Annotated in this window: 36 protein-coding genes, 2 pseudogenes and 1 riboswitch; of the genes and pseudogenes, 26 read left to right on the top strand and 12 right to left on the bottom strand. The window is 70.9% G+C overall.

What is annotated here, in order from left to right; all coding sequences use genetic code 11:
- Positions 1-1,562: DUF6531 domain-containing protein (locus K336_RS0109060; protein ID WP_028706856.1), on the bottom strand; the 1,562-nt coding region annotated here is incomplete at its 3' end.
- A gap of 1,001 nt (positions 1,563-2,563) precedes the next feature.
- On the opposite strand from K336_RS0109060, the gene K336_RS0109050 reads away from it, so the two are divergent.
- The 9 genes from K336_RS0109050 to K336_RS17060 all read left to right on the top strand — a co-directional run bounded on the left by K336_RS0109050 (position 2,564) and on the right by K336_RS17060 (position 11,688).
- Positions 2,564-3,556: a phosphotriesterase family protein gene (locus tag K336_RS0109050; protein WP_028706854.1), complete on the top strand. Its 993-nt coding sequence runs from the start codon at positions 2,564-2,566 to the stop codon at positions 3,554-3,556.
- A 4-nt stretch (positions 3,557-3,560) separates the two neighbouring features.
- Entirely contained in the window at positions 3,561-4,217 is a 657-nt protein-coding gene (locus K336_RS0109045; protein ID WP_028706853.1) for a 3-dehydro-L-gulonate-6-phosphate decarboxylase, read from the top strand.
- Positions 4,214-5,086 carry an L-ribulose-5-phosphate 3-epimerase gene (locus K336_RS0109040; RefSeq protein WP_028706852.1) on the top strand — a complete coding sequence of 291 codons (873 nt, stop codon included), beginning with the start codon at positions 4,214-4,216 and terminating at the stop codon, positions 5,084-5,086. The genes K336_RS0109045 and K336_RS0109040 overlap by 4 nt, the downstream gene beginning before the upstream one ends.
- 135 nt (positions 5,087-5,221) lie before the next feature.
- The gene (locus K336_RS0109035) at positions 5,222-5,887 is read left to right on the top strand and encodes an L-ribulose-5-phosphate 4-epimerase (RefSeq protein ID WP_028706851.1); all 666 of its coding nucleotides are present in this window, start codon (positions 5,222-5,224) and stop codon (positions 5,885-5,887) included.
- A complete protein-coding gene (locus tag K336_RS0109030; RefSeq protein ID WP_028706850.1) occupies positions 5,887-6,840 on the top strand; it encodes a sugar kinase in 954 nt (317 codons plus the stop codon). The genes K336_RS0109035 and K336_RS0109030 overlap by 1 nt, the downstream gene beginning before the upstream one ends.
- A gap of 80 nt (positions 6,841-6,920) precedes the next feature.
- Positions 6,921-8,276: an MFS transporter gene (locus tag K336_RS0109025; protein ID WP_021796905.1), complete on the top strand. Its 1,356-nt coding sequence runs from the start codon at positions 6,921-6,923 to the stop codon at positions 8,274-8,276.
- Positions 8,277-8,397: 121 nt separating this feature from the next.
- Positions 8,398-8,940, top strand: a complete 543-nt coding sequence (locus tag K336_RS19945; protein WP_021796911.1) for an NfeD family protein — start codon at positions 8,398-8,400, stop codon at positions 8,938-8,940.
- 94 nt (positions 8,941-9,034) lie between these two features.
- A complete protein-coding gene (locus K336_RS0109015; protein ID WP_021796907.1) occupies positions 9,035-10,528 on the top strand; it encodes a flotillin family protein in 1,494 nt (497 codons plus the stop codon).
- Between the two features lie 203 nt (positions 10,529-10,731).
- The gene (locus tag K336_RS17060; RefSeq protein WP_021796906.1) at positions 10,732-11,688 is read left to right on the top strand and encodes a DUF3152 domain-containing protein; all 957 of its coding nucleotides are present in this window, start codon (positions 10,732-10,734) and stop codon (positions 11,686-11,688) included.
- Here the strand turns inward: K336_RS17060 and K336_RS15590 are convergent.
- The 4 genes from K336_RS15590 to K336_RS0108985 all read right to left on the bottom strand — a co-directional run bounded on the left by K336_RS15590 (position 11,679) and on the right by K336_RS0108985 (position 16,101).
- Entirely contained in the window at positions 11,679-12,302 is a 624-nt protein-coding gene (locus K336_RS15590; protein ID WP_021796910.1) for an isochorismatase family protein, read from the bottom strand. The two genes, K336_RS17060 and K336_RS15590, sit on opposite strands and share 10 nt — an antisense overlap.
- A 135-nt stretch (positions 12,303-12,437) precedes the next feature.
- On the bottom strand, positions 12,438-13,676 hold the full coding sequence (locus tag K336_RS15585; protein ID WP_051245574.1) for an AMP-binding protein: 1,239 nt from the start codon (positions 13,674-13,676) through the stop codon (positions 12,438-12,440).
- A gap of 13 nt (positions 13,677-13,689) precedes the next feature.
- Positions 13,690-14,697 (bottom strand): 1,4-dihydroxy-2-naphthoyl-CoA synthase, encoded by a 1,008-nt coding sequence (locus tag K336_RS0108990; protein WP_021798549.1) that lies wholly within the window; start codon positions 14,695-14,697, stop codon positions 13,690-13,692.
- Between the two features lie 48 nt (positions 14,698-14,745).
- Positions 14,746-16,101: a nicotinate phosphoribosyltransferase gene (locus tag K336_RS0108985; RefSeq protein WP_021798550.1), complete on the bottom strand. Its 1,356-nt coding sequence runs from the start codon at positions 16,099-16,101 to the stop codon at positions 14,746-14,748.
- 157 nt (positions 16,102-16,258) lie between these two features.
- Here K336_RS0108985 and clpS point away from each other — a divergent pair, with 157 nt between their 5' ends.
- The 14 genes and pseudogenes from clpS (at position 16,259) to K336_RS0108915 (ending at position 29,771) form a co-directional block, all read left to right on the top strand.
- Entirely contained in the window at positions 16,259-16,567 is a 309-nt protein-coding gene (gene clpS / locus K336_RS0108980) for an ATP-dependent Clp protease adapter ClpS (protein WP_028706849.1), read from the top strand.
- Positions 16,567-17,154, top strand: coding sequence for a DUF2017 domain-containing protein (locus tag K336_RS17055; RefSeq protein WP_021798548.1), 588 nt, complete (start codon positions 16,567-16,569; stop codon positions 17,152-17,154). Before clpS ends, K336_RS17055 begins: the two co-directional genes overlap by 1 nt.
- A gap of 260 nt (positions 17,155-17,414) precedes the next feature.
- Positions 17,415-18,248 carry a glutamate racemase gene (gene murI / locus K336_RS15575; RefSeq protein ID WP_043150683.1) on the top strand — a complete coding sequence of 278 codons (834 nt, stop codon included), beginning with the start codon at positions 17,415-17,417 and terminating at the stop codon, positions 18,246-18,248.
- A 90-nt stretch (positions 18,249-18,338) separates the two neighbouring features.
- The gene (rph, locus tag K336_RS0108965; protein ID WP_021797365.1) at positions 18,339-19,100 is read left to right on the top strand and encodes a ribonuclease PH; all 762 of its coding nucleotides are present in this window, start codon (positions 18,339-18,341) and stop codon (positions 19,098-19,100) included.
- A pseudogene (rdgB, locus tag K336_RS0108960) lies at positions 19,097-19,717 on the top strand (RdgB/HAM1 family non-canonical purine NTP pyrophosphatase); the annotation flags it as partial. The gene rph and the pseudogene rdgB, both read left to right, overlap by 4 nt.
- A gap of 333 nt (positions 19,718-20,050) precedes the next feature.
- Positions 20,051-20,863: a thymidylate synthase gene (locus K336_RS0108955; protein ID WP_028706847.1), complete on the top strand. Its 813-nt coding sequence runs from the start codon at positions 20,051-20,053 to the stop codon at positions 20,861-20,863.
- The gene (locus K336_RS15570) at positions 20,860-21,429 is read left to right on the top strand and encodes a dihydrofolate reductase (protein WP_051245573.1); all 570 of its coding nucleotides are present in this window, start codon (positions 20,860-20,862) and stop codon (positions 21,427-21,429) included. Before K336_RS0108955 ends, K336_RS15570 begins: the two co-directional genes overlap by 4 nt.
- A gap of 3 nt (positions 21,430-21,432) precedes the next feature.
- Positions 21,433-22,899 (top strand): DNA polymerase IV, encoded by a 1,467-nt coding sequence (locus K336_RS15565; protein WP_081660729.1) that lies wholly within the window; start codon positions 21,433-21,435, stop codon positions 22,897-22,899.
- Between the two features lie 121 nt (positions 22,900-23,020).
- Positions 23,021-23,150, top strand: a riboswitch (cobalamin riboswitch).
- Between the two features lie 29 nt (positions 23,151-23,179).
- Positions 23,180-23,977 carry a precorrin-2 C(20)-methyltransferase gene (gene cobI, locus K336_RS0108940; protein WP_377173231.1) on the top strand — a complete coding sequence of 266 codons (798 nt, stop codon included), beginning with the start codon at positions 23,180-23,182 and terminating at the stop codon, positions 23,975-23,977.
- Positions 23,974-24,981, top strand: a complete 1,008-nt coding sequence (gene cobM, locus K336_RS15560) for a precorrin-4 C(11)-methyltransferase (protein WP_051245572.1) — start codon at positions 23,974-23,976, stop codon at positions 24,979-24,981. Before cobI ends, cobM begins: the two co-directional genes overlap by 4 nt.
- A complete protein-coding gene (gene cobJ / locus K336_RS15555; RefSeq protein ID WP_051245571.1) occupies positions 24,978-27,554 on the top strand; it encodes a precorrin-3B C(17)-methyltransferase in 2,577 nt (858 codons plus the stop codon). Before cobM ends, cobJ begins: the two co-directional genes overlap by 4 nt.
- A gap of 2 nt (positions 27,555-27,556) precedes the next feature.
- On the top strand, positions 27,557-28,801 hold the full coding sequence (locus K336_RS0108925) for a CbiX/SirB N-terminal domain-containing protein (protein WP_021797324.1): 1,245 nt from the start codon (positions 27,557-27,559) through the stop codon (positions 28,799-28,801).
- 311 nt (positions 28,802-29,112) lie between these two features.
- A complete protein-coding gene (locus tag K336_RS20200) occupies positions 29,113-29,463 on the top strand; it encodes a type II toxin-antitoxin system RelE/ParE family toxin (protein ID WP_028706844.1) in 351 nt (116 codons plus the stop codon).
- A complete protein-coding gene (locus K336_RS0108915; protein ID WP_021797318.1) occupies positions 29,460-29,771 on the top strand; it encodes a helix-turn-helix domain-containing protein in 312 nt (103 codons plus the stop codon). Before K336_RS20200 ends, K336_RS0108915 begins: the two co-directional genes overlap by 4 nt.
- A 379-nt stretch (positions 29,772-30,150) precedes the next feature.
- Here the strand turns inward: K336_RS0108915 and K336_RS15550 are convergent, their stop codons facing one another.
- From K336_RS15550 to K336_RS18620, 6 genes are all read right to left on the bottom strand, one after another.
- Complete coding sequence (locus K336_RS15550) at positions 30,151-31,524, bottom strand: cobalt-precorrin-5B (C(1))-methyltransferase (RefSeq protein WP_081660728.1); 1,374 nt, start codon at positions 31,522-31,524, stop codon at positions 30,151-30,153.
- Entirely contained in the window at positions 31,524-32,174 is a 651-nt protein-coding gene (locus K336_RS0108905) for a precorrin-8X methylmutase (RefSeq protein WP_028706843.1), read from the bottom strand. Before K336_RS0108905 ends, K336_RS15550 begins: the two co-directional genes overlap by 1 nt.
- A 210-nt stretch (positions 32,175-32,384) precedes the next feature.
- Complete coding sequence (gene cbiT, locus K336_RS0108900) at positions 32,385-32,981, bottom strand: precorrin-6Y C5,15-methyltransferase (decarboxylating) subunit CbiT (RefSeq protein ID WP_028706842.1); 597 nt, start codon at positions 32,979-32,981, stop codon at positions 32,385-32,387.
- A gap of 57 nt (positions 32,982-33,038) precedes the next feature.
- Complete coding sequence (locus tag K336_RS0108895) at positions 33,039-33,794, bottom strand: cobalt-precorrin-6A reductase (RefSeq protein ID WP_028706841.1); 756 nt, start codon at positions 33,792-33,794, stop codon at positions 33,039-33,041.
- A 474-nt stretch (positions 33,795-34,268) separates the two neighbouring features.
- On the bottom strand, positions 34,269-34,358 hold the full coding sequence (locus K336_RS20195) for a ribbon-helix-helix protein, CopG family (RefSeq protein WP_081660727.1): 90 nt from the start codon (positions 34,356-34,358) through the stop codon (positions 34,269-34,271).
- A 293-nt stretch (positions 34,359-34,651) separates the two neighbouring features.
- On the bottom strand, positions 34,652-35,434 hold the full coding sequence (locus K336_RS18620) for a hypothetical protein (RefSeq protein WP_155945048.1): 783 nt from the start codon (positions 35,432-35,434) through the stop codon (positions 34,652-34,654).
- A gap of 366 nt (positions 35,435-35,800) precedes the next feature.
- Here K336_RS18620 and K336_RS0108885 point away from each other — a divergent pair, with 366 nt between their 5' ends.
- From K336_RS0108885 to K336_RS17775, 3 genes and pseudogenes are all read left to right on the top strand, one after another.
- Positions 35,801-38,776 carry a helicase-related protein gene (locus K336_RS0108885; RefSeq protein ID WP_043150665.1) on the top strand — a complete coding sequence of 992 codons (2,976 nt, stop codon included), beginning with the start codon at positions 35,801-35,803 and terminating at the stop codon, positions 38,774-38,776.
- A 178-nt stretch (positions 38,777-38,954) separates the two neighbouring features.
- Positions 38,955-43,591, top strand: a pseudogene (locus K336_RS17780) (Eco57I restriction-modification methylase domain-containing protein).
- A gap of 1 nt (position 43,592) precedes the next feature.
- Positions 43,593-44,957 carry an ATP-dependent nuclease gene (locus K336_RS17775; RefSeq protein WP_162142592.1) on the top strand — a complete coding sequence of 455 codons (1,365 nt, stop codon included), beginning with the start codon at positions 43,593-43,595 and terminating at the stop codon, positions 44,955-44,957.
- Positions 44,958-44,964: 7 nt separating this feature from the next.
- Here K336_RS17775 and K336_RS0108870 read toward each other — a convergent pair whose 3' ends face one another.
- A complete protein-coding gene (locus K336_RS0108870; RefSeq protein ID WP_051245695.1) occupies positions 44,965-45,219 on the bottom strand; it encodes a transposase family protein in 255 nt (84 codons plus the stop codon).
- Between the last annotated feature and the right edge of the window lie 29 nt (positions 45,220-45,248).

Genomic DNA, 45,248 nt, shown 5'->3' with positions numbered 1-45,248 from the left:
CCGTCGTTGGCGGTCAGGGCGGTGATCCGCGTGTGGTGGTCGTTCCATTCGATGGTGACGGCCCGGCCCCGCTCGTGCGCCAGGCCGACCAGCCGGTCCCCGTCCCACCGATAATCCACCCTGGTGCCTGGGCCCCGGCTGACCGAGACGGGCCTGCCGGCCCGATCAAAACACCACCGGCCACCGGCATTGTCCGACACCACGAACACCCCGGCACCACCAGCGGCTCCGGTGGTGGGGGCGTCGCCGGTGGAGGCATCGCCGGTGGCGCCAGGGGCGCCCGCGGCGGCATCGGCACCATCAACGGCAGTGGCGAGGGCAGCGTCGCCGGCGCTGGCGGCAGTGTTCCTACCGGTGGCGTCTGCGGCAGCAGCGGCATCAGCGGCGGCAGGGTCCGCGGCGCCACCAGCGTCGTCGGTGGTGGTGTGGTGGAGCCAGTAGGTGTCGTTGTGGGCCCGGTCCCAGCCGCCACCGAGTCTCGGGAACAGGATGTGGCGGCCGGAGGGTTGGATCCAGGTTGCGCCGTCGTCGTCGAGGAGTAGTCGTTGGTCGGCGGTGGAGGCCCAGCCGGGCCCGAACGCCCCGATGCCGGCCGACAGGGAGTTGTACATGCGGTCGAACCCGAGGGACGCGGCCCCGCCGTCGAAGGACAGGTCGGTCTCCGGCTCCACGAAGTTCCCGGTGGTGGTGTTGACCGGGTCGTCCGCGTAGCCCGAGGTCTGGGGGTCGCCCTGGATGGTGGGGGCGGTGACGTCGACCGGCTGGCGGGTCTGGGTCACGCCGGCGGCCTGGAGGGAGGCGTCGAGGGCCGCGTCGGAGACCGTGGAGATGGCGCCGGAGGCGCCGGCGGCCTCGAACGCGGCCGCGACCGTGTCGACCCAGCGGGTCTCGTTCGTGTTGTTCGCCCCGAATGTGGCCAGGGCGGTCGTGATGCCGGACGTGTCGATGCTGCACCAGGAGCACTTCGCCGTGAACTCGGTGATGGCCCCCTCCAGGGTGCCCTTCTGGGTGGTGACGGTGTCGTTGGCGCCGGTCACGTTCGACGAGTACGTCCGCAGGTCATCGGGCCGGGCCGAGCTCGTGGCCCCGGACCCGCCCGGGGCAGGTTCGGACCAGGGTGTGGTCGTGACCTCGTGGGGCTGTGGGAGTGGTACCTGGGCGGGTCCTGCGGGGGGCTTGTCGCCGTTGGACACCCAGTCCCAGCCCTTCTTGAAGATGTTCTCCTTGTCCTGCCGGTCGGCCCACTCCTTGGCCTGCTTCCTCCGCTCGCGTTCGGCCTGGGCGGCTTCTTTCAATGCCTGTACCTCGGTTGCGAGGTCGTCGAGGGCCGAGGCGATGTTCGTGCAGTCCGTCGAGGCTGTTTTCGCGTTCGTGTCGAACACGTCCGCGTAGTGGCCCTCGAAGTCGGTCGACGCGGTCGTCGCCCATGACGTTCTCGAGGCGGCCTGGCTCGTCAGGGTGGCCGACAGGGTCGTCGCCGCCGACTTCAGGGTGTCGGCCGTGGCGTCGTCGAACGCCACCGGCTCGTCATAGGCTCCCAGCCTGCCCGAGTACTCGGCCACGACATGATCCTTCCCACACAGGTACAGACAGGCCGGACCGGGGGCGGGCGGCCACACCCCACCGACGCTAAACCCGGACACCATCCGGACGCCACCGGCCGAACACCATCCGGACGCGCACCCGCACCATGATCAGGGAGAAGATCAGGGACAACCCCGAGACGAGGCCCGTGGGGTTCGATTCCTTCCGATGGGTCATGACGTTGCGAGTCGCCCCGGTGGCCCGCTCGCAGGTCCGGTGCGACGCCAACAAGGCCACGTCGACATGGTCGCCTCGGTGGTCCGCTCACGGACGGGTCCGGCGGTGTTCGCAGCGGTCCCGCTGAGGCCGGTTGTCTCGGCATGCTGGTCGGAAAGCGCATGGGGAAGAGCCGCGGCCGGTTGGCGCGTCTCACGGAAGCCGGTGGCTCGGCGCGCCGGCCGGAGGGCGCCCGACTCGGGGCGCGCCGCAGAGTGAGACATGGTCGGGGCGTCCGTGGAGAGTGCTCCGGCCGGGGACGACTCTCGCGGCCGGGCCCCTGCGGACACGTCCTGGTGCGTGTCGCCGAACGGGGCCGGTTCCCGGTCGGTGGGGCCGCCGCCCGTGATGGTCGGGGCGTGTGGCGCCGGAGGCGGGGCGGTTCCGGCCTGCCGTGAGGGACCGTGTTCGGCGTGCGCCGTTCTGGCCGTGCGTCGTCCACGCGTCGACCGCCACCTCGACGGCGGTGTACTCGGCGTGCGCCGTCCGAGAGGGGGCGCACCCTGGCGGGATGTCTCATCTGTGTTCACAGATGTGCAGCTTCATGGCTGTTGAGAGCGCCCAAACCGTTGAAATCTAGCATGATTCATCATCGTCTTGTGCGAGTCGTTCTCTGTCATGATTCACATATGTGATCAATCGGTGTTGCTCACGCGGTTCCTCCGGGGCGATAAAGAGGGTGCGGCCACGGCCCGTGGGCAGCCTCGCGGGGCGGCGGGCGGCCGCAGTCGTCATTCCACGAAGAAGAGGAAGGAACCCCGTCATGGCCATCGTCCGTACGATCACCGGCGACGTCGCGCCCGAGACCCTCGGCGTCGTGAACGCCCACGACCACCTCATCCGCGTCGGCGCGGGCGAGGTCTACATCGACCCCGATCACCTGCTCGACGACGTCGACAAGGCGGCCCAGGAGGCCCGCTACTTCGTCGAGGCCGCCAAGCGCTGGTCGCCCGATGCGACCGTCATCGACATGTGCCCGGCCTCCAGCGGCCGCGGCGTCCTCAAGACCCTCGAGGTCGTCGAGAAGGTCCCCGGCCTCCACGTCGTCCAGGCCACCGGCTTCCACCAGCAGAAGGTCTACCTCGAGTGGCGTCAGAGCTGGGTCAACCAGTACACCGTCAACCAGATCGCCGACCTGCTCATCGCCGACATCGTCGAGGGCATCGACCGCTTCGACTACATGGGCCCGATCGTCGAGCGCACTCCCGTTAGGGCGGGCGTCATCAAGTGGGCCACCGCCTACGGCAGGATCACCGAGTGGGAGCGCAAGTCGGGCAGGGCCGTCGCCATTGCCTCCAAGGAGACCGGCGCGCCGATCAACACCCACGTCACCGCCGGCACCTGCGGCCCCGAGCAGGCCCGCTTCCTGCTGGACGAGGGCGTCGACCCCGCCAAGATCGCCATTGGCCACATCCAGCGCAACTGGGACCCGTGGGTCCAGGAGCAGATCGTCAAGCTCGGCTGCTACGTGGAGCTCGACGGCACCAACCGCATCAAGTACGTGCCCGACAACGCCCGCGTCAACCTGCTCACAGTGCTCGGTGAGAAGGGCTACGGCAAGCAGATCCTGCTCGGCACCGACTCCGGCAAGGCCTCCTACCAGAAGGTCTACGGCTCGGTCTCGGGCATCGACTACGACCCGGCCGTCTTCTGCCCGCGTCTGCTCGACGACGAGGGCTTCGACCCGGCCTACGTCGAGGACCTGCTGATCAACAACGCGCGGGCCTTCTTCGCCTTCGATCCGGTGAGGGGCTGAGCGCATGACGACCCCGCGTCTTCAGATCGCCCTGGACACCCTCGACCTGCCGGCCGCCCTCGGCCCGCTGCAGAAGGCGGCCGGGCACGTCGACGTCATCGAGTGCGGCACCATCCTGGTGCTCTGCGAGGGCTATCACGCGGTACGGGCCATCCGCGCCCTGTTCCCCGACAAGCGGATCCTCGCCGATGTGCGCATTGCCGAGGCGGGCGCCAAGATCTCCCGGCTGGCCTTCGAGGCCGGCGCCGACCTGGTCTCCTGCGTGGCCGGCGCCTCGCTCACGACGATCCGGCAGGTGTGCCGGGTGGCCGCCGAGTTCGGGACCGAGGTGCAGGTCGAGCTGGCCGACGAGTGGTACGACGTCGAGCGCGCCAGGGCCTGGCGCGCCGCCGGCGTCCAGCACGTCATCGTCAAGCGCTCCCGCGACCGCGAGGCCGCCGGGGACCTGAGCTGGAAGCCCGACGACCTCGCCAGGATCGACGAGCTCGCCTCGCTCGGCTTCACCGTGACCATCACCGGCGGCATCTCGCCGAAGGACCTGCCGACCTTCGCCGGGCACCCGGTGGGCATCGTCATCGCCGGCCGCTCCATCGTCGAGGCCGACGACCCGGCCGCGGCGGCCCGTGAGCTCAAGGGCACCATCGAGCGGGTGTGGCCATGAGCGGGCTCGTCGACGGCATCACGCTGGGCATCTACGAGAAGGCGCTCGTCGAGAACCCGCTGGCCACAGGCGACGACTGGCGGCGATTCCTCGAGCAGGTGCCGGCCGCGGGCTTCGGCTACCTCGACCTCTCGGTCGACGAGAGCCCCGAGCGCGAGGCCAGGCTCGAGTGGGGGCGGGACACGCGGCTCATGGTCCGCCGCGCCGTCGAGACGGTGGGCACCATGATCGGCGGCATCTGCCTGTCGGTGCACCGGCGGATCGGTCCCGGCTCGGCCGACCCGGCGGTCCGCGAGAGGGCCCGGCAGGTCATGACCCAGGGCCTGCGGCTCTGTCACGACTTGGGCGTCGGGGTCCTCCAGGTGGCCGGCTACTACTGCTACTACGAGGACCCGAACCCCGACGCCGAACGCCACTACGGGCAGCTGCTGGCCGACGCGGTCCCGCTGGCCGCCAGGTTGGGCGTCATCATGGGCATCGAGAACGTCGACGGCACCGACGTGACCTCGGTGCGCAAGGCGATGCAGTTCGTCGAGGCGGTCGACTCCCCGTACTTGCAGGTCTACCCGGACCTCGGCAACATCGCCGAGCAGGGGCTGGACCCCGACGTGGAGCTGGCGGCCGGACGCGGCCACATGGTGGCCCTGCACGCCAAGGACGTGCGCCGGGGGGAGCCCCGACGCGTGGACATGGGCACCGGCATCGTCGACTGGGACCGCAGCTTCGAGCTGCTCAGGGCCCAGGGCTGGGCCGGCCGCATGATGATCGAGATGTGGAACGACGACGCCCCGGACTCGGTCGAGCGTTCCGGCAGGGCCCGCGAGTTCATCACCGAGCACCTCGTCAAGGCCGGCATCCCGGTCTGGTGAGGGCGCGCGCCGCGCGCCCCAGCCACATCCGCGCCGCCCCGGCGGCCGCATCCGTGAATCCGCGCCCGCCGTCGGCGGACGCCTCCGCAACCAACAGCCACAACACCGCACCGACGTTCGAGGAGGAACGTTCTCATGCTGGAAGCACTCAAGGAAGAGGTGTGCGAGGGCAACATGGCCCTGCCGCGCCACGGTCTGGTCGTCTGGACCGGCGGGAACCTGTCGGCCCGCGACCCGCAGACCGGACTCGTCGTCATCAAGCCCTCGGGCGTGCTGTACGACCACATGACCCCCGACGACATGGTCGTCGTCGACCTCGACGGGAAGGTCGTCGAGGGCGACCACGGCCCGTCCTCGGACACGGCCTCGCACCTGTACGTCTACCGGCACCGCGACGACGTGCGCTCGGTCATCCACACGCACTCGACCTTCGCCACCGCCTGGGCCGCCACCGGCCAGCCCATCCCCTGCTGCCTCACCGCCGTCGCCGACGAGTTCGGCGGCCCCGTCCCGTGCGGCGGCTACGCGAACATCGGCACCGAGGAGATCGGCGAGCAGATCATGGCCCACATCGGCGACTCGCCCGCCATCCTGCTCAAGCAGCACGGCGTCTTCACCATCGGGGCCACCATCGAGAAGGCCGTCAAGGCCGCCGTGATGGTCGAGGACGTGGCCCGTACCATCACCTACGCCAAGATCGTCGGCCGGATCGAGGACCTCCCCCCGGAGGCCATCGCCGCCAACCACGACCGCTACATGAACCGCTACGGCACCGCCGCCGCGTCGACGGGGGTGAGGTGATGAGCAAGTACGAGATCTCCACCATCGGTGAGGGCCAGATCCGTCTGACCTGCTTCAAGGGCGAGCGCCTCATGAGCGCCCACCAGCTGCGCATGACCGCGGCCTGCTCCGAGGCGAACGTCGCCGGCCTGCTCAGCCAGCTCGGCCGCCGGGCCGCATGGGCCTCCGTGATGCCCCGCGGCGAGCTCGCCGACCGCGTCATCAACGAGTTCCGCGGCGTGGGGGTCGACGTCTCCAACGTCGTCATCAAGCCCGACGGCCGTGTCGCGCTCTACTTCATGGAGCCCGGCGAGTACCCGATGCCGGCGAAGGTGGTCTACGACCGCGAGCACACGCCCTTCCGCTCGGTGACGAGCGCCGATCTGAACTGGGACGACATGCTCGACACCGAGCTGGTGTTCGTCACCGGCATCACCGCCGCCCTGACCCGCAACACCGCCGAGGTCGTCACCGAGTTCGTCGCCCGGGCCGCGGACCGGGGCGTGCGCATCGCCCTCGACGTGAACCACCGCTCGCTGCTGTGGGACACCGGCCGTGCGCGCGAGGTGCTCGAGCCGATCGCCCGCAGGTCGAGCATCGTGTTCTGCTCCCGCCGCGACGGCGAGGCCGTCTTCGGCGTGCGGGCCCGGGGCCAGGACGCCTGCTCCGCGCTGCGCGAGCTGTTCGGCGTGCCCACGGTCGTCTCCACCGACCAGGTCGACGGCGTCTACCTGTCCGACGAGACCCGGGGCGACCGGACCTTCGAGGTCACCCGGGTTCCGGTCCTCGACCGGCCCGGCGCCGGGGACTCGTTCGTCGCGGGCACCCTGCACGGATTCCTGGCAGGGGACGTCGCGCAGGGCATCCGCTACGGGCAGCGCACCAGCGCCTTCGCCCTGACCCACTACGGCGACCTGACGCGCCTGTCGCCGAGCGAGCTCGACATCCCGACCACCACCGACATCGTCCGCTGAGCCGGCGCCCGCGGCCGCTCCCGGGGCCGTGCCCCGGGGGCGGGACGTCATTCCCCGCCGAAGCACAGAAAGAATCGACCATGAGTGCTGAGAATGCGGAGCAGAGCGCTCTGCAGCAGATCGACTCCCGGCCGTTGACCGGCCATCAGAAAAGCCTCATCGGGCTCGCCATCGTCGGGAACATCTCCGAGTTCTTCGACATGTTCCTCATCGGATTCGTCGTCTCCCTGCTCACCAAGCCCTGGAAGCTGACCGGCACCGAGACGGGCGTCATCCTCGCCTGCTCGGGTCTGGGCACCGTCGTGGGCGCGATCATGTGGGGCCGCCTGGCCGACAAGATCGGTCGGCGGCGCACCTTCTTCCGGTGCGTCCTGCTGTTCGTCGTGTTCACCATCGTCTCGGCCTTCACCCCCGACCGGGGGTGGATCATGCTCGCCGTGCTGCGCGTCGGCGTCGGCATCGGCGTCGGAGGGCTGAACATCACCTCGATCCCGTACGTGCAGGAGTTCGTGCCGGCCAGGCAGCGCGGCCTGCTGTCCGGGCTGGCCTCGGTGTTCATCCCGTTCGGCCTGTTCCTCGGCTCCCTGGCCCAGAAGGCCTTCCACGAGAACTGGCGCCTGCTCATCGCCCTCGGCGCGCTGCCGGTGTTCCTGCTCATCTGGATCCGCGCGGTGCCCGAGTCCCCGCGCTTCCTCCAGACGAAGGGGCGCACGGAGGAGGCGCGCGCCTCGCTCGCCTGGGCGCTGGAGATCCCCGTCGAGCAGCTGGGCTCCCTGCCCGAGCTGGCCGAGAGGACCTCGGCCTCGTACCCGACGCTGTTCCGCAAGCACCTCAAGGCGCTCGTCATCGTGACGCTCGGCTCGTTCTGCTTCATCCTCGGCTCCTTCACCGTGCAGTCCTGGGGCCAGACACTGCTCCAGACCGGCTACGCCAAGAGCGCGAGCACGGTGGGCACGCTGTTCATGTTCGTCTCCCTCGTCGACCTGCTGGGCCGGCTCGGCTCGGCATGGCTCGCCGACCTCATCGGCCGTCGCCGGACGATGTTCCTCTACGGCCTGCTCGGCGCGGCCGGCTCGCTCGTCGTGGCCTTCTCGGCGCACCTGCAGGCGAGCTGGGTGATCTTCTTCATCGGGATCCTCATGACGATGGGCTTCGGCGACGGCGCCTTCGGCATCCTCAACGCCTTCGGCGGCGAGCAGTTCCCCAACGACGTGCGCTCCACCGGCCTCGGCCTGGGCTACGGCATCGGCTCGAGCGCCAAGATCTTCGGGCCCGCCCTCATGGGCGCGATGATCGGTGGCGACGCGGTGCAGCAGAACGTCACGCTCGACGCGGTGTTCCCGGCCTTCGTGCTGTTCGCCGTGCTGCTGCTGCTCGGCGGCATCATCTACCTGTTCGCCAAGGAGACGAAGGGGGTCGCCCTGGAGGAGATCTGAGCGAGCGCTCCCCGAACCGGGGCCGGGCCCGTCGTCTGTCCCTCCCGCGGCGTCCGGTTCCCGGGCGGACGCCGCTGCGGAGCGGGGGACCCCTAGGCTGTGGGCGGAAGGACGATCCCACATGACGACTTTTCTCATCATCGGTGCCGTGGGCGTGGCCCTGCTGCTCGCCGCGCTCGTCATCGGCGACGTGCTCGACGGCCTCCTCGGCTCGGCCGAGGGCGTCTTCGACTCCGACGTCTTCTCCACGGCGGGCCTGGCCGGCCTCGTGGGGGGCTTCGGCTTCGGCGGCGCCATCGGCCTGGGCACGAGCGGCCTCGTGCCGGTCGGCGTCCTGACGGGTCTCGTGCTCGGCGTCGCCCTGGCCTACGGCTCCACGCGGCTCACCCGGGTGCTGCGCCGCCAGGGCAGCTCCAACACGGTGCGCACCGACTCGCTCGTCGGCGCCGAGGCGAGCGTCATCACCGCGATCCCCGCCGACGGCTACGGCCGGATCCGGCTCTCCCACAACGGGCATCTGCTCACCGTCTCGGCCCGAGCGACGACGGACATCGCGGCGGGGGAGCGCGTGTGGATCAGCGAGGTCCTCACCCCGACCGCCGTCGGCGTGCGCCCGATCGACGCTCTGCCGGCCCCCGACGCGGGCGGCGGCGCGGACCGGTGACTGCTCCGGAGGACACCGGGCTCTGGACGCCTCTGGTGTGTCGCCGTCCCGTTCCGCTAGTGTGCTTCGGTTCGTCAACCCTCAAGGAGAACAGTTGAACAGCATCATTCTCGCGATCATCGGCGTGATCGTGCTCCTCATACTCATCGGTCTGCTCATCGCGAGCCGCTACCGCGTCGCCGGCCCCAACGAGGCCTTCATCGTCACGGGCCGTCGCGGCAAGGAGGTCATCAACCCCGAGACCGGCATCGTGTCCACAGACCTGTCCGGTCAGAAGGTCGTCATGGGCGGCGGGGTCTTCGTCATCCCCTTCGTCCAGCACCTGTACGTCATGGACCTGTCCAGCCGCCGCATCATGGTCCAGATCCGGGGCGCCGTCTCCGGCCAGGGCATCAAGCTCAACCTCGACGGCGTGGCCATCGTCAAGGTGGGCGGCAACGAGGACTCGATCCGGGCCGCCGCCCAGCGCTTCCTCGCCCAGCAGGACGAGATCGAGTCCTTCACCCAGGAGACCCTCGCCGGCTCGCTGCGCTCCATCGTCGGCGGCCTCACCGTCGAGCAGATCATCCGCGACCGCGCGGCCTTCGCCCAGCGCGTCGCCGACGAGTCCGAGGCCTCCCTCACCGGCCAGGGCCTGGTGCTGGACACCTTCCAGATCCAGGACATCACCGACGACGGTACCTACCTCACCGATCTCGGCCGTCCCGAGGCCGCCAAGGTGCAGCAGCTCGCCGCCGTCGCCGAGGCCTCCTCCCGGCAGGAGGCCGAGCAGGCCCGCATCGCCGCTCAGCAGGAGATCGCCGTCTCCGAGCGCGCGCTCATGCTGAAGCAGGCCGAGATCAAGGCCGAGACCGATGCGGCCGCCGCCCAGGCGGCGGCCGCCGGGCCGCTCGCGCAGGCCGACCGCGACCAGGCCATCCTGACCGAGCAGGAGAAGGTGGCCGTGCGCCAGGCGGCCCTCAAGGACCGCCAGCTCGACACCGAGGTCCGCAAGCCTGCCGACGCCGAGCGCTACCGCATGGAGACCGAGGCCGAGGGCCGCAAGAACGCCGAGATCTTCGAGGCCGAGGCCGCCAAGGCCGCCGCCATCGCCGCCGCCGAGGCCGACGCCGAGAAGGCGCGCCTCGTCGGCGTCGGCGACAAGTCCCGCCGCACTGCCCTCGCCGAGGCGGCCGCCATCGAGGGCGCCAGGCAGGGCGAGGCCGAGAAGGCCCTCCGCCTCGCCGCCGCCGAGGCCGTCCGCGCCGAGGGCGAGGCCCAGGCCGCGTCCATCCTCGCCACCGGCCAGGCGGAGGCCGAGGCCATGAACAAGAAGGCCGACGCCTACGCCCGCTACAACGACGCCGCCGTCGTCGAGATGCTCGTCAACGCGCTGCCGCAGGTGGCCGAGAAGATCGCCGCCCCCATGAGCGGCATCGACAAGTACACGGTCATCAGCGCCGATGGCGCCGGGTCCGGCCCCAAGCAGGTCACCGGCACCGTCGTCGAGACTCTCGAGATGGTCAAGAACGCCACCGGCATCGACCTCCAGGAGCTCGTCGCGCGCTACGTCGACAGGCGCGGCGGGGACGACCAGCAGGCCCAGTGACAACGGCGCCCCGGCCGCCCGACGGGAGCGGCCGGGGCGGCGCCGCCGTCGGTGGAGGGGCCCGCCGGGCCCCTCCACGGGTCCGTGACGGCCCGGCGATGGACCGTCCCCGCTCCCCGTCATCCGTCCCATCATCCGTCGTCGCGGGCCCGAGCCGCCCCTCGCGGGGGCCGGCGGGCCCGTCGGGTTCGTAAGATGGTTCCGTGACTTCCCCGCACGAGCCCCGACGCCGCGCCGCGCAGCGGCCCCGGAGGGCCCTCGACCGGAGCGCGGCTCCGGCCGAATCGCTGCGCGCCCAGTGGTCGCGGCGGCCGTGGTACCGCGCCGTGGTCGCAGCGGCAGTGCTCGTCCTCGTCATCGTTCTCGTCGTCGTCCGCTGCACCGGCCCTCACGGCGGCCCGGAGCCGCCGGCCGCGGGCCCCACCGGCACGGGTACGACCAGTGGTACGGACGTCGCCAGTTTGAGCGCGGGTACCGCGGTGAGCATCGGCGGTTCGGCGGGAGCCGGTGACGCCCCGCTGCCGACCGCCGTGACCGGCGATCCGACGACCGCGACGGTCATCGTCGACGGCGTGACCCTCAAGGCCTCCCGCGACGACCTGGGGTACTGGCACTCGAACATCACCTCGACCGGGCAGTGGCAGGTGGCCGACCTGGACGTCGCCCCCTCCCAACGGACCGCCACCGTGCACAGCTACTCGGTGAAGGTCGAGCAGGGCCTGCCCCTGGACGTCGAGGCCACCGCCACCCAGATCTCCTCGATCCTCAACGACGAGCGGGGCTGGACAGGCTACCAGGACAACAGCTTCCAACTCGTCTCGGACCCCGACCAGGCGGACTTCACGATCTACGTCGGCAGCGCCGGCACCGTCGACGAGCTGTGCCAGCCCGACGACACGCGGGGCCTGGTGGACTGCCGCAACGGCAACAGGGTGGCGCTCAACGTCGACCGCTGGCTGTTCGCCGCGCCGCCCTACGCCGGCCAGACCGTCGACGCCTACCGCACCTACCTGGTCAACCACGAGGTCGGCCACTACATCGGCTTCGGGCACGTGCCCTGCCCCGGGGCGGGGCAGCCGGCCCCGATCATGCTGCAGCAGACCATCGACCTGCAGGGCTGCGTGCCGGCCTGGTGGCCGGCCGAGGTGGGCTACGACTGATCGTCCGGTCGGGCGTCGGCGGCGGGCCGAGCGCCCGACCCGGTGAGTTCGATCCCGGCCGCCGCCATGGCGTCCCGGGCGGCCCGCCCCTGTTCGGGGGTGACCGGCTCGGTGAGGTCGGTCAGCACGCGCACCCGGTAGCCGCGCGCCGCCGCGTCGAGGGCGGTGTCCTTGACGCAGTGCGACTCGGCGAGGCCGACGACGTCGACGTCGGTGATCCGGCGGGAGCGGAGCACCTCGTCCAGACCGGTACCGTCATCGGTGACGCCCTCGAAGCCGGAGTAGGCAGCGGCGTACTGGCCCTTGCGCACCCGGGCGTCCGGGCGGAGCCCCGCCAGGGCCGGGTGGAGCTCGGCCTCCTCGCTCCCTGCGATGCCGTGGGGAGGCCAGCTGTCGACGAAGTCGGGGGTCGGGGAGAAGTGCGCCCCCGGATCGACGTGCCAGTCCTGGGTGGTGACCACCAGGGCGTAGTCGCCGCGGCGGGAGAGGGCGTACTCGGCGATGCGCCCCGCGACGGCGTCGCCCCCGGGAACGGCCAGGGCGCCGCCCTCGCAGAAGGTCGGCTGGACGTCGACGACGAGAAGGGCGCGGGGATTCTGCTGCGTGACGCTCATGAGGGGAGTCTATCCGTCTGACGCGCAGACGGTCGGGGCTGTGGGGCGCCACCGGGCTCGTCGGGGGATCATCCGCGCAGGCGGCCCCGATCGGAAGATGCCCCGACTGGCCCGAGCCCTGCGGACGGGCCCGTCTCAGCCGCGCTCCCAGGCTGTGCCGTCCACGCGGGCCCCCGACAGGAGGGCCCTGATCGCCGCCCGGTCGGGTTTGCCCGAGGCGAGCATCGGCAGCTCGTCGAACCGTCCGATGACCCGCGGCGCGCGCTCGCGCCCGATCGCCCGGCCGACCGCGTCGCGCAGCCCGGCGGCGTCGAGGCCCCCGGGTGCGACGACGGCGGCGGCGACGAGACGACCCCAGCGCTCGTCGTCGAGTCCGACGACGACGCAGCGGCTCACGAGCCCGGTGCCCAGGACCGCCTCCGCCACGGCGGGAGCGCTGATCTTGAGACCTCCGCTCACGATGACGTCGTCGACGCGCCCGTCGACCGCGAGCCTCCCTCCGGACATCGAACCGAGATCGCTCGTGGCCAGCCACCGCCCCCCGCCCAGGACGCGCACGCCGGTCTCCCCGTCGAGGTAGTCGCTCATCACCATCGGCCCGCTGAGCCAGACCCGGCCCCCGGGGCGCCCGTCCGGCCCGTCCCCGCCGTCGGGCGGGCCGAACGCCACCCGCACCCCGGGCAGCGGGAGCCCGTCGTGGACGCAGCCGCCGCAGGTCTCGCTCATGCCGTAGCTCAGGCGCAGCGTCAGCCCGGCGTCCCGGGACGCCGCGACGAGCGGGGCCGGCGTCGTCGCCCCGCCGACGAGCACGGACGCCGCCCCGGTCAGGGCCCCGACCGCCGCGTCGTCGGCGAGCGCATCGGCGAGCTGGGTGGGTACGAGCGAGACGTGGACGCGCCCGTGCGGGTCGCGCCGGGCCGCCTCCCCGACGGCCCGGGCGATGCGCTCCGGCGTGGCCCGATTCTCGACGACGACCGGCTCGCGGCCCGCCAGTACCGACCGTACGATCACCTGGAGCCCGGCGATGTGGTGCGGCGGCAGCGCCAGCACCCAGGTGCCGGGCCCGCCCAGGGACTCGTCGGTGGCGGCGGCCGAGGCGCGCAGCTGCGCGCCCGACAGACCGACGAGCCGGCCGCTGCCGCTCGTCGAGCCGGAGGTGCGCATCACCAGGCGCGCCCCGTCCGGCCGGCGGACGGTCCGCGCGGCGGCGTCGACGGCCAGCGCGGCGGCGTCCTCGTCGGGGCCGGCGGGCAGCAGGAGCGGGCCGTCCTCGCCGGCCAGGAGCGGTTCCAGCGCCCGCGCGAGCGCCCGCGCCGAGGCTCCGGTGCGCGCCGCGACGAGGACGCGGGGCGATGCTGCGGGGGAGCCGGGCATCAGGGGAGGGGCATCAGAAGTAGTACGGGTACGGCGACCAGTCCGGCGCGCGGTGCTGGAGGAAGGCGTCGCGGCCCTCCTGGGCCTCGGCGGTCATGTAGGCGAGCCGGGTCGCCTCGCCGGCGAAGGCCTGCTGGCCGGCGATGCCGTCGTCGATCATGTTGAACGCGTACTTGAGCATGCGGATCGACTGCGGCGACTTGGTGGCGACCGTCAGGCCCCATCCGATCGCGGTCTCCTCGAGCTCGGCGTGCGGCACCACCGCGTTGACGACGCCCCAGGCCTCGGCCTCGGTCGGGGTGTAGGGCTCGGCGAGGTAGAAGATCCGCCGGGCGCGCTTGTCCCCGATCTGTCGGGCCAGCAGGCCGGCGCCGTAGCCGGCGTCGAAGGAGCCGACGTCGGCGTCCACCTGCTTGAAGATCGCGTGCTCGGCGCTGGCGACGGCCAGGTCGCAGACGACCATGAGCGAGTGCCCGCCGCCGGTCGTCCAGCCGCCGACCGCCGCGATGATGGGTTTCGGGGTGGACCGCATGAGGCGCTGCACCTCGAGGATGTGCATGCGGGCGCGCCGGCCCCGGTCGATGCGCGCGGCCCGCTGGGGCGTCATGCCCTGCTCGAGCCCCTCGTGGCCGGCGCCGTGCGGGGTCTCGTCGGGCTGGTACTGGTAGCCGTCGGCGCCGCGCTGCAACTGGTTCCCGCCCGAGGAGAAGGCGTGCCCGCCGTCCCTGGAGGAGGGGCCGTTGCCGGTGAGGATGATGGCCGCGACGTCGGGCGTGGAGCGGGCGTCGTCGATGCACCGGTACAGCTCGTCGACGGTCTGCGGGCCGAAGGCGTTGCGCAGCTCCGGGCGGTCGAAGGCGATGCGCACCACCGGAAGGTCGTGGCCGGCCGGGGCGCCGTCGACCTCGCCGCGCGAGACGAGGCGGTGGTAGGTGGTCTCGCGCAGCGGGACATCATCGGGCCGGGCCTCGCGCCAGCGCGCTGCGTCGAAGGTGTCGGAAACGCCGGGAAGACTGCTCATGGGCCGAAGCTATCACCCGCCCCGCCGGAGGCCGGGCCCGATGGGCCGTCAGACGTTCTCCGCCGGCCGGCCCGCGGCGTAGACGTTGTCGAGCTCGCGGCCCTGCTCGTCGAGAATGATCGTCGGGACGGCCGGCTCGGCGTTCGAGATGCGCTGGGCGTCGATCGGCAGCTCGGCGCGGGCGGCCTCGTGCCGGTCGCGGGCGTCCTGCAGGGGCTCGGCGCCGACGGCCTCGCCGTTGCGCACGAGGTCGACGAGCAGCGTGCGGTCGCCCGAGTCGGCGCGTGGGGCGGCGTTGACGCCGATCACCTCGGCCTGGGCCTTCCCCCGCTCGTCGATGGAGCGCAGCGCGAACTTGCGGCCGCCGATCGTCCTCTTGTTCGCCGACTTCTTCGCCACGTCGATGAGCGGCGCGTCGGGGGAGTCGGCGGTGGCGCGGGCGACGAGCTTGTAGACGAAGCCGCACGTGGGATGCCCCGAGCCGGTGACCAGGGAGGTGCCGACGCCGAAGCCGTCGACGGGGGCGCCGCGCAGGGCGGCGATCTGGTACTCGTCGAGGTCGTTCGTCACGATGATCCGCGTGCTCGTCGCGCCGAGCCGGTCGAGCAGCTCGCGCACGTGGGTGACCTCGGTGAACAGATCGCCCGAGTCGATGCGCACGCCGCCGAGGGCGCCGCCGGTCAGCTCGACGGCCTTCTCGATCGCGGCGTCGATGTCGTAGGTGTCGACGAGCAGCGTCGTGTCCTCGCCGAGCCACTCGAGCTGGGCGCCGAAGGCCTCGGCCTCGGAGTCGAAGAGCATCGTGAACGCGTGGGCCGCGGTGCCCGACACGGGGATGCCCCAGGTGCGGCCCGCCTCGAGGTCGGAGGTGGAGCTGAAGCCGGCGATCCAGGCGGCGCGGGCGGCCGCGACGGCTGAGGCCTCGTGAGTGCGCCGGGCGCCGAACTCGGCGATCGGGCGGCCCTGGGCGGCCATCGTCATGCGGGAGGCGGCCGCGGCGATCGCGCAGTCGTGGTTGTAGATCGACAGCAGCAGCGTCTCGAGGAGCACGACCTCGGCGAACGAGCCCTCGACCTGCAGCAGGGGGGAGCCGCCGAAGTAGAGCTCGCCCTCGGGGTAGCCGACGATGTCGCCGTGGAAGCGGTAGCCGGCCAGGTACTCGGCGAGGGCGTCGTCGGCGACGCCCTCGCGCAGCAGGTAGTCGATCTCCTCGTCGCCGAAGCGGAAGTCGGCGAGGGCCGCGAGGGCGCGCCCGACCCCGGCCACGACGCCGTACGAGCGGCCCTGGGGCAGGCGGCGGGGGAACAGCTCGAAGAGCACGTGGCGGTTGGCCCGGCTCGCGTGGAGGGCGGCCTTGACCATCGTGAGCTCGTACATGTCGGTGAGCAGTGACGTTGTGGGCATGGGGCCACCCTACGGCGCGGCGCCCGGCGTCCGACGCCGATGTCGATCCATGGTCGGAAAGCAGTGCCGGGCCGGCCCGTTCCCCGTGGCCACGGGGCCGGACCGTGCCCCCGGCCGGGGCGCCGGCCCCGGTTGACTCGTGAGACAGAATGGAACCATGATGGAAGCTCCCCCTCAGGCGCCCAGCGGCGGTACCGCCCTCGTCGAGCGTCCTGCCGAGGAGGCCGTGGGCAATCGCAGCTGGGTGACGATCGTCTGGGACGACCCCGTGAACCTCATGAGCTACGTCACCCATGTCTTCTGCACCTACTTCCACTACTCGCGCGACCGCGCCGAGCGCCTCATGATGCAGGTGCACATGGAGGGCAGGGCGGTCGTCAGCTCCGGGAGCCGCGAGCGGATGGAGCGCGACGTCAACGCCATGCACGGCTTCGGCCTGTGGGCCACCGTCGGCAGGGGCGAGTAGTGCACTCCTTCCGCCGCCGCCGCGGGCAGCTCACCTGCACCTTCGAGGCCGCCGAGCTCAGCGTCATGACGAGCCTCGTCGACCAGTTCATGGAACTGCTCACCGGCGACGACATGCCCCCCAGGACGACGAACGGGTTGGGGGAGCAGGACCTCTTCGCCGAGCTCGAGCGCGAGCTCAACGACCCGCCGACCGACGACTTCCGCCGCAACCCCGACGTCGACCCGGCCCTGCGGCGGCTCTTCCCCGACGCCTACCAGAACGATCCGCAGGCCTCGTCCGAGTTCCGCCGCTTCAGTCTCGCCGAGCAGCGCGACGCCAAGCTCGACGCCGCCGTGGCGATGCTCTCCGATCTCAACCAGGTGGGCGGCGACATGCGCTGCGCCGTGCCGGACGAGCACATCGACGCCTGGCTCAAGACCCTCACCGCCGTGCGCCTGGCCCTGTCGGTGCGTCTGGGCATCCTCACCGCCGACGACGCCGACCGGCTCGCCGAGCTGCCCGAGGACGACCCGATGGCCGCCGTCTTCTCGGTCTACGAATGGCTCGGCTGGGTGCAGGAGTCCCTCCTCGACTGCCTCCACTGACCCCCCACCGGGCAGGGGGCCGGGCCCGTGCCATGGACCGTCGGCGGCGGGGACCCGACTCCCGGGCCGGTCGGGGACCGGCCCGCCGCCATGGCCGACGATGCGGGCCCGCCGGTACGGGACGCGGATCCGGGGTGCGATGCGCGCGGCCCGCCGTCGCCGGCCCGGGGCCCGCACGGGCTCCGCGGCGCGGGGCGGCCGGGGCGGAGACTAGGATCGGAGGCGTGCTCAACCCGGAACTCGACACGACGGACTCACCGGTGACCGACGACGCGCCCGCCGCGGCGGGCGACGCGAACGCGCCGATCGGCGTCTTCGACTCCGGCTTCGGTGGCCTGACGGTGGCCCGCTCGGTCGTCGACCTGCTGCCGCACGAGGACATCCTCTACCTGGGCGACACGGCCCGCGCCCCCTACGGCCCGCGCCCGATCGCCCAGGTGCGCGGCTTCGTCCTGGAGGCCCTCGACGATCTCGTCCATCGGGGCGTGAAGGCCCTCGTCATCGCCTGCAACACGGGCTCGGCGGCAGCCCTGCGCGACGCCCGCGAGCGCTACGACGTGCCGGTCGTCGAGGTGGTCGTGCCGGCCGCCCGCAAGGCCGCCGCGATCACCCGCAACGGCCGCATCGGCGTCATCAGCACGCAGGCCACCGCGAGCTCGCTCGCCTACGACGACGCCCTCGGCGCCTCGCCCGTCCAGCTGTTCACGCAGGTGTGCCCGAAGTTCGTCGAGTACGTCGAGGCGGGCGTCACGACCGGCCCCCGTATCCTCGCGACCGCCCGCGAGTACCTCGCCCCGCTCCAGGAGGCCGACGTCGACACGCTCATCCTCGGCTGCACGCACTACCCGCTCCTGTCGGGCGTCATCAGCTACGTCATGGGCGAACGCGTCACTCTCGTCTCCAGCTCCGACGAGTGCGCCCGCACCGTCTTCGCCGAGCTGACCCGCCTGGACCTGCTGCGCGACGATCTCGACCACGAGCCGACCCGCCGCTTCCTCACCACCGGCGACGCCGAGCGCTTCCAGGGCCTGGGTCGGCGCCTCATGGGGGGCTTCGTGAGCCAGGTGGAGTCGGCCAGCATCGACGGGCGTTGAGCCCGCCCTCCGGGGTCGTCTGGGCTCTGCCCGACCCTCCCGGGGTCGACACGGTGCGGTGCGCCGCCCGGCGCGGGTATCTTGGCACTCGTGTCCGACTCCGTGAAGACGACGGTGCGCGCCGACGGCCGCGCGCTCGATGAACTGCGTCCCGTGACCATCACCCGTGGCTGGCTCGACCATGCCGAGGGCTCCTGCCTCATCGAGTGCGGCAGGACCCGCGTGCTCGTCGCCGCGTCGGTCACCGAAGGCGTCCCGCGCTGGCGCCGGGGCTCCGGGCTCGGCTGGGTGACCAGCGAGTACGAGATGCTCCCGCGCTCCACGAGCACCCGTTCCGACCGCGAGTCGCGGCGGGGCCGGGTCGGCGGGCGCACCCACGAGATCAGCCGCCTCATCGGCCGCAGCCTGCGCGGCGTCCTCGACGACCGGGCCCTCGGCGAGAACACGATCGTCATCGACTGCGACGTCCTCCAGGCCGACGGCGGCACTCGCACCGCCTCCATCACCGGTGCCTACGTCGCCCTGCACGACGCCGTCGAGTGGCTGCGCGCCCGTGGCGCGCTGGCCGGCGAGCCGCTGACCGGCTCGGTCGCGGCGATCAGCGTCGGCGTCGTCGACGGCGTCCCGATGACCGACCTCGCCTACGCCGAGGACTCCCGCGCCGACGTCGACATGAACATCGTGTGCACCGGCGACGGGGACTTCGTCGAGGTGCAGGGCACCGGCGAGGGCGCCGCCTTCGGCCGGGAGACGCTCGGCGCGCTGCTCGACCTCGGACAGGCCGGCTGCGCCCGGCTCAGCGGGCTCCAGTCCAGGGCGCTCGCCGACCCCGAGGGGAGGGCTGCCCTGTGACCCGGCGCGTGCTCCTGGCCACCGGCAATGCGAAGAAGCTCACCGAGCTGCGCCGCATCATCGCCGACTGCGGCATGGACCTGGAGGTCGTGAGCCTCAAGGACATCGACCCCTACCCCGACCCCGAGGAGTCCGAGTGGACCTTCGAGGGCAACGCCCTCATCAAGGCGCGCGAGGGTATGGTCCACTCGGGGCTGCCGGCGCTCGCCGACGACTCCGGCATCTGCGTCGACGCGCTGGGCGGCATGCCCGGCGTGCGCAGCTCCCGCTGGAACGGCCCCGAGCAGGAGGACATCGCCAACCTCGAGCTCGTCCTGCGCCAGATCGAAGACGTCCCGCGGGGGCGCCGGCAGGCCCAGTTCGTCGCGGTCATGGCGCTCGTCATGCCCGACGGCCGCGAGTTCACGACCCGTGGCGAGATGGCCGGCCACCTCACGAACCGTCCCAAGGGCTCGCGCGGTTTCGGCTACGACCCGATCTTCGTGCCCGACGAGCAACTGCCCGACGCCGAGGGGCGGCTGCGCACCGCCGCCGAGATGACCGCCGGCGAGAAGGACGCGATCAGCCACCGCGGCCGCGCCGTGCGGGCGATGCTGCCGATTGTCGCCCGCGAGCTCGGCCTGCCGGTCCCCGAGGGCCTGCACGTCGAGCCGGACACGGTGCCGGGCGCCGACCGGGAGGGCCCGGCCCCGACGCTGCCCGCCAGCGAGTGGACCGCCCAGATCCCCGCCGTGCAGCGCCCGGAGTCCCAGCCCGCGGCCCGGCCCACCCGCGCCGCCGGGCCGACGAGCGGCGTGACCCCGCTGGAGCCCTGAGCCGAACGGATCGGACGGGGAACCGTCCGCTCCGGGGTGTGGTCGGCGGTCCTGTCGGCGCCGGAGCATAGCCTGGTTCCCGTCCACCGAATCCGACGCGCCGGTCCTGGTCGGCGCACGAGACCGAGGAGGCCCATGCAGCAGTACCTCGACCTGCTCGAGCGCGTCATGACCATCGGCGTCGACCGCTCCGACCGCACCGGCACGGGCACGCGCAGCATCTTCGGTCACCAGATGCGCTTCCACCTCGACGACGGCTTCCCGCTCGTCACGACGAAGAAGGTGTACACGCGCGGCGTCTTCGGCGAGCTGCTGTGGTTCCTGCGCGGCGACACGAACATCGCGTGGCTGCACGGGAACGACATCCACATCTGGGACGAGTGGGCCGACGAGAACGGCGACCTCGGCCCCATCTACGGCCACCAGTGGCGCAGCTGGCCCGACTACGACGGCGGCGCCATCGACCAGCTGGCGCAGGTGATCGACCTGATCCGGATGAATCCCGACTCGCGGCGCCTCGTCGTCTCGGCCTGGAACGTCGCCGAGGTGCCGGGCATGGCGTTGCCGCCGTGCCATCTGCTCTTCCAGTTCTACGTGGCCCCCGCCTCCGACGACGGTCCCGCCCGGTTGAGCTGCGGCCTCTACCAGCGCTCGTGCGACCTGTTCCTCGGGGTGCCCTTCAACATCGCCTCGTACGCCCTGCTCACCCACATGGTGGCGCAGGTCTGCGGGCTGCGCGTCGGCGACTTCGTCCACACCCTGGGCGATGCGCACGTCTACAGCAATCATGTCGAGCAGGTGCGCGAGCAACTGTCGCGCACCCCGCGCCCCCTGCCGAGGCTGCGGCTCAATCCCGAGGTGACGAGCATCGACGGTTTCGAGCTGGGCGACATCGAGCTCATCGGCTACGACCCGTACCCGTCGATCAAGGCTCCGGTGGCGGTGTGAGCGGGCCCTCGGACGGCGCCGGGCCCGGTCCCCGGGTCATTGCCATCGCCCTCGTCGCCGCGAACGGCGTCATCGGCGACGGCGTCGACCAGCCCTTCAGGTTCCGCGAGGACTGGCGCCGCTTCAAGGCGACGACGTTCGGCCACCCCCTCATCCTCGGACACGCCACGCACCGCACCATGGGCCTGCTCGCCGGGCGCACGAGCATCGTCATCAGCCGAGACCCGGCGTCGGTGCGCTTCCCGGAGGACCCGCCGGCCGGGGCGCGCGGCATCGCCGTGGCGAGCCTCGACGAGGCCCTGGACGTCGCCGCCGGCCTCGACCGCGAGAAGGTCTTCATCTGCGGCGGCGGCGAGGTCTACCGGGCCGCCATGGGGCGGGTCGACGAGCTCGACATCACCGCCGTGCACGCCGACGCCGCCGGCGCGGTCACCTTCCCGCCGATCGACCCGGCCCGCTGGCGCGAGACCGAGCGCATCGTCGGCGAGCGGTTCGACGTCGTCCGCTACGAGCGCATCCGCCCCCAGGCCGGAGGCGGCGACGGGCTGGACGGCGCGAAGGGCTGAGTCATGCGCGCGTCCGCCTCCGTGCTGCACCTCGACCTCGACGCCTTCTTCGCGTCCGTCGAGCAGCGCGACAAGCCCTCGCTGGCCGGAAGGCCGGTCGTCGTCGGGGGCGTCGGAGGGCGCGGGGTCGTCGCGACCGCCAGCTACGAGGCCCGCGCGCTGGGCGTCCACTCGGCCATGGGCACCGGCCAGGCCCGGCACCTGGCCCCGCACGCCGCCTACCTGGCCACCCGCTTCGAGGCCTACCGCGAGTCCAGCCGCATCGTCATGGCTCTGCTCGGCGAGCTCAGCCCCCTCGTCGAGCCCCTCAGCATCGACGAGGCCTTCGTCGACCTGGCCGCCGGCGGGCGCGACACCTCGCCGGAGGCGCTCGCCGCGCTCGTCGAGGGCCTGCGCCGCGAGATCACGGAGCGCACAGAGGGCCTCCACGCCTCGGTCGGCGTCGGCTCCAGCAAGTTCATCGCCAAGCTCGCCTCCGAGTCCGCCAAGCCCGACGGGAGCCGCATCATCGCCCCCGGCCGGGAGCCCGACTTCATCGCGCCGATGAGCGTGCGGGCCATCCCCGGCATCGGCCCGGCCACCACTGAGAAGCTCAGCCGACTCGGGATCCGCACGGTCGCCGAGCTGCGCGAGGCGAGCCCCCGCGAGCTCGTCCGCGAACTCGGCCGGGCCGTGGGGGAGTACGTCCACGGCATCGCCTTCGCGCAGGACGACCGGCCGGTGGCGCCGCGAGGGGAGGCCAAGTCGATCTCGGTCGAGGACACCTTCGAGCAGGACATCACCGAGTCGGCCGCGGTCGCCGAGGTCATCGCCGCCGACGCCAGGCTCGTCGCCGTCCGGCTCGCCAGGGCGGGCCTGTTCGCCCGCACCGTCACCGTCAAGGCCCGCATGGCCGACTTCAGCACGGTGAGCCGCTCACGCACCCTGCTCGGCGCCACCGACCATCCCGAGCGCATCGCCGCCGTCGCCCAGGGCCTGGCCGGGGCGATCGACCCCCGCGGCGGCGTACGGCTCCTCGGCGTGGGCGTCTCGAACTTCACGCAGGCCGCCCAGGAGGAGCTCTTCGAGGTCGACGACGCGGAGCCGGCCGCCGGCCGGCTCGTGCGCCACGACGAGGCGGCCCCGTCGGTCACGGTGCGCCATCCGGAAGCCGGCTTCCCGCCCGGCATGGACGTCGAGCACGACGAATGGGGCCGCGGCTGGGTGTGGGGCTCGGGGCACGGCATCGTGACGGTGCGCTTCGAGCACCGCGGCGGGCCCGTCGGCCCGGTCCGCTCCCTGCGCGCCGACGACCCCCTGCTGCACCGCGCCGGGCTCCTCCCGCTGGCGGCCGCTGTGCCCGAGGACGACGAGGACGACGGGCACGGGCCGGGCTGGGCGCGCCGGATGCGCGACCTGGGCGCCGCGCGGGTGCCGTCCGAGGACGCCCGGCCGTCGCCCGGGGAGAGCGCCCGCACGGTTCACAACTGACCTGCCGTCCGAGGGCGCCCGGCCGTCGCGGGCCCGGGCCGCGGGGCCGTGCCGGCCCGCCGCCGGTCCGCCGCGCGGGGCCCTGCGGCGCCCGAGGCTGGGGGCGGGGGCTTCGGGCGTGTGACACACTGTGCAGTGCAGTTCCGACGAGGAATCCGGTGCCCGGCCGAGCCGGTGGTCCGGAGCGGTCCCGCCACTGTGATCCGGCTCCGGCCGGTCAGCCAGACACTCGCGGCGCTGCACGGCGAGAACCATTGGGCGAGGCACCTGAGGAGGCCATGTGAGCGAGAGCGCGCGCCCCGACATCGGATCCGGCGGCCCCGGTCGCGGCGGCGGCCGGCGGCGCTTCATCGGGGTCGGGGTGGGCCCCGGCGATCCCGAACTGGTCACCTTCAAGGCGGCGAGGGTGCTGCGGACGGCCGGCGTCATCCTCGTCCCCGCCACCGAGGCCTCCGCCGACGGCCCCGGGCGCGCCGAGCGGATCATCGCCGACGTCGTCCCCGACGGCGCGGCCCGCATCAGGCGCATCCCCTTCTCGATGGCCCAGCGCCGCGGCGTCGGCGCCCGCCGCGCCGACAGCTGGCGGGCCAGCGCCGACGCCGCCGTCGAGGCCTTCGGGTCCGGCTGCCGCACCGTCGCCTTCGCCACCGTCGGCGACCCGGCCGTCTTCTCCACCTTCAGCTATCTGCGCGCCACGCTCGCCCGGCGCATGCCCGACGTCGACTACGAGCTCGTGCCCGGCATCACCGCCATGCAGGCCCTGGCCGCCGCGAGCACCACCCCGCTGGCCGAGGGCCGCGAGATCCTCGCCCTCGTGCCGGCCACCGTCGGGCCCGACAGGCTCGGGCGGCTGCTCGACGTCGCCGATTCGGCCGCCATCTACAAGGGAGGACGCACGCTGCCCGAGGTGCTGCGGGCCCTGCGCGAGCGCGGCCGCCGGGCGGTCATCGGCACCGACGTCTCCCTGCCCGACCAGCGGCTCGTCGACCTCGACGAGATCGACGCCGACGAGACGCTGCCCTACTTCTCGGCCGTCCTCACGACGCCCGAGCGCACCATCACAGGAGGCCGGATATGAGCGAGCGGCCCGCAGGAGCCGAGCCCGCGGACGACGAGCCCGACGTCGACGCGATCGACCATGCGCGGATCGGCGCGCCGCCGGTCCCCGCCCCCGGGCACGACCGCCCGCGCGGCCTCGTCGTCTTCGTCGGGGCGGGCCCCGGCGCCCCCGACCTGGTGAGCGTGCGCGGCGCCCGCGTCATCGCCGAGGCCGACATCGTCATCTGGGCGTCCAGCCTCGTCCACCCCGACATGGTGGCGAACCGCCGGCCGGACGCCGAGCTCGTCGACTCCGCGTCGATCCCCTTGGAGGACCTCGTCCCGCTGTACACCCGCGCCCGCGACGAGCACCTCCTCGTGGCCCGCGTGCACACCGGCGACCCGTCCCTCTACGGGGCCACCGCCGAGCAGCGCGACCTGTGTCGGCGCCTCGGCGTCGACGTCGAGACCGTGCCGGGCATCTCGGCCTTCAGCGCCACCGCCGCCCGCATGGACGTCGAGATCACCGTGCCCGAGGTCAGCCAGTCGCTCGTCATCACCCGCCTGGAGGGGGGCCGCACCCCGATGCCGGACGGGGAGACCATCGCCTCGTTCGCCGCGCACGGCGCCACCATGGCCGTCTACCTGTCGGCGGCCCGCCACCGCGCCCTCCAGGACGCCCTCCTCGCCGGCGGCTACCCGCCCGGCACCCCGTGCATCATCGGCTACTCGGTGACCTGGCCGCAGGAGATGATGTTCCGCTGCGAGCTGTCCCGGCTGTCCGAGACGATGCGGGCCCACCGGCTGTGGAAGCACACCATCGTGCTCGTCGGCCCCGCCCTCGCCGAGGGGCCCATCACCGCGCGCAGCCACCTGTACCACCCCGGCTTCCGCCACGGGTACCGCGCCGCCGACGCGCGGGCCCGGCAGGAGCTGCGCGCCCACGGCGCCCGCGCCCTCGACGACGCCGTTCCCGGTGACGCCGGGTCCGGAGACGACGCCCCCGACGGGACCCGGGGCGGGATGACGGAGGAGAAGGCATGATCCGCGTCCACGGATACCTCGGCCGCATCGACGAGCGGCTGCGCCGCGAGGCCGCCGCCGCCGACCTGGTCGTCGGCGGGCGCCGCCACCTCGACGCCTTGGCGGTGCCCGAGGACAGGCGCCTGGTGCTGGGCCCCATCGGGCCGGCCGTCGAGGCCATGAGGGCCCTGCCCGGCGACGCCCGGGTCGTCGTCGTGGCCTCGGGCGACCCGCTGTTCTTCGGCGTCGTGCGCCGCCTGCGCGCGGCGGGGCTGGCCGTCGAGGTCGTCCCCGAGATCACGAGCGTGCAGGCCGCCTTCGCCGCCGTCGCCGTGCCCTGGGACGACGCCCAGATCGTCAACGCCCACTCCCGCGGCATCGACGCCGCCGTGCGCGTGGCCCGGAACCATCCGAAGGTCGCCGTCCTCACCGCCCCCGGCCGCGGCGTGCGCGAGCTCGCCGAGGCCCTGCGCGGGGCCGGCAAGACCTACGTCGTGGCCGCCCGCATGGGCGAGCCCGACGAGCGGGTCGACGTCCTCAGCGAGGACCGGGCCCTCGCCCTCGGCGCCGGCGAGGTGCCCGGCCTGCACGTCGCGCTCGTGCTCGACCACCGCCCCGACGAGGCGGCCGTGCTCGGCGTGACCCCGGAGATCGCCGGCGACGCCGCCGAGCCCGCCGACGACGAGCAGCGCCCCGGTCGGAACCGGGCCGCCGACGGCTCGGACCGCGAGCCGATCATCGGCCAGGTCTGCACGACCGGACGCGCCCGCGCGAACGCCGACCGCATCGACGAGGCCCTGTCCGTCGTGTCGAAGCGCTACGTCGGCGGCGCGGCGGCCGGGCTGGCCGCCGCGTGGGGCGAGTGCGATCTCATCGTCTCGCACCTGGCCCTCGGCGCCACGGCCCGCATGATCGCCCCGTTCCTGGCCGACAAGCGGACCGACCCGGGCGTCGTCGTCGTGGACGAGGCGGGCCGGTTCGCGATCCCGCTGGTCGGCGGGCACATCGGCGGGGCCAACGAGCTGGCCCGCCGGATCGCCGACGGGATCGGCGCCACTGCCGTCGTCTCCACCGCCACCGACTCGCTCGGCCTGCCGGCCCTCGACCAGCTCGGCTGGGCCGTCAGCGGCGACGTGGCGGCCGTCACCGGCGCCCTCCTCGAGGGCAGGCCGGTCGACTGGGTGCGCGAGCGCCTGTGGCGGGTGCCGCCGCTGCCCGACACCGTGCGCGTCACCGGCCCCCGCGAGGCGCCCGCCGCCGCTGACGGCCTCGACGCCTCCGACGGTCCGGAGGGGGCCGACGGCAGGCCGCCGGCCGTGGCCCGCGTCGTCGTGACCGACGGGCTCGAGGTGCCCGCCTCCGGGCTGCCCACCGTCGTCCTGCGGCCCGACAGCCTCGTCGTGGGCATGGGCTGCAACAGGGGCACCGACGTCGAGGAGCTGCGCGGCCTGCTCGAGGAGATCCTTGCCGACGCCGGCCTGGCCGTCGAGTCGGTCGCCGCCCTGTGCAGCGCCGACGTCAAGGTGGGCGAGAGGGGCCTCATCCGGCTGGCCGCCGAGCTCGGCGTCCCCTACCGGGTCTTCGACGCCGCGACCCTCGACGCCCAGGACGCCCCGACCGTCTCCGAGGTCGTGCGGGCCGAGGTCGGCACCGGCTCGGTGTCCGAGGCCTCTGTGCTGGCCGCCGGGGCGCGGCTCGTCGTGCCCAAGCGCAAGAGCCGCAACGCGACCTGCGCCCTCGGACGCATCCCGGCCCGCGGCGTGCTGCACGTCGTCGGCCTGGGCCCGGGCTCCCGCGATCTGCTCACCCCGAGGGCGCGCGACGCGGTGCGGAACGCGAACCTGGTGGTCGGCTACGGCCCGTACGTGCGCCAGATCCGCGACCTGGTGAGCCCGAACGCCGACGTCCTGGCCACGAGGATGGGCACCGAGGAGCAGCGCACCGCTGCGGCCATCGACGCCGCCCGCCGCGGCCTCGACGTCGCCTTCGTCTGCGGCGGCGACCCGGCGATCTACGCCATGGCCAGCCCGACCCTCGAGATGGGCACCGACGGCATCGACGTCGACATCGTCCCGGGCGTCACCGCCGAGCTGGCCGTCTCGGGCATCCTGGGCGCCCCGCTGGGCCACGACCACGCGACGATCAGCCTGTCGGACCTGCACACCGACTGGGAGCTCATCTGCAAGCGGGTGCGCGCCGCCGCCGAGGGCGACTTCGTCATCACCTTCTACAACCCGCGCTCGCGCACGCGCACCCACCACCTGCCCGACGCGCTGGCGATCATCGCGCAGCACCGCGGGCCGGACACCCCGGTCGCCTGCGTCGCGCAGGCCGAGCGGCCCCAACAGAAGGTGACGATGTCGACGCTGGCCGAGTTCAGGCCGGAGTGGGTGGACATGAACACGATGGTGATCGTCGGCTCCGACACCACCAGGTTCGTCACCAGCGGTGACGGTCGACGGATGATCGTCACCCCGCGCGACTACCACTGGATGGAGGGGCGGGTGAGCGGCGAGAACCGCCTCAACTACCGCCACCAGGACCGTCCGAGGATGTCGCGCGCCGAATACCGGGGCCGGACCGAGGAGAAGTGACAATGACCCGTCAACCCCCGCTCGTCGTCGCCGCCCACGGCACCCGCCAGGCCGAGGGCCTGGCCAGCTGCCGGGCGCTCGTCGACCGCGTCGCCGGCCGGCTGCCCGACGTGCACGTCGGCATCGGCTTCGTCGAGCTCGCCGAGCCCGACATCGCCGCCGCCGTCGGCGACGCCCTCGAGGCGGTGCCGCCCCAGGCCGGCGGCGAGGACCCGGACGCCGTCGTCGTGCCGCTGCTGCTGCACACCGGCGGCCACGTCCGCGCCGACATCCCCGACGCCATCGAGGCCGGCCGCGGCGACGCCCGCGTGGCCTACGCCGGCCCGCTCATGCCCGACCCGCGCGTCCGCTTCGCCCTGCAGCGCCGCATCGACGAGGCCCTGACCCCCGCCGGCGGCGAGGCCTGGCGACCCGGCGACACGGCCGTCGTGCTCGTGGGCCGCGGCGCCCTCGTGCCCGACGCCAACGCCGAGCACTACCGCATCGCGCGTCTGGTGTGGGACGAGATGGGCCTGCGGCAGGTGCTGCCCGCCTTCATCCAGGTGAACCGACCGAGCGTGCCCGACGCCCTGTCGGCGGCGGCCGCGTCCGGACTCACCCGCATCGTCGTGGCGCCCGTCTTCCTGTTCACCGGCAAGCTGTCGGAATGGCTGGCCGAGCAGGTGGGCGCCTGGGTCGAGTCCCACCCCGGAGTCGAGGTGCGCATCGCGCACGTCATCGACGACTGCGACGAGATCGCCGATGTCGTGATCGACCGCTACCGCCGCCGGCTCGGCTCCGAGGGGGCCGGTCAGGGGGCCCCGGTGTACCTGTCCGGCCTGCGGCTGCAGGGCCGTCGGGTGCTCGTGGTGGGCGCCGGTCATGTGGCCGAGCGCCGCATCCCGCAGCTGCTGGAGGCCGGCGCCAGGGTGCGCGTCGTCGCACCGAGCGCCGGCATCAAGGTCTCGGGCTTGGCGGCCCGTGGTCAGGTCGAGCTCGTCGGGCGCGGCTTCCGGCCGTCCGACGTGGACGACGCCTGGTACGTCGTGGCGGCGGCCAATGACGCCGCGGTGAACCGGCAGGTCGCCGAGGCGGCCGAGGCGCGGCACATCTTCTGCGTCCGCTCCGACCGCGCCACCGGGGGCAGCGCCTACACCCCCGCGACCGAGCAGGCGGGCGGCATCTCCGTCGCCGTCGTCGGCGACCGCAACCCGCGCCGCAGCGTGAAGGTGCGCGAGGAGCTGCTGCGCGCCCTGCAGGGCGTCTGAGCGGGGCCCGGGCGGGCCCCGTCCCGCGGCTCGGCCGTGTTCTGCGGTCGTCTGGGCGGCTGACCGCACGCCGAACAGCACGGGGCGGGCCCGGGCCAGGGCCCGCCCCTTTTTTGGCGGTTTCAGCTGTTGCCTCCAGAAGATCCACCACGCGTAGCGGTGCACGACGATGAAGTTTGTTCACAGCACGCAGGAGGAAAACCTGACAAGGGAGAACGCTCCTGTGGACGACTCCTGTGAATAAGCCTCGATGACCAGAGCATCGGATATCCTATTGACATGATATCTTCTCAAGGGTATATTTGCTCTGCATGAGGTGGACCGTTGAGTTCTCCGACGAGGTGCGCTCTTGGTACCTGGGTCTGAGCCCAGCGGGGAGGGCAACGGCAGACCGGATTCTTGAGCGGTTGGCCTCTCAGGGAAACATGCTGCGCATGCCGCATTCCCGCTCATTGGGCGGTGGGTTGTACGAGCTGCGGTTCGCATGCGAAAACATCAGTCAGCGCATCACGTACGTCTTCGAGCTGGATCGTAGGGCGGTGACCTTGACAGCGTTCCGAAAGCAGCGTCAGAACGAGCGTGGTGAGATCCTGCGGGCCAGGCGGGCGCAGGCAGCGCGCCAAGCGGCGGATGCCACCAGGAAGAGGGGAGGGGGACGATGAGCACCAGCGCTGCGACGACCTCGTGGGAGCAGGTCCGGGAGGAATCTCTGGCCGCCATGACCGAGGCGGAGCGAGCCGAGTACGACGCCGCGTCGATCGAAGCCGAGGCGCGGCTGCAACTCGCTGAATTGGTCTACAACGCGCGCACAGCAGCCGGGCTGTCTCAGACTGAGCTCGCTCGAAGGGCTCATACTCGTCAGGCGGTCATCTCCGCCATTGAGAGCGGTGCTCAGGCTCCTGGTGGCATCATGCTCGCACGCATCGCTCACGCTCTGGGCGGGACTCTCAGCATCCACGTCGCAGCGTGAAGGTGCGCGAGGAGCTGCTGCGCGCCCTGCAGGGCGTCTGAGCGGAGCCCGGGGGCCCGGGCTCGGGCCCGCCCCGCGGCTGTGGCCTTCGCCGATCGGCTCTCCCGGTCGGTTCTGCGTCTCTTTCTGCGGCTGTGGTGCCTCTGGCGTGCGTCATCCGCGGGTGGTTCCTGTGGGTTGCGTTCGGGGACGGCCGTGGCGCGCCGGGCCGTGCTGGTGTTCGGTTGGTCTGTCGGGTTGGGTGGCTGATCGGCGTCCCTTTCTGCGGCTTGTGGTGCCTCTGGCGTGCGTCATCCGCGGGTGGTTCCTGTGGGTTGCGTTCGGGGACGGCTGTGGCGCGGTGGGCCGTTGCCGGAGGTGGTTCTGCCTGCTTCTCGCCTCAGTCGGTTCCGGTGAAGCCGGCACGTCCGACGACGGCGCCCCCGCGGTCGGTGCAGATGACCTGCACGTCGACCCGGGGGTTGTCGATGACGGCCTGCGCCTCGGCCTTGGCGGCGGCGGCGACTGCGTCGCCGAGGGGCACACCGGCTTCCGCGCAGAGGGCCTGCGCCCCGGCGGCGGTGGGGGACTGGCGCACCCGGTCGACGAGCTCCGGTCCGGCTCCGGCGCGGGCGGCGAGCTCGGCGAGGTGCTCGTGGTCGACCTGGGTGCGGTGCGAGTGCAGGTCGAGGTAGCCGTTGGCGAGCTTCGACATCTTCGCGAAGCCTCCGCACAGGGTGATCCGCGCGATGGGGTGGTCGTGCAAGTACTTGAGGACGGCCCCGGCGAAGTCGCCCATGTCGAGCAGTTCGATGCCGGGGTAGAGCCTCTCGACCGTCGCCGTGGACGACGACCCGGTGGTGCCCGCGGCGTGCTGCACCCCGGTCGCCCGGGCCACGTCGATGCCCTCGTGGATGCTGGCGATCCAAGCGGCGCACGAGTAGGGCACGACGACGCCGGTGGTGCCGAGCACCGACAGCCCGCCGAGGATGCCGATGCGCGGGTTCCAGGTGCGCCGGGCGATCGTCTCTCCGTCGTCGATCGACACGGTGACGAGTACGTCGGGTTCGCCGCTGCCGCCTGCCTCGCGGTCGGCGGCGGCGATGTTCGCGGCGATGTAGCGCCGCGGCACCGGGTTGATGGCCGGCTCCCCGATCGCCAGTGGAAGGCCCGCCCGGGTGACGGCGCCGACGCCCTCGCCGGCGCGGAAGACGATGCCGCTGCCCGGTTCGCCGCGGCGCAGCGTGGCGCGGACGACGGCGCCCTGGGTGACGTCGGGGTCGTCACCGGCGTCCTTGGTGACGGCGGCCATCGTCCAGCCCTCGCCCAGCTGCTCCTGGGTGAGGGCGAAGGCCGGTCGGCGCCCGTGCGGCAGGTCGATCTCGACGGGGTCGGGGAAGACGCCGGTGAGCAGCGCCGTCCAGGCGGCCCGGCCGGCGGCGGCCGCGCAGGCCCCGGTCGTCCAGCCGGGACGCAGCCCCGAGCGGTCGAGCTGGGCCTCGCGTCCCGTGCCGCGACTGGTCTGCCCGCGGCCGGTCGACCCGCGGCCGTTCGGCGTCGTCCCGTCCCCGGCTTCGCGGTCCGACGGCGTCGGCCCGCTGCCGCTCGTCCCGCGCCTCGCCCGGCCGGAGTCGGGCCCGCGGCCGGTCAGGTCGTGCCGGCCCTGCTCGGCGAGGGCCGGGTCGTTGCCCGGGCCGGCGGGGGAGTCGGCGGCGGTGACGTCCCTCGGCGGTTCGCCGGGGCCGGTGCGCACGGGCTCTGCGGGATCGGTCATCAGGCGTGCTCGTTGGTGAGTTCGGCCCGGGAGGCGAGGGCGTTCACCGCGGCGACGGCGATGGCGGAGCCGCCGCGGCGGCCCAGCAGGGTGATGTACTCCAGGCCGAGGTCGTCGTCCACGAGGGCCTGCTTCGACTCGGGGGCACCGACGAAGCCCACCGGGATGCCGATGATGCCGGCGGGGCGGGCGCCGGTGGCGTGGCACAGTTCGAGCACCCGGTACAGGGCGGTGGGGGCGTTGCCGATGGCGACGACGGCGCCGTCCAGCAGGTCCTGCTCGGCCCAGCGGTCGACGGCGGCATGGGTCTTCGTGACGCCCTTGGCGCGCGCCTCGTCGGCGAGCGAGGGGTCCTTGATGTGGCAGACGACCTCGTTGTCGCGCGGCAGGCGCGAGCGGATGACGCCCGAGGCGGTCATCGACGAGTCGCACAGGATCGGTGCGCCGTCCGCGAGGGCCGTCTTGCAGCCGGCCGAGATGCCGGGCGTGAAGGCGATGTCGGCTGCGATGGCCGGGTCCGCGGCCGCATGGATCATGCGCACGACGACCGGCTCGACGTCGGCGGGGAAGCGGCTCAGGTCGGCCTCGGCGCGGATGATGCGGAAGGACTCCTCGTAGATGTCCGAGCCGTTGTTGAGGTAGTCGTTCATCGCTCTCCTGACCCGGTGGTGCAGTGCGGCGCCCAGCATAGCCACAGGCATACCGCCCCCGGCCGGCCGCAATGCCCTGATCGCGGTGAATCAGCTTCTCAGGGGCCTGTCCGGTTCGGCATGAGGGGGTTTTCGCCCTGGGTGATCAGGTGCAGTGGCACGGCCAGGTTCCGGTGCGGCCGGATTCACCAGGGCTGTTGTGCCGGACGGTCAGGTCTGTGGCCTGGTCCAGTTCCAGCAGGTGATGGTGCGGGCGGGCCGCCAGCCACGCAGGCGGCCGATGCGGTCGGCGGTCTCGATGCCCAGGCGGAACAGCTCGCCGCCGTGGGCGCCGTGCAGGTCGGCGATGACGACCTCGGCCTCCATCGTCACGGCGTGGACGACGAGGCGTCCGCCCGGCGGCAGCACCTCCATGCACCGCTCGGCGAGCCGAGCGGTGAGGCCGCCGCCGATGAAGACGGCGTCGGGGGCGGGCAGGGCGTCGATGAGCTCGTCGATCGGGCCCTCGCACACCTCGAACTGGCCGGGGAGGGTGAGATTGTCGGCGTTGGCGCGGGCGTTGGCTGCGCGTTCGGGTCGGCGCTCGACGCCGACGGCCCGGCAGGCCGGGTCGGTGCGGCACCAGTCGACGGCGATCGAGCCGGCGCCGGTGCCGAGATCCCACAGCAGCTCGCCGGGGGCGGGCCGCAGCGCCGCGAGCGCGACGGCGCGCACGGGGTGCTTGGTGATGAGCCCGTCGTGGACGAAGTGCTCCTCGGGCAGGCCCGGGGTGCGGCCGAGCCCGGTGGCGTCGCGGTCGGTGGTCACGCCCGCCAGACTATCCCGGCCGAGGCGTCCTGACCGGTCGGGAAGCGGCGGGGCCTCTCAGCTGTCGGCATGCAGGCGGGCGGCGACCCATTCGGCGGCCTGCTGCGGGGTGCTCACACGATCCCCGTAGTCGGGGGCCGGTGGCCGCGAGACCATGACGACGGCGGCGCCGATCTCGGCCGCCACGAGGAGCTTCGGGTCGAGGCGGACGCCGCCGGAGTCCTTCGTGACGAGCGTGGCGACCGTGTGGGCCGGGTCGGCCATGAGCGCGCGCTCGCCGTCGCGGCTGAAGGGGCCGCGCCGGGTCAGGAGGGTCCAGCCGGCGGGGAGCGTCTCGTCGGGGGCGTCGATGACGCGGTGGGTGATGTCGCGGGCGCCGAGCATCAAGTAGTGGGCGGTCTCCTGGCGGCCGATGGTGAGCAGCACCGGGTCGGGCAGGCGTCGGACGGCCCGGACGGCCTCATCGTGGTCGGCGACCCAGGTCCAGTCGGCGGAGGCGGGCAGGGCGCGCCAGCTGGGCGCCTCGAGGCGGGCGAGGGCGGTGCCGGCGCGCCGGCAGGCGGTTGCGGCGCTGCCGCTCATGGCGGCGGCGAAGGGGTGGACGGCGTTGACGACGCAGCCCGGCCGGTTCTCGACCAGCCAGGCGGCCAGCCCGTCGGGGCCGCCGAAGCCGCCGATGCGCACCGCGCCGGGGACGGCGCGCGGCGCCCTCGTGCGTCCGGCCAGCGAGGTGGTGACGTCGAGGCCCTGCTCGACGAGCAGCCCGGCGAGGGTGCGGGCGAGGGCCGTGCCCCCGAGGATCAGCACGTCCATGCGGCAAGTCAAGCGCGGGCGGGGGAGCGGGGCAAGCGACTCGTGTTCGCCCGGGGCGGCGGAGGGGCCGCCGCCCCTTCCTGTGCACGGCATGCGGTCCGTGCGCGTCGGCTGGTGATGAAACGTGTCAAATAGGAGGTTATCCATAGGGCCGATGCGTCAGATGTCGCTGAGGTCGTGTACGGGGCGGCGACGGATGATACGCACCACTGGCGATACCCGGTCGCATGCCAGGACCTCATCGACTGGCGTGGCAGCATGACGGACGACGAGTGGTACGAGACACAGGTGAGGAACTACATGGGCGAGAAATGGGCTGCACGGACGGCGGCTTGCGGCCCATCCGCGGCGGCCGCGTGAGCGCTTCGGTTGAGAGTGACTCCTCTTGGCCGAAGTTCTGCGAACGAGCCTTCGGCCCCTCAAGGGCTTGAAGGGCCTGCTCTCACGGTGATCGCTAATCGCTGGCGGGATCCGTCAGCCGGCGAGTTCACGGTCTATGGCTCTGCGGATGATCGCCGACCGTGTGGTGTGTGCTTGGGCTGCCTTGCGGTCGAGTGCCTCCATCTGGCTACGGTTTGGTGAAACCTCACCACGGCTCCTGCCTCCTCACTTGGCTCCTGTGGCCTGTCAAATCTGGGAAGTGAGCGGAGGAAGTCCACGCTGTAGCCAGCCTCGGCCTCAATGGCGCCTTCCTCGAAGCGTTCGCGGTCCTTGTCGCTGAATTCCTCAGTCATTGTTCCCCCCTTGCATGATATCGAAGTAGGCGGGGGTCATAGTGTCCGCGTGGATCACGACAGCACGGGGCGCATTGGTGCTGGGGATAAGCTTTTCTGTGTCGTGATGGGCTAGCGAAGATGTTATGTAGGGTCCTTTTCGTTGGGCTCTCCCCATGGTGTCAAATAATCTTTCATGTGGTGGATCATATGCCATGACTCGACAACCTTATCTCTGAGTCGTGAAGAGCTGAGATCGTTGTAGCCAAATTCTTTTGCTATCGTAGCTACGGCATTACCAATTTCAATGTCGGATGGACACTTATCGAACCTGCCCAGCGCCGTTTCAAGGATTAAATTTAAGTGACAACGTGAGACGTCTATGGAATCCTCAGGTAGCCGTAGAGATTCAGGCAGTCCTCCATAGATCAGACGCCAGAGGGCTGCCAAGTGGGTGTACTTCTCGTCTCCTTTCAGGCTTGAGTAATCTCCTCTGTGTAACACCCACTTTTTTCGGTGAGATGATCTGTACAGCTTTTTGGGGTGTCCTGCGACCCTTACGCAACCCCGAATTGAAATACTGTTGCCTTTAGCCTCTTTGATCAGTTTTAGGATCTGATTCCAGTAGTCGAAAAGAAGTGTTGTGCGCTCGTAGGGCTCAAGACGCAGCGTGAGGTCAAGGGCGAAGCAAGGGGTGTTTCGACCATTATTTTCTTGGATTGTGCGAGGAGTCATCTGATAATTTTTTGACCTCACTCCTTTCACGCTTAATCCAGGGGAATATATTGTTACGGGGGTTCTCCCTGGGTTTTCTATGACTAATTGGGCGACTTCTAGTGCAGTGCCTTTCAATACTTTTTTGGGTAGTCCATGGGCCACTTCACTGTCCATGTCAAAACCGAAACTCCCTGATTCATTGACCGCCATGGCGCCATACTGATCTATGATGGCGGAGTTCAGGGATACGTGAACCTTGCCGCGGTCGAGGTGGAATTGCCATGTGAGTGCCACTATTGCCACGACTAAAGACACTAAGGATAGAATCGCTGAGATATATTGCATCATTCTTGTCTTCGATGTTTGTCGAGTGGGGTGTTGATGACTGTTTTGTGCGCCTGGGTGCGAAAAGAACTATTTTTCTGGGGTCGTAATAATGGGCATGGTGCGCTGTCAGTAGAAGCCACCTTCTTCTCATTGGCCGACCAACGCCTCGCTCAAGCTCCGACCCCATTAGACTCTACCCCTAGGGGGCGCGGTCGTGCTCTCACAAGGGGAGTGAGGGGTGTCCCGCGCATGTCTCAGGGTCAGCTGCAACCCGGGTCACGGCTCAACGTCGCGCCGGGGTCAACCGTCGTGGTCCGCGACGAGGAGTGGCTCGTCACGGCGGTCGAGCAGGCCGACGACGGCGACCAGCTCCTCACCGTCCAGGGCCTCACGCCGCTCGTGCGCGGCACCACCGCCACCTTCTACGAGTCCCTCGAGTTCGACCCGTCCCGACCCGCCGGCCCGGGCAACGGCATCCGCTCCCTCGACCCGCGCGACGCGGTGCCGGTCGCCGACGACTCCCCGCACTACCGCCGCTCCCGGCTGTGGCTCGAGGCCACCCTGCGCAAGACGCCCGTCCCCATCGGCGAGCCGGCCCTGGCCGTCTCGCACCGCGGGCTGGCCGACGCCCTCGACTACCAGTTCCGCGCCGTCGCCAGGGCCCTCGACCCCGCCAACCTCCAGCCGCGCATCCTGCTCGCCGACGCCGTCGGCCTGGGCAAGACCATCGAGATCGGCATGATCCTGTCCGAGCTCATCCGCCGCGGCCGCGGCGAGCGCATCCTCATCGTCTGCCCGCGCCACGTGCTGGAGCAGACCCAGAACGAGATGTGGTCGCGCTTCGACATCCCCTTCGTCCGGCTCGACTCGGTGGGCGTCCAGCGGGTCAGGCAGAAGCTGCCGGCCAACCGCAACCCGTTCACCTTCTTCCGGCGGGTCATCATCTCGATGGACACCCTCAAGCAGGACCGATTCGTCCACGACCTGCGCCGGCACCACTGGAACGCCGTCGTCATCGACGAGTCGCACAACGTCACCAATGCGAGCACCCAGAACAACGCGCTGGCCCGCAATCTGGCCGCCACCACCGACGCCCTCATCCTCGCCTCGGCCACCCCGCACAACGGCCGCCGGGAGTCCTTCGCCGAGCTCGTCCGCCTGCTCGAGCCCACCGCCGTCGGCCCCGACGGCGGGATCGACGAGCGCGCCCTGCGGCGCCTCGTGATCCGCCGCCACCGCAACAGCCCCGAGGTGGCCGGCGTCGTCGGCTCCGACTGGGCCGAGCGTCTGCCGCCGCGCAACGAGCTCGTGCCGGCCTCGCCCGCCGAGGACGCCGTCGCCGACGAGCTCGACGGCGTCTGGCTGCACCCGGCCGGCGGCTCCTCGCCGTACTCGGGCAGCACCCGGCTGTTCCCGTGGACGCTCGCCAAGGCCTTCCTGTCGTCCCCGGCGGCCCTCGACGCCTCCATCACCGAGCGCCGCAGGCGCCTCGACGCCGCCGCCCGGGCGGGCGCGACGGGCACGATGAGCCCGGCCCAGCGCGCCGAGGCCGACGCCCTCGACCGCCTCGCCGGGCTCAACGAGGCGGCGAAGGACTCCTCGGCCAAGTACGACCGGCTCGTCGACTACCTGCGCCGCATCGGCGTGGGCCGCAGAAGCGAGATGCGCGCCGTCGTCTTCGCCGAGCGGGTCGCCACCCTCACCTGGCTCCAGCGGAAACTGACGGCGGACTTCGGCTTCAAACCCGGGCAGGTCGCGCTGCTGCACGGCGGCCTGCCCGACGTCGATCAGCAGGAGATCGTCGAGAGCTTCAAGCAGACGAACTCGCCGATCCGCGTGCTCGTCACCGGCGACGTCGCCTCCGAGGGCGTCAACCTGCACCAGCAGTGCCACGAGCTCATCCACTTCGACATCCCGTGGTCGCTCATCCGCATCGAGCAGCGCAACGGCCGCATCGACCGCTACGGCCAGCGCGCCCGCCCGCAGATCACCACCCTGCTGCTCGCCCCCGGCGCCGAGGGCTTCCGCGGCGACATCACCGTCCTGAGCCGCTTGCTCGAACGCGAGGAGGAGGCCCACCGGGCCCTCGGCGACGTGGCCGGGCTCATGGGCGAGTACAGCGAGGCCAGGGAGGAGGCCGAGCTCACCCGGGTGCTCGCCCGGCAGAAGAGCTTCGACGAGGCGGTGCGCACCGTCGACGAGGTCGCCTCCGGCGACGGCCTGGCCGCCCTCATGGCCGCGATCAGCGGCAACACCGCACCGGCCGACGGGCGGGACGGGCCGGCAGTCGAGCTGGCCGAGGCCGGCCCCCTGTACGCCGAGCCCGTCACCTTCCTGCGCGAGGCCCTCGAGGAGTACTACACGACGCCCGCCGCCCCGCCCTCCACGCGGGGCGGCGGAGTGGGCTGGCGCGAGCACCCCGGCGAGGGCATCGTCGAGTTCGTCCCGCCCGCCGACCTGCGCCAGCGCCTCGAGGCGCTGCCCCAGGGTTATCTGAGCGACCGCGGCGTGCTCACGAGCTTCAAGCTCGCCACCGGCAGGGCCAGGGCCGCCCAGCTGCTGCGCGACGCCCTCACCGACGCCTCCGACAGCTCGTGGCCCGAGGCCCACTACCTCGGCCCGCTCCACCCGGTGCTCGACTGGGCCGCCGACCGCGCCCTGGCGATGCTCGGCCGTAACGAGATCTACGTCGTGCGCGGCCGCGTCGACAGTCCCACTGTGCTGCTGTGCGGAAGCCTCACCGACAGGCGCGGGCAGGTCGTCGCGGTGAGCTGGGTGGGCGTCGAGTTCCCCGGCCCCGACAACTTGGCCATGCCGCCTGTGACCCTCTACGAGTCCTCGTCCGAGATGCTGCGCGCCGCAGGCGTCGGCGAGCGGATGAGCAACCCCGGGCCCGTCACCGGCGTCGACGCCCTCAAGAGCCTCATCGCCCCGGCCGTCGAGGCCGCCGAGGCGCAGCTGGACCTCACGATGGACCATGCCCGCGAGTCCGTCGCCGAGCGCATCGAGCACTGGAGCGAGCAGAACACGCAGTGGCGCGACGAGGCCGACGCCCTGGTCGCCAGCGAGTCCCTGCGCCGCCACCGGGCGGGCGTCGCCGAGCGCCAGCGGCTCGTCGAGCAGATGGCGCCCGACCGGCGGCTCGTGCGGCCGCTGCTCGTCGTCGTGCCCGAGGGCACCGCGCCCGAGGACGTCGCGCCCGAAGAAGTCGACGAGGAAGCCTGATCATGGCGAGTCTGATCATGGAGAGCAGCGACGTCCTTGTCGTCGGGGCTGGATCGGCGGGTGCTTCGTCCTCAGTGACTCGCCCGAGGGGGTCTGACCGTGGCGACCAGTGATGCCCTCGTCGTCGTGCCCGAGGACGCCGACGCGCCCGACGATTGTGACAAGGAGAACTGACCGAATGGCGACCAGTGACGCCCTCGTCGTCGTCGAGGACTGGATCAGCGAGCACTTCTTCACCAGCGACGCGCCCAACGAGTCCTTCCACGGGCTCGTGACCGACCGCCTCAAGCAGTGGCGGGCCGCGGAGGCGCCCACCCCGCTGTCGCGCTTCACCGCCGCCCGCGCCGACCTGCTCAAGGCGATCACCGGCCTCTACGGCGACGGCGGCGCCGGGGACGAGCCGCCCGACCCGGAGCGGGCCCGCGAGGCCTACCGGCTCGTCCTCGACGTCCTCGGCTACTCCACCGGCCAGTACCGGGTGCGCGACGACGGCCCCGTGCGCTGGTTCACCACCACCGGCGCCGACGCGCCACTGGCCGTCCTCGAGGCCGTGCCGGTGGACGCCCCCGAGGAGCTGCTCGACAAGAGCGCCGCCACCCTGCTGGAGCCCTGGCGGCCCGGGGCCGACGCGCCCGACTCCGAGCTCATCGACTCGGCGTCGCGCCTGGTCAGTGCACTCATGGTGCGCCCCGACGGCCCGGCCTTCGCCCTCGTGCTGGCCGGCCGCTGGCTCCTCGTCGCCGAACGGGCCCGCTGGCCCGAGGGCCGCTACCTGGCCGTCGACCTGCAGACCGTCGCCGACCGCAACGACACGAGGCGGGCGGGCGAGGTGCACACGGCGCTGACCTGCCTGGCCGCCGAGTCGCTGGCCCCCGACGCCAACGGCGACATCTGGTGGGCCGGCGTGCTCGAGGCCTCCATCCGCCACACCGTCGGCGTGAGCCAGGACCTGCGCGAGGGCGTGCGCGAGTCCATCGAGATCATCGCCAACGAGGTCATCGCCCGCCGCCGCGCCGGGGGCCTCGGGGCCCTGCCGGCCGACGAGGCCCAGCCGCTGGCCATGCAGGCGCTGCGCTTCATCTACCGGGTGCTCTTCCTGCTCTACGCCGAGGCCTCGCCCGAGCTCGGCGTGCTGCCCGTCGGCGCCCCCGAGTACGAGAACGGCTACTCCCTCGACCGGCTGCGCGACCTGCTGCTCGTGGAGCTCACCGGCGCCTCCCGCGACGGCACCCACCTGTACGACTCGCTGGCCGTGCTCTTCCGCCTCGTCGACCGGGGCAACCTCGAGCTCGGCGTGCCCGAGCGGGACCAGACCGCGGCCCTGCCCTTCCACGCGCTGCGCGCCGACCTGTTCCGGCCCGGGGCCACCGGCCGCATCGGCGAGGTGGGCCTCGGCAACGCCGCCATGCAGCAGGTGCTCGGCAGGCTGCTGCTCAGCAAGGAACGCGCCGGCAGGGACCGCGGCTTCATCAGCTACGCCGAGCTCGGCATCAACCAGCTCGGCGCCGTCTACGAGGGCCTCATGAGCTACACCGGCGTCTTCGCCCCGACCGACATGTTCGAGGTGGCCCCGGGCGGCAACCCCGCCAAGGGCTCGTGGCTGGTGCCCGTCGAGCGCGCCACCGACCTGGCCGACAAGGACTTCGTCATGGTGCACGACCCGGTGCGCGGCGACCGCCGCAAGACCCACCGCACCGGCCGGTTCGTCTTCCGGCTCTCGGGCCGCGAACGCCAGCAGTCGGCCTCGTACTACACGCCCGAGGTGCTCACCCGCTTCACCGTCGGCCAGGCCCTCGCCGAGCTCCTCGACCGGGACGGGCGCACCACCCCGGCCGACGAGATCCTGCGCATGAGCATCTGCGAGCCGGCCCTCGGCTCGGGCGCCTTCGCCATCGAGGCCACCGGCCAGCTCGCCGAGCAGTACCTCGCCCGCAAGCAGAAGGAGACCGGCCGGTCCATCGACCCCGAGGACTACCCGGTGCAGCTGCAGCGCACGAAGGCCTTCATCGCCCTGCACAACGTCTACGGCGTCGACCTCAACGCCACGGCCGTCGAGTTCGCCGAGATCACCCTGTGGCTCGACACGATGGCGAAGGGCCTCGACGCCCCGTGGTTCGGCCTGCGCCTGCGGCGCACTCCCTCATCGGCGCCCGCCACGGCTTCTACACCACCGGCCAGGTGGCCGACAGGAGCTGGCGCACTGGCCCGCCGGCCGACGTGCCGCTGGCGGCGATGGCCGAGCGGGCCCGCACCGGCGAGCCCGCCGCCTCGGGCGCCGACGGGCGCATCCCGCACTTCCTGCTGCCCGGCGCCGGCTGGGGCGCCACCGCCGACGCGAAGGAGGCCAAGGAGCTGGCCGGCGAGCGGGTCAAGCGGGTGAAGGCCTGGCGCAGGCAGTTCCGGAAGGCCCCCAGCCCGGCGCAGACCAGACGGCTCGTCGCCCTCGGCGAGCAGGTGGAACGGCTGTGGACGATGGCCCTGCGCCGGCTCACCGTCGCCGAGCAGCAGACCCGCCGCCCCATCCGGCTGTGGGGCGCGGAACAGGCCGAGGCGCGCGAGCCGGTCGTGACCCGCGAGCAGATCGAGGCCTCGCTGGCCGATCCCGGCGGCGCCTACCGGCGGCTGCGCCGGGTCATGGACGCCTGGTGCGCCCTGTGGTTCGTGCCGCTCACCGGCGAGCAGGTGGCGCTGCCCGACTGGCAGGAGTGGATCGACGCCGTGGAGCAGCTCATCGGCGTCCCCGTGCGCATCAGGACCGACCGGCGCCACCAGCCCGCCGACCAGCAGCTGACGGCCTCCGACGAGTGGGCGGCGCTGGCCGAGCAGGAGAGCTGGGCGCTGTCGGGCTCGACGGCCACGAGCGTCGAGCGGGCCCTCGCGGACCACCCGTGGCTGCGCGTCTGCGAGCAGGTGGCCGACCGGCAGGGCTTCTTCCACTGGCAGCTCGACTTCGCCACCGTCTTCGCCCGCGGCGGCTTCGACCTGCAGGTGGGGAACCCGCCGTGGGTGCGGCCGCGCAGCGACAGCTCGGCCCTGCTCGCCGAGGCCGACCCGTGGTGGATGCTCGAGAACAAGCCGTCCGAGGCCGCCAAGAAGCAGCGCCGCGCGGGCACCCTGCTCCGGCGAGGCGCCGCCGAGCTGCTGATCGACGGAACCACCGATGTCGAGGCGCTCAGCGCCTACGTCGGCGACGCCACGAACTACCCCGAGCTCGCCGGACTGCAGCCCGACCTGTACCGCTGCTTCATGAGTCGAGTATGGACGAATGCAGCCGAGCGAGGCATCGCGGCGCTGCTGCACCGTGAGACGCACTTCACCGATGAAAAAGCAGGAGGACTTCGCGCGGCGACCTATCGCAGGCTGAGACGCCACTGGCAGTTCAAGAACGAGCTGCAGTTTTTCGAGGAGATCGGTGATCAGAAGGACTACAGTGTCAACGTTTACGGTTCGGAGCGCCCCGTGTCGTTCCTTCACGCGTGCGGGCTCTACCATCCGGAGACCGTCGGGCGCTCGTTGAGGCACGACGGATCAGGTCCGGAACCTGGGTTCAAGTTCCAAGGCGCCTGGGACCAGCGGCCACACGCCAGCCGAATCCAACATGTCACCGAAAAAACGTTGACATCATGGCGTGACGTACTGGAGAGCCCGGATGTGACGCCATCGTGCACCCGGATGCTCTACACGGTGAACCGCGCGAGCGCCGCCGTGCTTGCTAAGCTCGCGAAGAGCCCGCGTATGGGAGAGCTGGAGCTTGAGTTCTCACCGGGGTGGCATGAGACGGCGGACCGCCGGAAGGGCTACTTCGTCCAGCGCTGGGGCCGCCCCGACAGCTGGAATGATGTGATCCTGCAGGGGCCCCATATCTATGTGGCGAACCCTGCCTTCAAGCAGCCGAACGCGACGATGAAACACAACCAGGACTGGTCCGACGTCGATCTGGAGAAGCTGCCCGCCGACTTCATCCCCATCACCGCCTACAAGCCCGCCGGCGACCGCGCAAAGTACGACGCCGACTACACCCACTGGGACGGCGAGCCGGCGCGGGACCACTACCGGCTGGCGTGGCGACGGATGGCAGCGAACACGGGGGAGCGGACGCTGATCCCTGCTGTGGTTCCGCCGGGCGCAGCCCATGTTCACCCTATTTATACTGCCGCAAGCCATGATGTAAGAGCGCTCACGCAAGTTGCAGGATTCGCTGGCAGCTTGCTTTCGGATTTTTCTGTCCGTGTTGTCCCCAAAGGTGACATCCATCCGAGTGTCATTAATCGACTCCCGATTTCTTCGATGGATCATCCGCTTGTATCTGGAGTACTGCTGCGCGTTCTCCGCCTAAACTGCACAACCAATGCTTACGCCGATCTGTGGTCGGCTTGCTGGGACTCGGCCTTCGCCTCCGACTCGTGGGCGCTGTCGGCGCACAGTTCGGTGCGGCTCGGCGACGTGGGGCCCGACTGGCGGCCGAGCACCCTGCTGCGCCGCGACCTCGACCGCCGTCAGGCCCTCGTCGAGATCGACGCCCTCGTCGCCCTCATGCTGGGCGTCACCGCCGACGAGCTGTGCACCATCTACCGCACCCAGTTCGCCGTCCTCCACGGCTACGACCACGGCAAATACCTCTACGACGCCAACGGCCGCCTCGTCCCCGTCGAGCTCCAGCGGCTGTGGGCCGGGAAGGGCGACACCCTCGCCGCCGACGAGCTCACCACCGAAAATGTCAGTGGCAGCACCTACACTTACAAACTGCCGTTCACCCGCTACGACAGGGAGATCGACATGCGCGCCGCCTACGCCGAGTTCGAATCGAGGCTTTAAAATGATGATCTCTCAGTTTCAAGTGAGGAATTATCGTTCAATAGAGTCCTCTGAAAAGATCAACTTAGGTCGACTCACTGTCTTGGTGGGTCCGAATAATGAGGGAAAATCTAATATTTTAAGAGCGCTGAAGGTTGGGCTGGGGATCTTAGAGGGATACAGACCTGCTCAAGCTCAGTTGCATAGGACACAATCCTCCAGCTATATGAGGATTCATCGAATTGAAACTTATGATTGGGAAAATGACTACCCAATATCGCAACAAGTTGATCACCCGAATCGTAAGACTTCATTTGAGATCGAGTTTAAACTGGACAATTCGGAGATTGTCGAGTTTAAGAAAATAGTCGGGACTGTCCTCAACGGGTCATTGAGGGTTAATATAAAAATTGGAAGTTCAAATCAACCTGAGGTGAGAATTCTTAAGCAAGGACCAAGCGGAGCAAAGCTAAATGCCAAGCTGGATAGAGTCTGCAGGTTCATCTCCGCGCGTCTTGCTGTAGATTATATCCCTGCCGTTCGATCATCGGATGATCTTCGTAGAAGTATTGACCGGGAGATTGAGAGAAGAATATTTAATGGTGATGATGATCCTCGGATCAAAAAAGCGAGAGAAGATATTATTCAGCGATACAAGGAGCTTCTCGTTCCGTATGAGAATGAGTTGCTAGAGAATATTAAGTTTTTCGTTGGAAGCGCCAAAAAAGTAACTTTCGATTTTAGTGAGGTGTTTTCAAGAGTCATCCCTCGTACGCGTCTGATGGTTGATGATGGTGAGCTGACTTCGCTTGAAGCTAAGGGTGACGGAATCCAGAGCTTGGTTGTCCTGTCCATGAAAAAGGCATCTCTTGAGATGGATAAAAGGCGATCTCATGTCCTTGCGCTAGAGGAGCCAGAGGCTCATCTTCACCCTGGAGCGGTTCGCCGAGTGGCAGAGATTATTTCCGGAATTTCAAAGCAGCATCAAGTGGTTATCACAACGCACAGTGCTGTTTTGGTAAGGAGGGCTAATATCAGCCATAATGTCATAGTTCGTGAAAATAAGGCGAGAGTGGCTAAAAATATTGAGGACGTAAGAGAGAGTCTCGGTGTTGAGTTGCCAGACAATCTTATCTCTGCTGACACGGTTCTTCTCGTAGAAGGAAATACCGACGTAGTCATAATTCGTCGACTACTTTCGTGCTGCTACCCGATACTTAAACGAAATCTTGCGAATGGAAGATTAGTTCTTGAGTCATGTGACGGTGCTGCAAATGTGCAGTATTCGATACGGCGGTGGCGTGATGATATGTGTAGAGTTCATGTACTTTTGGATGGAGACAAGGAGGGAATCAAGGCTAAAGAAACGATCATCCCGAGATTTTGAGGCTTATTCATAGGGTGTAGGTGAATATGATTCCGAGTATTGTTGTGATGGCATCCGGGAGGGCGTCGATGGGGCGTCTATAACCGGTTTTGAGGGTTTTCCATGTTTTGAGGTGGGCGATGACTTGTTCGATCCTCCACCTGATCCGGTCGATGGCCCGGTTGAAGTTCTTGTCGGCCTCGGACAGGGGAAGACCCGGGAGTTTCTTGACAGGGGTGATCAGGCCCATCCCGACATACCCTTTGTCCGCGATGTGAGGCACGGAGGAAGAACCCGGATCGTGGGTCGTGG

Source organism: Propionibacterium acidifaciens DSM 21887, from assembly GCF_000426605.1.
GTDB classification, from domain to species: domain Bacteria; phylum Actinomycetota; class Actinomycetes; order Propionibacteriales; family Propionibacteriaceae; genus Propionibacterium; species Propionibacterium acidifaciens.
This window is presented reverse-complemented; position numbering and strand designations above follow the sequence as displayed.

Excerpts from the sequence above, each read along its gene's own strand:
- K336_RS0109050 (WP_028706854.1), top strand. The coding sequence starts at position 2,564 with ATGGCCATCGTCCGTACGATCACCGGCGACGTCGCGCCCGAGACCCTC.
- K336_RS0109045 (WP_028706853.1), top strand. The coding sequence starts at position 3,561 with ATGACGACCCCGCGTCTTCAGATCGCCCTGGACACCCTCGACCTGCCG.
- K336_RS0109040 (WP_028706852.1), top strand. The coding sequence starts at position 4,214 with ATGAGCGGGCTCGTCGACGGCATCACGCTGGGCATCTACGAGAAGGCG.
- K336_RS0109035 (WP_028706851.1), top strand. The coding sequence starts at position 5,222 with ATGCTGGAAGCACTCAAGGAAGAGGTGTGCGAGGGCAACATGGCCCTG.
- K336_RS0109030 (WP_028706850.1), top strand. The coding sequence starts at position 5,887 with ATGAGCAAGTACGAGATCTCCACCATCGGTGAGGGCCAGATCCGTCTG.
- K336_RS0109025 (WP_021796905.1), top strand. The coding sequence starts at position 6,921 with ATGAGTGCTGAGAATGCGGAGCAGAGCGCTCTGCAGCAGATCGACTCC.
- K336_RS19945 (WP_021796911.1), top strand. The coding sequence starts at position 8,398 with ATGACGACTTTTCTCATCATCGGTGCCGTGGGCGTGGCCCTGCTGCTC.
- K336_RS15590 (WP_021796910.1), bottom strand. The coding sequence starts at position 12,302 with ATGAGCGTCACGCAGCAGAATCCCCGCGCCCTTCTCGTCGTCGACGTC.
- K336_RS15585 (WP_051245574.1), bottom strand. The coding sequence starts at position 13,676 with ATGCCCGGCTCCCCCGCAGCATCGCCCCGCGTCCTCGTCGCGGCGCGC.
- K336_RS0108990 (WP_021798549.1), bottom strand. The coding sequence starts at position 14,697 with ATGAGCAGTCTTCCCGGCGTTTCCGACACCTTCGACGCAGCGCGCTGG.
- K336_RS0108985 (WP_021798550.1), bottom strand. The coding sequence starts at position 16,101 with ATGCCCACAACGTCACTGCTCACCGACATGTACGAGCTCACGATGGTC.
- clpS (WP_028706849.1), top strand. The coding sequence starts at position 16,259 with ATGATGGAAGCTCCCCCTCAGGCGCCCAGCGGCGGTACCGCCCTCGTC.
- K336_RS0108955 (WP_028706847.1), top strand. The coding sequence starts at position 20,051 with ATGCAGCAGTACCTCGACCTGCTCGAGCGCGTCATGACCATCGGCGTC.
- K336_RS15565 (WP_081660729.1), top strand. The coding sequence starts at position 21,433 with ATGCGCGCGTCCGCCTCCGTGCTGCACCTCGACCTCGACGCCTTCTTC.
- cobM (WP_051245572.1), top strand. The coding sequence starts at position 23,974 with ATGAGCGAGCGGCCCGCAGGAGCCGAGCCCGCGGACGACGAGCCCGAC.
- cobJ (WP_051245571.1), top strand. The coding sequence starts at position 24,978 with ATGATCCGCGTCCACGGATACCTCGGCCGCATCGACGAGCGGCTGCGC.
- K336_RS0108925 (WP_021797324.1), top strand. The coding sequence starts at position 27,557 with ATGACCCGTCAACCCCCGCTCGTCGTCGCCGCCCACGGCACCCGCCAG.
- K336_RS20200 (WP_028706844.1), top strand. The coding sequence starts at position 29,113 with ATGAGGTGGACCGTTGAGTTCTCCGACGAGGTGCGCTCTTGGTACCTG.
- K336_RS0108915 (WP_021797318.1), top strand. The coding sequence starts at position 29,460 with ATGAGCACCAGCGCTGCGACGACCTCGTGGGAGCAGGTCCGGGAGGAA.
- K336_RS15550 (WP_081660728.1), bottom strand. The coding sequence starts at position 31,524 with ATGACCGATCCCGCAGAGCCCGTGCGCACCGGCCCCGGCGAACCGCCG.
- K336_RS0108905 (WP_028706843.1), bottom strand. The coding sequence starts at position 32,174 with ATGAACGACTACCTCAACAACGGCTCGGACATCTACGAGGAGTCCTTC.
- K336_RS0108895 (WP_028706841.1), bottom strand. The coding sequence starts at position 33,794 with ATGGACGTGCTGATCCTCGGGGGCACGGCCCTCGCCCGCACCCTCGCC.
- K336_RS20195 (WP_081660727.1), bottom strand. The coding sequence starts at position 34,358 with ATGGAGGCACTCGACCGCAAGGCAGCCCAAGCACACACCACACGGTCG.
- K336_RS18620 (WP_155945048.1), bottom strand. The coding sequence starts at position 35,434 with ATGGCGGTCAATGAATCAGGGAGTTTCGGTTTTGACATGGACAGTGAA.
- K336_RS0108885 (WP_043150665.1), top strand. The coding sequence starts at position 35,801 with ATGTCTCAGGGTCAGCTGCAACCCGGGTCACGGCTCAACGTCGCGCCG.
- K336_RS17775 (WP_162142592.1), top strand. The coding sequence starts at position 43,593 with ATGATGATCTCTCAGTTTCAAGTGAGGAATTATCGTTCAATAGAGTCC.